The sequence below is a fragment of the Amycolatopsis sp. NPDC043885 genome, assembly GCF_056435685.1.
In genome coordinates, this window is sequence record NZ_JBWKEA010000007.1 from 1 (window position 1) to 56,096 (window position 56,096).

Genomic DNA, 56,096 nt, shown 5'->3' on the forward strand with positions numbered 1-56,096 from the left:
ACGGTCCTGGCCGCATCCTTCAACCTCGGACTGGACCTGACCGCGCTCGGCCGGACGGACGAGGCCGCGCCGTTCCACAACCCGATCCTGGCACGGTATCGCCGGATCCTGGGCGAGGCCCACCCCGGAACACAAGCAGCAGGCCGAGGCGCCCGCGCCAACTGCGACATCGACCCGATCCTGATGTGACTCAACCAGGAACAAGCTGCCCGATCCAGACGGCGATCCGCTCCGACTCGGGATTTTGCCGCGGTGATCGGGTATTGCCCTACACAGCCTGGAAACTGAACCACCACTTGGGTCAAGAACGGTTGTCCGGCGATCGTGCCACGATTCCCCTGGCGGCTCCACGTTCCCCCTCCCCCGACGTGGAGCCGCCCCGAGATACGCCCGCATCAGGGGACTATCGCGGCATGGGGGCCGGACACGTGCAGGCGGACCGTGGCACCGCAGTATCCGGAGCAGGTCTCGACATGCCGGCAGAGTTGGCGGGTGAGCCAGAGACCGTCGCCGGGTGCCTCGTCGAGCGTGGGTGGCAGGTAACCGAGGAAGGGGTCGGTGATGCGCCCGACAGGCTCGTGAACGTCGCACACGATACGCCCGGATTCGGCCCACAGCCGGATGGTCGCGCGACCGCTACCGTGCCGCGCGACGTGGTCGGCGACTTCGCCGACGGCCGCCGAGAGCATGGCGGCTTGCTGCCGGGCCAGCCCTTGGAGCGCGGCGTGCGCGGTGACGAACCGCCGCACGCTGGACAGGTCGCCTATGAAGGGAAGCACTGCGGCATCCGGTGGGGGAGCCGGCAGCGGGTGGGTGCCGCCGGCATCGACGAAGATCGCGGGGTCGAGATAGTCAGGACATGGCTTCGCCTCGCGCCCTGTCCACCGAGCGGGGTGAATGCGATGCGCGTCAGCGACGACGGGCGGAGCCAGCACACGGGTGTCGTACGGGCAAATGATCCATGCCGACGACTCCGCGAAGGCCACGTTCAGTATCGACTCGTATCGTCTCAACTCGGCGGTCTCTAGGTCTGATCGTCTTGTCCAGATCGGTTCACCGATGATGCGTACGTGTCCTGGGCGCTCGGCATGGCGGGCCGTGTAGTAGTCGCGGTACTTGAGCAGTGTCGCGGCGGGGTGACGGTACCAATCGTAGGCGTCGACGAATTCGACCCGGTCGGCGTTCGCCCCTAGCGTGTCGACGAGCAAGTCGATGTTGTCCGGTGTGGTCACGGCCAGTGTGGCTTCCCCGCGGGTCAGGCCGTCTTCGATGAAAGGCGTTGTCATGTCGAGGAATTCCGCGTCAGAGCCGTAAACACAGGCCTGATGCGAGAACGACACACCGCCGGTCTGGGCTTCCTGCTTGCTCATCTCACACCCCCTCCTCCGTGGTGACCAACGTCAGGGACGGCAACTGGTCCCAGCCGTAGTTCCGCAGGATCGTGCGGATCAGGGGAACTGGTGATCTCAGAACCAGCCGGTGCCCGTTGCGGAGGTTGGCCGCGGCATGGGCGAGAAGCCGGACGGTCGCTACATCGGCGTAACGTAGTTCTCTGACATCCAAGTGAAAATCGTCATCGTCGCGGTAGGCCGCTTCCAGTGTCGCGGCGAACTCGGCGAGGTTCGACCGATCGATCTCGCCGGACAGTCGCAGCCCGCGTCGCCCGTCCAGCGCCGCCATCCGCAACAGGGGTTCTTGTTGTTCGGCCTGTTGGGCGGTCAGCGCCGTCGAGTGGGCCTCGCGCACGACGTCCAGTTGCTCACTCGTGAACTGCCGCCGATCGTAGTGACAGAATCCCGTCAAGGTCGGCAGCGCGTCCGTGGCGACAAGTTCCGTGACCTGCCTCTCGTAGTCCCAAAACAACTCGCTGTCCGGTAGCACATGTGAGGACCAGGTCATGTCCGCGCAGATATGAAGACCCAAGTAACCAGCACGTGTCGCCGCGGTGGTCTCGGCCTGGAGCCGGCTGATCACACGATCCGCCTCAAACCCTGTTCTCGCTCGGTAGAACTCGTCGGTGGACGAGATGACGAGCTGTTCCCTCCTGGTCAATGCGTCCAGTTCCGGCCCGGTCAAGGACAGCCAGGTGAGCAGGGTTCCGGGAGGAACGCGGTTGGTGAGGTAGGTGATCTTATGGCCTTGTTCCACCGCCGCCCGGAAATGCAGTTGTGCGAGCCGCCGGTATTGGTGGTCGGTGTCGTACCAGATACACACGTGCTCTCCCGCCGCCCACGACCTGACCATGGTCCTCCTCCGCACGCGAGATAAGAGAAGGCCTCATTTTAGGCCGAGACCGACGGTTCGCGTTGTCCGTGCAGGAGTATTGGCGGATACGCGCCAATACTCCTCGGTGGTGGTCCGCTCGGTATGGCGAGCCCCGTGCGATTCTGACAATGGCGAATGTTCGCCACGGTGAATCACGGTCCACATCCGCCCGCGGCGGACTGTCCGGTGATGGGTGGGGTACCGGATGGCTGGGCGTAGCGGGCCAGACGTTCCGGCATATCGTCGATCGCGCCGGCTCTGCGGAAAGCGGGCGGGGTGAACTGGCCGGGGTACTGACCTCGGAACATGCAGGTGAGGAATCGCGCGACCGCGCGTGATGGAGGCAGAACGTCCTTGCCCGCGTAGGACAGAACAATCAGCTCTTCTCCGCACAGGGATTCGACGGCCACGGACCACCCGTGTTCCTCGTCCCAGAGCAATGCGACGTCACGGGTCGGGAACCTCGGTAGCCGGCTCTCGATGGCCACGTAGGCGTTCACCGGTGGGTCCAGCCGCACCCACCAGCCCGTCCAGTCCAGATCCAAAGCCTGGGCAACGGCGCCAACATAGCGGCGTAAGCCGCGCGCCGGTGCTCCATGGTCTTCCAAAATCATCCTTCGTCGCCGCCTTTGCCGCCTCCGTCGGAAAGATCAGCGCCGACTGCTTGACGCACGTTCGCATCTCACCCGTTCTGGAGTGTGATCGCAAGATGGTCGGTGCCCATGCGCGGCCAGCGAACCATTTCCGAGTACGAGCGAATGGCACCATCGGCGCCGGAAACCGGTCATCCCACCTCCTGAGCCACCACACCCCGGGCCACCCAGAGCGAATGCCGCCCGACCCGGAGCCGCACCCCCCTTCCACGCCATCCGCGCCAATGCGGCAGATCGCCCCGGCCGCAGAGTTTTCATGTCAGCAGCCAGGTTTCACCGGCCGACGTGAGAAAGAGGGAAAGTACGTGGCAGCCGATGTGCCATCTGGCGCACGGGTCTGTGGCCGGCCGGAGAGAAGCTCGACGAGCACGAGCGCCGCGCACTTCGGGAGATCGAGGGAACTGGCCGGAATGTCCGGCAGAACTTGCCAAGCGGCAACAGATCTCCGTCGTGAGTCACACGTCGTCGCTGGGCGCCCGACGGTTCACCGTGCACCGGCCGGGGCGTGGTCGGTTTCGGCCTGTTCCCACGTGAGCGAGATCGGACATATCCGTGCGCTGGTTGACCATGTGCGGTAAGCGCGCTCGGTCAAACCCGCTCGAGGCTTTCATCCTCTCACCGTCCTTTGCTCTGCCGGGGGTCTTCCATGGCGTAAGCGGCCAGAAATCTCGTCATCGCGGCGTCGATGATTGATGAGGACTGTCTGTCGACGCTGTCTTGCCGGTTCTGGGCGTGGGTCCCCGGCGGTCGTTGTGCGCGGGAGAGTTCGTGAACGGCGTTTGAGCGGGACGAGAAAATGGGGATGAAGGTATCCATGCCGACGATTCGCAGTGCTCTTGAGACGACGTGGCTTTTGACGACCAATCCGAGCCGTTTCCGTTCGCTCTTCGCCCGCTCGGCAGCACCGGCGATGGCGCCGAGCCCGGCGGCGCCGAGGAAGGTGACCTCTGATAGGTCGAGAACCGTCACCGACGGCATCTCCTGCCACAAAGCGCGGTGGAGCACCCCCACGGAGGATACGTCGACCTCGCCGGCGACGGCGATCACCAGCTGGTCGCCGTGCCGGAAGCGTCCGGCCTCCAGCAGCTTCCCACCCGCGGCCGGTATCGCGTGCCCAGCAGGCATTGGCGTTCCCAGTGAACGTATCCGAGCGAAATGGCGGCTATCAGGCAAACCAGTCATCGATGCGCTCCGAGTAGGTAACCGTGGGATCACCGTCAGCGGCTGCGTTGTTGAACCGGTGAGACGGTCTCTGAAAGTTGACGTACGTGCCTGGGCCTGAGCCCGGTCGTCGTTCAGGATACCCCTGGAGAGGTATCTATGGCATCAGGCAGGCATGGTGAACGGGAAAGGGGGAACGCGCGCAGGTGACTCGACAGCGCTTCGCCGATTTGGCCGAAATACGACATTGTCAGATCTTCGCCATTAAACTGATCGACCATGGCGGAACCGTCTCGGCACGGGGAATCAGATGACGGCGTGTGATCTGATCGCTGGATCCGGACCGCTGCCCTGGCGTTACCGCGGCCGGGTGAAAACTGCATAGTGGCGTAGTGTGACCACGGCGAACACGAGTTTCTTTCTGGAAGGCCTGTTCTCAATGTGATCGTGTCCGCAACTGGACAATGACGAAAAGTGGCCATGGAAAGGGCCATTGCGATCGCCGCAGGGTGGATCGGTCCCGTGGGCTCCTCTTCGTGGAGTTCTCAGCGTCTTGCGGGTCGGGCAGGTCTGAGCGTCAGGAATGGCCGGTTCGCGCCTGTAAGCGGACGGTCTCCAGGAAACGGTACGCGAGGTCGCGCAGCTTGACATTCTCTCGTTGTGACTGTTCGACCAGCAGGTCGAAGGCCTCCTTGTCGGTGAACCCGTGGACTGCGATGAGGACACCCTTGGCTTGGTCGATGACCGCCCGAGTGCTCAGCGCGATAGAAAGGTGCTCGGCCAGTTGGGCGGCCTTCTCGTAACGCCGGTAGGTGCGCAGAATCGCTTCGACAGCACTTGTGTAAACCTGGAGCAGGTGCACATCCAGTTCAGCGAAGCCCTGTGCCTGCCGGCTGTAACAGTTCACTGCACCGGAGTAGTCGCCGTTCACGATCAGGGGCACGGTCAGGAAACCACTGAGGTCCGCGGCGCGCGAAGCCGGAGCGAACTCCGGCCAGTGTTTCGACGCCTCGGAAATGTTCCCCCGCCTGGTCTGGGCGCCCTTCGCCGCCTCCAGGCACGGTCCCCGGCGCGTCGCATACTGAGTCGCGTCGAGCTCGATACCGTCCTCGCTCGTGAAGGCCACCGTTTCTGGCCGGTGCTCGCTGACCATGGTGATCGTCGCATGGTCCACGCCAGGTACCGCGCGGATGACCTGGTGGCATACATGGTTCAGCAGCGAGTTGATGTCGGTTTCATCGGCGAGCACCTCAGCCAACCCGTCGAGCGCGCCTTTGACGTCGTCGAGAATCATCGGCACGTGCGCGCACGGCGCTTCGTCGGATGACATAATTTCTTCTCCTCTGATCGTTGTTCGTCCGCTGGATGCTTCCGGATCTTGTCGGTGGCGTGCTGCAGCTGAATAATTCGGGTACCCACTCCGTGGCCTGGTCAAGCGATCATCAGCGGTGCTCGAATTGATGGAGGTGCGCCGTGTCGGAAGAATGTATTGATTCAAGCGCTTAGTCAAGATCATGGGAGCATGTACGCGGCACGATCATTTCGTCGCCATAAACGGCGACGGCCGGACCTCGGAACCGAGACCGGCATTGCTGATCATGGTTGTGCTGGCGATACATCACCCTTTGGAGGGTCGAACCGTAACTGCCGGTCAAGCACGAGCGCTGATGTCGAGCTGGGCGGCGATCATGCCGGTCGCCACATGCACGTCGCCGTAGTGTCCGGTGGTGTCCTCGCGTGCCCACGCTGCGACCTGGTCGCCCTCGCCGACGCAGTCGGCGAGCAGCGCGGCGACGGGGAGGTCGGTCAGGGCGAGCCGCGGCTCCGTCCGCGAACCCAGGCCGGCGCTGCTCGTCGAAGGTCAGGTCGCTCACCAGCACCGGGCTTCCGGTAGCGAAGGCCTCGACGCCTGGACCATCGTCTGCGGTGTATTGCGTTTCCTCGAGAGTCCCGGCCAGGCATTGCTCGAGGCGACCAGCTCGTGCGCCTGCTCGGCCGTCCGTAAGGAGATGGCGGCGATACAGACGACCGGGATCCAGCCCGAGCCCTGTCGCACATCTCGGGCTCGCTCAGCAATGAGCTGCGATAGCCGATCGCGGCGCCTAGCGCTCACGGTCATCTCCGCGTCCTCGAAAACATCAACGCCGTCCCTGCGTCACATCGTTCGTACCCTCGCTGTCGGTCGGCCTTTGACCGCCAGGCGGACAACGCTGTTGTGACGCTGCAAACCGGTGTCAGCTCAGCCGACACCGGCGACGAGGTGCACTTTCCCTGAGGCTGCTCAGCTTCAATTTCCGACCTGCCCATGACCTGAGCAGGGCCACACCGCGATTCTCGCGGTGCCGATCGTGTGACCGGGGTTGCTCTCACTGGACTACTGTCCTTAGGCTGATTGCGTTTGTGGTGGGGTTGAGCTGACGCGTTGCTGCAAGCGACTGAGGTCGGAGGTACTGCTGACCGTGGTCGTCGGGTGCCGTCCGGTCCGCGAGTGATCGTTGAACTGGAATCACGTGCCTGGGCTGGTGGGTGGCAACCGCGGGGTACCCGGATCGCACGGGATAGGGGGCGTATGGACTGGACGGCGCGATATCGGGATCGCCAACGATCTGAGAACTGGTGCGGTTCCGCGACGCGCGCCAAGCCTCCGTCGAGTGATCAAGGCTCTGACTCTTCGCTGGTGACCTCGTGGGCGTCTGAAGCTTGATCTTGGCGCGGAAGGATTCCATGAATCGAGAACAGCGCATGGTCGAGGCTCTGGTCGAGCTCTCAGACTCCCTGGTGAACGACTTCGACGTTCCTGGGCAGCTCGATCGCCTGGCTACGCGATGTACCGAGCTTCTCGACATCACCGCGGCGGCCGTGGTGCGGGTATCGGCGGATGCGGGCCGGTGGACCTCTGCCACGTCCGGTTCGGCCACCGACTTGTTCGAACTGCTCACGCGGGAGGGGCCGGTACTGGAGAGTTGCCGTACCGGCGCACCCGTCGGCCCGGTGGGCGTAGCCGCCGCGCGCCGCCGATGGCCAGGTTTCGCCGTCGCCGCCAGCAAGGCCGGCTACCGCCATGTGTCGTCCGTGCCGATGCGGCTGGGTGAGGAGGTTCTCGGGTCAGTGCTGCTGCTGCATGCGGAGGCTGAAGGGTTACAGGCATCCGACATCCGGCTGGCGCGAGCGCTCGCCGACGCGGCCACGATCGGGCTTGTGCACGAACGAGAGATCCGTCAGCGGACCGACATCGCGTCGCAGCTGCAGAGCGCGTTGGACAGCCGTGTCCTGATCGAACAGGCGAAGGGGTTCCTCGCCGCGCGACAGAGTATGAGTGTGATTGACGCGTTCGAACTGATCTCCGTCTACGCCCGCCAACATCGCTGCCCGATCAGCGACGTTGCCCGCCACATCATCGAGTTCGGGGTTTTTCCTGTCAGTCCGCCCAGGCCCAATGGGCCTTTCGACGCGCGCTGACCGGTCGTCGCGCGGACCCAACCGCCGGATTGCGGTCTGCTGCACGCTTCGAGAACCGCGTCAGAGTGAACGGGCAGTGTCTTCGACAATCGTCAACGCGAGTTCGACGGCGGCCCGGCGCGTAGGGTTTGCGGACGCGTATGCGTTGACGGCTGGCTGTCCACAGGCGTTGTGCCTGTCGAGCCCTCCCGGCGACCCTGATGTCGTGATCCAGCAGGTCAGCGTGTGGCGGTTCGCGAAGACATCGGTTCGGCACTGGCGTCGCCGGTTGGTCAGGCGCGAGCCAGAGGGCACACGGCATATTCGAGTCTTCTCGAACTGGGCCGGCAAGCCGGGCAGGTTCTGACGTGGTCCCTGGGCGGTGACGCGCTTGATTGCACTTGCCCTCCGCTGTGGCAATCCTTATGATTTTACGTTCTGTGGCCCGGTTGAGCAGAAGCCGCTGCCGCATTTATCTCAGACTCAGAGGCGGTGTGGTGCGCTTATTCGACAAATCTGGTCCGGTCGCCGAAATTGAATTGGAATCACGTCGCTTGGCGATTTCCCCGGTAACTGACAGGCAGACGCTCGGGTGTCGCCGAGAGTCTCTCAAGATGTTTCCCGCCGCTGATGAGTCTGTGCGGTCGCACGTTCCTTGATCTTAGTGGAGAGGAAGGCACACATGAGACGAGAACAGCGCTTGGCTGACGCCCTGGTCGAGCTCACCGACACCGTGGTAAAGGACTTCGGCCTCCCGGAGCGGCTCGCTCGGTTGGCCGCACGATGCATCGAGCTGTTCGATATTTCCGCTGCCGCCGTGATGCTGGCTTCACGGGATGACGGACGGTGGAGGTCGGCGACGGCCGGCGAGTCCGCCGACTTGCTCGATGTGCTCAACCTGGCGCGTCTGGATGGGCCGGTCCTGGGAAGTTCTCGTGCAGGGGAGTTGGTCGGTCCGATGGATCTGGCCGGTGTGGGCCGTCGGTGGCCCGACTTCGCCGCGGCCGTCGACAAGATCGGGTACCGGCAAGTGTGTTCGGTGCCGATACGGCTGCGCGAAGAGGAATTCGGATCGGTGCTGTTGCTGCACTCGGAAACCGATGGGTTGTCGATGGCCGAGGTCCGGTTGGTGCAGGCGCTGGCCGACGCGGCCGCCATCGGGCACGTGCACGAGCGGGAGATCCGCCGTCAGATCGCCGCCGCCTCGCAACTGCAGGCTGCGCCGCACAGCCGTGCCTTGATCGAACAGGCGAAGGGTTTTCTCGCCGCGCGCTGCGATACAAACGTGCATGACGCGTTCGAGCTCATTCGCGGGCATGCCCGTCGTCACCGGTCACAGATCCACGAGGTCGCCCGTCACGTCGTCAGCCATGGGACGCTGCCCACTCCTTCGTCGGAGAATTACGTACATGCCAAAGGTCGTTGACCGGTAGCTGCTCGGAACCGAGGATCGCGGGGCACTCTCGATCGAGCACCGCGGCGAAATGGTGCGTAATGCCAACTCGACTTGGCATTACGCGAAACCGAGTCGGCGATAGTGTGAAGGTGCGCATATCTTGTCGCTGCCTTCCCGAATTCGACGGCGGAAAGCCTTCGACGAACACCCCGATCCGGGTCATCGCGTCCTGCTCGGTCTCCGGCACGCCCAACGCGGCCAGATGCCACCTCAGGATCGTCTCCACCTGTGCGTGGAAGCCGTCGTGCCATACCCGCAGTGACTCCGATGCCGCGACCCTGGCGTGCACCGTCGTGATCAGCCGATCGACCCGCAGCAACTCGCTGACTGCCCACAACAACTGCTCGACCGGCGGTTCGGCCGAGCGTTCCGCCACGCCGGCCAGGAACTGCGCGAACAGCGCGTCCAGCACAGCGACCAGTACCTCGTCCTTGAAGTACCAGTAGACGGTGTTGGAGGTCACCCCCGCCTCACGCCCGATCCGCGCCACCGTCGTGGGGTCGTAGCCTTCTTCCACGAACAACCGCGTGGCCGCGGCGACGATTTCACCACGCTTCTCTTCCCGGTCCTGCGGGCGTCGGTTACGCGGCATCCCCCACCTGGCCAGATCGGTCACGCTGGAACCCCACTGTAAAGGGACACAGCGCCACAGGCGATCTCGACCCGGCACGGCCGCACCGGACACCCTGGCAAGGTCGCCCTTCGACGTGCGGCCGCTGCTCCTCATGATCGGTCGGCCCGCAAATCCGGACTGGATCTGCCAGCCGCCCCAGCCTTGCCGCATCCCGACCGCCGACCATGAACACTAGCTGCTTCGGCGGGAACCAGGATCGACCGAGACCGACTCGAAACGGCTCGAACCAATCACCGGAGGGTTCTCCGCCCCTGACGGTCAGTGAGCCGCTGACCTTCGTACCGGTCATCCGGAATCGGCACCACCCGACATCGTCGGCCGGTATGGTCACCCGCGCGAGGTTTGCCGGGTTCGACGGTTGGCGAGGGAACGGGTGGCGGGGGAGGCCGGGCGGCTGCTGACCAGTTTCGGTCACCGGTATGCCGTCGTCGTGCGGGTCGCGACCTTGCCGCCCATAGCGGCGATCGGCCTGCTCAGGAGCTCACCCGCCGCATTCGCGGCCACGGCCGTGGTGGTCGCCGTCGCCGTGGTCTGGACCTGCGCGCGGGGATGGTGGCTGCGGCGGGCCCCGATCGCCGTGGACGTGGCGGTGCTGCTGAGCTTGTGCCTCACCGTCTTCTGGACCGACGCCGAGGCGGACGGCAACACGGGCTGGCTCCGGCTCCTGGTCGTCTTCGCGTGCGTGACCTGGCAATGGCACACCCCGCTGCCGGCCGGTGCCCTCGCAGCGCTGATCGCCGGTGGCGGGATGCTCGTCGTCTTCGCCGCCGCGGGGCTCACCCTGAGCGCGTCGCAGGTGTGGGTGCCGGCGATGGCCGCGATGTCCAGGGTGGCCTGGGTGCTCGTCACCCGCGCGGCCGAACGCGCCGATCGGACGGCGGCCGAGGCCGAACAGGTGCGCCGAGAGGCCGCCGTGGCGGCAGCGGTCCGCGCCGAGGAACGTGAGCTGGCGAACTCGCTGCACGACACCGCGGCCACCACCCTGCTGATGGTCGGCCTCGGGCAGGTGCCCCCGGACGCGGATTGGCTGGCCCCGCAGGCACGCCGCGATCTGGCCCGGTTGCGTTTCCTCGACGACGGGCGGACATCGCCGGAGGCCGACCTCGTCGAGTTGCTCCGCGCGGACCTCGGCACCGGCCACCTGACCGTCGCGCTCGACGTACCGCCGCGGCTGTCGCTGCCGTCCGAGGTGGCGGGTGCGATCGCCGGAGCCGTCCGGGAGGCGCTCAACAACGTGCGCCGCCATGCCGGGACGGACCGGGGACGGGTCCGGCTGCGCGGCGACGCGCAGGCGCTCTCGGTCGAGATTTCCGACGAGGGAAAGGGGTTCGCCGGCGACCGGGTGACGGCGCGACGCGGGTTGCGGGAATCCGTGCACGGCAGGATGAACCGGGTCGGTGGCACGGCGACGATCACCTCCGCCGAAGGGGCCGGCACGGTGGTCCGGCTGAAGTGGTCGGCATGAGCGGCGGCGAAGCGACCCAGGACCAGCTGAGGCGCGGGCTGCGGATCGCCGTGCTGCTCGTCGCGATACTGACCGTTGACGTGCTCGGGTCGAGTAATCTCGTGCGGGGCCTGAAATCCCACGAACTGCCCGCCGTCCAGTTCGCCGCATTGGCCGCGCTGACCGCGGTACTGGCCGTCGAAGTGGTGCTGGTCGTACTGCGGCGGCCGTGGGGCGTGGCGCGGTGGCCCGCCGTCGCCCTCGTGCTGGCCGCGTCCGCGCTTGCGTACCTGACCTTGCCGGACGGCAAGACGGCGACCACGGTGGACTGGATGTTCGGCGCGGCCAACTGGGTCGGCATCGTCGTCCTGCTCGACCGTCCCTTGAGGACGATGCTGGCCTTCCTGGTGGCACACGAGTCGCTCGCCTTGGCGAACCTGCTGCTTTTCCAGGACGTGAGCCGGAGCGTGCTGGCCCGGTTCGTCACCGGTTCGGTGACGGTGATCGGCCTTCCGCTGTGCGTCGCCGTGGTCGCGGCCGTGCTGGGCCGGATCGGCGCGCGGGCGGCCGAGGCCACGCGGGAACTGGAACGGTTGCGCACCGCGGAGGCCGTAGCGGCGGGCGCGCACAGCCGTCGCGAGCAGCGGCTCGCCGAGCTGACCGACACGACCGTACCGTTGCTGACAGGTCTGGCGGACGGTTCGCTCGCGCCCTCGGATCCCCTGGTGCAGCGCGGATGCGCGATCGAAGCGGCCCGGATGCGCCGGCTGTTCGCCGAAACCGACGAGGTGGAGAACCCGCTGCTGCACGAGCTGAGACAGTGTGCGGACATCGCCGACCGCAAAGGCGTCGAGGTCGATCTGGACGTGCGTGGCCACTGGCCCGTGCCACCCGTGGCCGTTCGGCGGGACCTCACCGATGCCGCGCTCACCGCGCTGGCGACGGCCGGATCCTGGGCGCGGGTCACCGTGGTCGGAAGCCCCGGATCGGTGTCGGTCAACGTGGTCGCGGACTGCGCGGAGCCGATCGCGTCCACGCCGAGGACACCGGACGTGCGGATCGAGATCTTCGACGGTGACGGAACAGTCTGGATGGAGGCACAATGGCAGCCGGCGGAGAGCTGATCACCGCGGTGATCGTGGACGACCACGCGGCGATCGCGGCGGGTGTGCGGTACTGGTGTGAGCAGGCGGACCCGCCGATCGGTCTCGTCGACGCCGGAGCCCGCCTCTCCGACGTGTGGACCGGCCCCGGTGCCGCCGCCGACGTGGTGATCTTCGATCTCGAGCTGGTGCCCCGCAAACCGGATTTCGGCGAACTCCGCCGTCTGGTCGAGAGCGGCCGCCGCGTGGTCGTGTACTCCCAGCACGCGGACAACGCCACCGCGATCAAATGCATCGATCTCGGCGCGCTCGCGTATCTGACCAAACGGGAGGGGCCCGAGCACCTCGTGCCCGCGATCAGGGCCGTCGCAGGCGGGCAGACGTACACGGCGCCGTCGCTGTCCGGCGCGCTCGCCGCGGACGACTCCCCGGGCAGGCCACGCCTGTCCCCACGGGAAATCGAGGTACTGCGGGCATGGTTCGCCGCCTCCTCAAAGGAACTCGTCGCCGCGAAACTCCACATCACGGTCAAGACCGTCGACACGCATATCGCCCGGGTGCGCGTGAAGTACTCGAACGTCGGACGTGAGGCCCGTACCAAGAGCCAGCTCGTCACCAGGGCACTCGACGACGGTGTCATCACGCTAGCCGAGCTCAACGAGGCTTCGATGTAAGGCGTTCACCGGACATCCCGGGAGCCGCGATCGGTCTAGCGTCACCGGAGCAGGGGGCGCCGCGGGCATTCGGTGTCGAGGGGACCGGATGCCCGCGGCACCGCTTCGAGGAAGACGTCCGAGGGAGTTCGATGAGCCAGCCCGGTCCGCCAGGGTCGTATCCCGTGCCGCAACCGGGGTGGCAGTACCACCGGCAGCCACCTCGCAAGAAGAAGACCGGGCTGCTGATCGTGCTGCTGGCGCTGGGCACCGTCATGGTGCTCGGGCTGGCTTTCGGCGGGTACTGGATCTTCGTCAGGGAAGGCGGCTCCGACGCGCCACCGCCCGTGGACGCCTCGCAGGACGTGGCGAAGGCGCCGATCGGTTGTGCCGTCTTCGACAAGAGCGAGGTGGCCCGCTACATTCCCGGCCGGACGGATTTCGAGGCGGGATCGGCCAACTCGACCTCGGACTCCCTGGAACAGGGGCAGTGCGCCTGGAACAACACCGACACCTTCATCAAGGACAAGGTCCGGGCGGCGCACGTGATCGTCACCAGCTACGTCTACCACGCCACCCGCACGAAGTCCGGGGTGGACGCCGCGACGGAACACCTGAAACGCCGGGTCCGGAACGGGGTCGCGGTGAACGTGCAGGACGCTGACGAGGCTTTGCTCGTCGAGCAAGGGAAACGCGGCCACTCGGTGGCGGTCACCGCTCGGTATCGCAACATCGTGTACCACGTCGACTACACCAACCAGACCGACGGCGCGCCGGTCAAGGACGGGGTGACCGCACTGGCCACCGCCGCCATCGGCAAGGTGGCGCCGAAGCGCTGAGCGCGGTCACCTCCGGGGCTGTTTCACGGCTGGTGTGGTTCGTTCGACCGACAGTGCGCCGGCGCGTTTTCGCCGTTCTGGCCACCGCCGGCCTGGTCATTTCGGTCCTCGGCGCGGGCTCCGCCTCCGCCGCGACCAAGGGCAAGATCTACATTTCCAACATCTGCGGCAAAGTGGTCTCCACCACGATCCACCGCACCAACGGCTCGATGATCACGGACACCTCGTCAGCGCCCTCGGGCAGCTACTTCGGCTACCCGGTCGACACCGGCACCTACCAGGTCCGCGTGCCCGCCGGGAACCGGGACGTGACGATCCTCGACCTCGGCGGCAAGGCGCACTCGGTCATCGTCAGGGCCTGCTGACCTTCCAGCAGGTGTTCGCCCGGCGCAGACGTTCGGCCACCTGCGCGCGGACGACGTCATGCGAACCCGGGGGAGCGCCGTGCAGCACTTCCCAGCGGACGTCGTGGGCCGCCGGCCACAGGCTCGCCGCCCACGCGACCTCCTGCTCCTCGGTGGTGAACCGGCGGCCCCGGATGTCCTGATAGGCCGACAAGAACGCCTCGGAGCTTTCGATCGGCGGCAGTCAGGCGGGCCCGGTCTTGGGAAAGACCGCGCTCGCCGCTCCCGCCAGTGCGGCCTCCGGCTGCCACGCCAGGCTGTCCCAGTCGTGCACGGCCCAGATGCGGCCGTCGCGCCAGCGGAGGTTCTGCGCTTCGAAGTCGGCGTGGCCGAGTACGCGGGGCAGGTCGGCGGAGAGCAGCCGTTCGCGGATCCGTTCGGCCGCTTCGACGACGTACGCGGGCACGGCGTCCTGGTCCCGCCGATCGAGGTCCCCGATGGACGGCCACAACCCGGGATCCGTGTGGTCCCACCGTATCCAGCGGGGATTCGGCAGTGGCGGCGGGACGGTCACGTCGGCCAGTCCGGTCATCAGCCGGGCGAACACCGCCGCGCAGCAGTTCACCGCCGGGCCTGGATTCCTCGGCGTGCACGGCCAGCGTCCCGACGCCCGTCGCGGGCGTGATCGGCCGGGCGCACGGAAATCCCCGGTCGGCCAACCGCAGCCCGAACACCGCCGAGATCGACCGTGCCTCGAACAGCACGGCGACCGGCTTGTCGCCCAGGTGATCCACACACCACCCGGGCAGCCAGTCCGGCAGATCGCCCCCTGTCACGTATCCGTCACCTACCGGAGACGTTCATGGTCGTACTCGGCGAAGGCCTCCGCCGCGTCGCCGTCCAAGATCATCGACAGCGCGTAGGAGATGGTCCAGATCCACTCATCGAGGCGAGCCGCGTCCTCGTCGTCGATCAGGCCGTTCCCGCGGAGCATGCCGTCGGGCGCGACGCCCCAGGCCCGCGCGAAGTGGCAGATCCCGACCACGGCGGAAACGACTTCACGCGGCACCGAGTCGGCCTGCAGCTGTTCGGTGAGAGCGCGCAACGCGGCCATCACCTCATGATAATTCTCCTCGCGCAACCCACTGAAGGGTCGCAAAGACCCGAGAAACCCTGTCCGCCACCGCGGATCGTCCACATCCGGGTGCGCGCCGGAGTGGAACAGGAGGGCTTCGCGGGCATCGGCAGGGCTCACGAGGGGACCGTAGCGCGAGACCGCACACGTCGCTCAGTCCGCCAGCGCCGAGCCGAGGGTGCGGGCGGCGCGGGCGACGGTGTCGGACATCGTGACGGGTGACTGCGGCAGCGTGAGCACGGTCGCGATCGAGCCGACCGTCCGGCCGGTCGGCAGCCTGACGGACGCTTCGACGGCGACGAGTTCGTGTTCCGCTTGCCAGGTGGGGCAGAAGCGGCCGGTGCGCTGGGGCACGGTCGATCCGGGCCGGAGAAGGACGCCGTCCTCCGGCCGGGTGAGGCTGGCGGCGGCGATCAGGATGCGGCCGTCACAGGGTACGGCGAGTACCGAACTGGCTCGGGTGGCCGCGGCCAGGCGCCGGAGCTCGCCGCGCGCGAGTTCCAGCAGCCGCGGATAGGGCTGCCACGATTGGCCGAGCCGGAATGCCTGCGCGCCGACGCGATAGCGGTTTTCGTTGCGCTGGACAACCTCCAGTGCGGTCAATTGCTCGAGTAATCGGTAAGCCGTCGATTTCGGTATCGAACAGGAATTGGCCAGCTGGGTCAATCCTGCTTCACCTTGATGTCGTACCAAGGCATCCAATAGGGTGAAGGCGCCTTCGAGGACGCTTCTGGCTCTTCTCTTGGTCTCCACTGAAATCCCCTCGCGCGGTCCGCTGGACGGAATCCTTGCTGACAAGGCCATGCCGCCGGTGTCAGGCTGGAACTGCCCCGGTCCGTATCTTCGGTCAAAAAGCGCGGGCTGGGAAGAGCACGTCAACCGAACGGAAAGAGGTACCGGCAAAATGCGAAGATCCATTCGGATGGGTACGGCATTGGCGGGTCTGCTCGCGGGCCTGCTCGTAATGCCACCGGCCGCGGGCGCGGACGATATCGGTATCGCCGCCTCGCCGGCGTCTCAGAAGCCCGCCGCGGATTTCGATGGCGACGGGTTCGCCGACAAGGCGGTTTGGCGGCCGGGTAACGGTGTCTGGTACGTGATCCGCAGCAGCAACGGCAGTGTCGTGACCCAGCAGTGGGGTGTCTCGGGCGACGTGCCGGTGGCCGCGGACTACGACGGCGACCATCGGGCCGACTTCGCCGTGTGGCGGCCGAGCAACGGTATTTGGTACATCATCCAGAGCAGCACCGGCGCGGTGGTGACCCAGCAGTGGGGCGTGTCCGGCGACGTTCCGCTGACCGGCGACTTCAATGGTGACGGCCGCTCCGATTTCGCGGTGTGGCGGCCGAGTAATGGCACCTGGTACGTGCTCGGTATCGCCACGGTGCAATGGGGTGTCGCCGGTGATGTTCCGGTCGCCGGCGATTTCAACGCCGACGGGCGCGCGGACTTCACGGTTTGGCGCCCGAGCGACGGCGTCTGGTACGTGCGGGGAATCGCGACCCAGCAATGGGGTGTCGCGGGCGATATTCCGGTGGCCGGCGATTTCAATGCGGACGGGCGCGCCGATTTCGCCGTTTGGCGGCCGGGTAACGGCGTCTGGTACGTGCTCGGTATCGCGACCCAGCAATGGGGTGTGGCGGGCGACGTGCCCATGGCGGGCAATTTCGGCGGCGACCCGCGGGCGGACTTCGTGGTGTGGCGGCCGTCGAACGGGACCTGGTACGGCCATGGCCTGTTCACCACCCAGTGGGGGACATCGGGCGACACCCCGGTCTGAGCCGTGAACGGGAACCTCCGTCTTCCGTTCGCGGAAGGCGGAGGACCGGACGCGGGCGGCTACCCCCCTGACGAGCAGCCACTTTCCGTCGCGCAGCCTGCCCTCGTGAGCAAGTACGCCGGCATCGCCGCGGGCGGAAACGGAGAGCCGTTGGCGTATCCGGTCAAGAACTGAGTTCCGCGTCGCGGAGATCGGGCATGTCTCTCAGCTGCCTGCGCGACGTGATGCCGAGCTTGCGGAAGATGTTGCGGAGGTGGGCGTCCACCGTGCGGGGGCTGAGGAACAGGCGGGTGGCCACTTCCTTCGAGGTCGCGCCTGCCGCGACCTGGCGCGCGATATGCGTCTCCTGCATGGTCAGGTGGTCGTAGGAATGCCCGGAGCGGCTGCGGGCGACCTCCCCGGTCGCGCGCAGCTCGTCGGCCGCCCGCCGGGTGAACGCCTCCAGTCCGATCCGCGACAGCTGTTCGTGCGCGGCGCGAAGGTTTTCGCGCGCCTCGCGGCGGCGGCCCGCGCGGCGCAGCCACTCGCCGTACCGCAGCCGCGCCCGCGCGAGATGCACCGCGAGCGGGTCGTCCGCCAGGTACCGGAGTGCCTCCAGGTGGTCGGGTTCCTCGTCGCTGACCATGGCCCGCGCGCCCGCCGCGATTCCGAGGGCGAAGGCGGTTCCCGCGGGCTCGGTGCGGGCGGTCAAGGAGTCCAGCGCCGATCGGGCGACGGAGTCCTTCCCGCACCGCACCGCGGCTTCCACGAGTTCGGGCAGCGCGATGCCGGTGAGGAAAAGGTCGCCGCTCGCCACGGCCCGGGTCGCCGCGTCCAGCGCGGCCGGGTAGTCGGCGAGCCCGTTGTACAGCACGGCCGTCGCCCAGTGGGCGTTCGCGGTCAGCTGCCCGTTGCCGCGGGTCGTCGCTTCGGCGAACAGGTCGAGCACTTCCCGGCGGCGGCCGCGCATCGCCGCCAAGTGCACGCGTGGGTACAGCTGCGGCGGATCGCCGACGGCGTCCGCGATCGCCTCCTCTTCGGCGATCGCGGCCATCGCCCGCCCGAAGTTCCCGGTGAGCACCGCGTGCGACGCGACCTGGGACAGGCCGAGCCGGATGGTCATCGGCGATCCGGTGTCCCGGCCGGTGCGCACCAGCCAGCCGACGATCGTCGCGTGCAGGCCGATGTCCCACAGTTCGCCCGCGAGCACGGTGGCCAGGGCCGGTGTCCTGGTCCAGCCGGCATCGTCGCCGGTGAGAACCCGGCGAAGCGCCGGCACACCGGAATGGTGTCCTTCGGTGGTCAACCGCACCAGCGCGTCGAGGAGATCCGGCGGTCCTGAGGCGGGAGGCGCCGTGCGGGCCGCGTCGAGAACCCGGTCCAGGACTCCCGCGGCCCGTCCGACCACGAGCCCCATTTCCAGTGCCGCGACGAAGAACTCGCGTGACCGCTCCGGATCGACGGCGGCGAGGCGCTCCGCTGCCCGCAGGATGAGTTCCGGCCCCCGGACGGCCCCCTCCGCGCCTTGGACGAAAGCGATCTGCCCGCGAAGCAGGTCGACCGAGGCGTGCTGGGGAACATCCAAGGTCTCGGTGTCGACGCTGGCCAGCAGATCCGCCGCCGCGTCCGTCGCGCCCGCCTCCAGCGTGGTCCGCGCGGCCGCGAGTGTCCGCTCCGTCTTTTTGACGAGGTCGAGTGAAAGCGCCGCCGCACGTTCGAGGAACGCGGCCGCGGCCGCCACACCTCCGCGCGCCTGCGCACGCGACGCCGACAATTCCAGCTCCGCCGCGACCTGTTCGTCCGGCCCGGTGGTGGCCTGGGCCCGGTGCCAGGCCCGCCGGTCTCCGGCGGTTTCCGGGTCGGTGACTTCGGCCAGCGCCCGATGGGCCGTGTGGCGCTGCCCCGGTTCGGCCGCGCGGTACGCGGCGGAACGCGCCAGCGGATGGCAGAAGCGCGCCCGCGTGTCGAACCGGATCAGCCCGGACGCCTCGGCCTCGGCGCTCGCGGCGGGAACGTCGATGTCCAGCCGCCGCGCGGCCGCCCACAGCAGGCCGGGATCGCCGGTGGGATCGGCGCTCGCGAGGGTCAGCAGCCGCCGCGCGTCCGCGGGCAGTTCCGCCATTCTCGCCCGGAAACTCCGCTCGATCCGGCTCGCGATCGGCGACGGAGCCGGTGGCGCGAAACCACCCGCCTTCGGCAGCTCGATGAGCGCGAGCGGGTTGCCGCGTGCCTCGGCGAGCAGGCGATCGCGCACGCGTTCGTCCAGCGTCACGGTCTTTTCCCCGGCCAGCAAGGCACGCGCCTGCGTATCGCTCAAACCGCCGACCGTCAGCCCCGGCAATTCGTCCAGCCCGCGAACCGGATCCTGGTCACGGGCGGCGAACACCATCGCGATCGGTTCGGCCGCGATCCGCCTCGCCAGGAACGTCAACGCCCTCGCCGACGCCGTGTCGAGCCAGTGCGCGTCGTCGACCACGCACAGCATCGGACGCGTCCCCGCGGCGGTCGCCAGCAGTTCGAGCGCGGCGAGACCGACCCGGAACGGATCCGGCGCCCCGTCGGCAAGGCCGAAAGCGACGAGGAGGGATTCGCGGTAGGGAGCCGACAGCGTGTCGAGATGCGCCAGCACCGGAACACACAGCTGATGCAGTGCCGCGAACGGCAGTTCACCCTCGAATTCCGACCCGGACGCGCGGATGAGCCGGAACTCCTCCGCCGTCGCTCGTGCGACGTGGTCCAGCAGCGCGCTCTTGCCGATCCCCGGCTCACCACGGAGGACGAGCACCCCGCCCTCGCCCCGGCCCGCCGCGTGGAGGAGGGCGAGGAGGCGATCGATCTCGGCTCGTCTGCCGACGAGCGAACGGGGGGACGTCGTGGGCATGGTCTGAACCCTAGCGAGGCGAAGTAGGTGATTGTCGCCGACGCGAACGGACGGGTTCCCGCGCGATCGTGGCGGCATGACAGTACGAGCGACGAAACGGATCTCACGCGGGGTGGCGATGCTCGGCCTGGCGAGCGCCATGTTCCTGGTCATCCTCGACGCCGCCATGGTGAACCTCGCCGGGTCCACGATCCGGCAGGGCCTGGCGCTCAGCGCCGCCGAACTCACGGTGGTCGTGGACAGCTACCTGGTGACGTTCGCGGGCCTGCTGCTGCTCGGTGGCCGTCTCGCCGACGTGCTCGGGGCCAGGAGGGTGTTCCTGGCCGGAATGGCCGTCTATCTCGCGGCGTCGGCCTTCTGCGCGCTCGCCACCAGCGGCGGGCTGCTGATCGCCGGGCGGATCGGGCAGGGAATCGGGGCGGCGGTCCTGATGCCCGCCGCGCTCTCACTCGTCCTCGGCCTCTACTCGTCGCCCGCGGAACGCACGCGCGCGATGGGGATCTGGGGCGCGGTCGCGGGGGCGGGCAGTCTCGTCGGCGTCTTCCTCGGCGGAACGCTGACCGAACTGCTCGGCTGGCAGGCGGTGTTCGTGACCCCGGTGCCGTTCGGCGCCGTCGGGGCGATCGTCGTGTGGCGCGCCGTGCCGCCGGTGCCCGGCAGGCCGGGCCGGTTCGACGCCCTGGGCGCCGTCACGATCACCCTCGGGATCTCCGGGGTCGCGCTGGGCATGGTCTCGGCTTCCGACGCCGGCTGGACCGCGCCCGGCACGGTCGCCGGTCTCGTGGCGGGACTCGTTTCCCTGACGGCGTTCGTGTTCGTCGAGCGGCGTTCCTCGCGCCCACTGGTCCCGCTGGGCGTGTTCCGCCGGAAGCCGGTGGTCACCGCGAACCTGGTGATGGTGCTGATCGGCGGAACCCTGACCAGCCTGTTCTTCTTCCTGCCCCAGTACCAGCAGGACGTACTCGGGATGAGCCCGCTGGCGACCGGCATGGCCCAGCTCCCGCTCGCCGTCATGATCATCGTGGGCAGTGTGCTCGCGCCGATACTGGCGAAACGGATCGGGCTCGCCCGCGCGCTGCCGTCCGCCCTCGCCGTCCTGCTCGCGGGATTCCTTTGGCTGGCAGGGGATCCGACGACCAGCGGCTTCTCCGTCAGCCTGCTGGGCGCGTTCCTGCTGATCGGCACCGGGCTCGGCCTTGGTGCCGTCAACGCCACCGCGATGGCGGTCCGCGACAGCGCGGACGGCGAGTCGGGTCTGCTCAGCGGCCTGGTGAACGCCGCGCAGCAACTGGGCGGCGCGGTCGGGCTGGCCGCGCTCGCCGGAATCGCCATCGGCGCCGCGGGGACGCACGGGGAAATCTCGTTCACGACCGCGTTCCTCGGTGAAGCCGTGCTCGTCGTCATCGCCCTCGCGGTGTCACTCGTCTCCGCAACCAGAACCCGTAACTGAACTTTGTCGAGAAAGGATATTCCACAATGGACACTGTAGTGGTGACCGGCGCGACCGGAACCATCGGAACCGCCCTGATCCCCGCCCTGCGAGCCCGCGGCGTCGCCGTCCGCGCGATGACCCGGGACCCCGGTCGTTCCGTTCCCGGCGCCGAGACCGTCGTCGCCGACCTGCGTGACCCGGAAGCGGTCGCCGCGGCACTGAAAGGCGTCGACGCGGCGTTCCTCAACAGCCCTTCCGCTCCCGACGCCGCCTCGCTCCAGATCCGGTTCGCCGACCTCGCCCGGGAGGCGGGTGTGAACCGGCTCGTGCTGCTCTCGCAGTACGCGGCGCGCGCCGACTCACCGGTGCGGTTCCTGCGCTGGCACGCCGAAGTCGAGGCGCACGTCCGATCACTCGGGATCGAGCACACCGTGCTGCGTCCCAATCTCTATTTGCAGGCGTTGCTCGCCTTCGCCGGCACCATCGCGCAGGGATCCTTCGCCGCACCCATCGGCGACGCCGCCGTCAGCGCCGTGGACACCAGGGACATCGCGGACGCCGCCGCGGCCGTGCTGACCGGTACGGGGCACGCCGGCCGGACCTACACGCTGACCGGACCGCGTGCGGTGACCCACGGCGAGATCGCCCAGGCGCTCTCGGCCGCCATGGGGCGGAACGTCACCTTCCACGACACCTCCGCCGACCAGTTCGCCGCGGCGCTGACCGGGTTGCTCCCGCCGTGGCAGATCGACGGTCTCATCGAGGACTACGCGCACTACGCCAGGGGCGAAGCCGCCGAAGTGCACACGGCCGTCACCGACCTGACCGGAAAACGCGCGCGCGACGTCGCCGACTTCGCCCGCGACCACGCCGCCGATTTCCTGTCTGTGTGAAAGGGAACCCCGATGATCTACCACTGCGTCCGGTTCACGCTCAAGGCAGGCGTCTCCGAGGAGGAAAAGGCCGCGGGGCTCGCGCGGATGGGCGAGCACATCCACACCATTCCCGCTATCAAATCACGTGCCGTCAGCCCTGACTTCGGCGGTGAATTCGATTACGGCGCCGTCACGGTGCTCGAAGACATCGAGGCTTACGAGGAATACGTGAATCATCCGGCGCATCTCGAAATGGACCGGTCCGGACTTCCGCTGATCGACACGTTCGTGTCCCACGACATCACCGACGACCCGGATTCGGAGATCGGCGCGAAGATCGCCGACGTGCACCGGCGCCGGTTCGAGAACGTGCCCGATGTGGCGGGACTGGTCGCCGATCTCAAGGAGTACAGCGGCAGTGCCGCACCTGGCAGGCATGGGCCACCGACTACCCCTTCCGGTGGTTCTCTTCGTAATTAGTCGACTAAGTGCGAGGGTTTTCGGCCGCCTTGCTCTAGGTGATGCAGCTCGGTGGCCGGTTCACCCTTCAGTGTTGTTCGTGCGTTTCGCTTGTCGCTCAAAATTACGAACGCTTGTTCGATTGTTTCGCGGTATTGTTGAGGGGTTTCCGAGACTTTCCTTCCCGAGTTGCCGCAGTAACTGTGGAAGCCGAAGTACTGCCACGCTCATCACATTCACCATTGGGAAGATGGTGGCCCGACGGATCTTCGGAATCTGGTGCTGCTGTGCGGTTTCCATCACCGGCTGATCCACCACGGCGACTGGCAAGCCCGCATGACAGCCGACGGGCTACCGGAATTCATCCCACCCCAATACCGAGATCCGCTCCGACAACCCCGACACAACACCCTGCACCACCGCTGAACCCCGAAGAGCCCGCCAGCCACACCGGCGACGGGCCCCTCGGCATGTCCACGTCCCGACGCTCCGTGAAGGCCTCCTTGCCTACCCTCAGGGTAGTGAAGGAGGCCTTCACTACCTGCCACGCTCGATCCTGAAGTCCATAAAGGACTCCCGGCTCACCATCAGGTGCCCACAGGCCCAGGGCCGAGCGGCCGCGCCAACTCCGGAACCGGCGAGAGCAAGACGAGGCAACCAGCAGAAATCGACGCCCCGTTCTACCGGTAAGGCTGCATGGACCCGGATGTCCTACCGGCCTGGGTTTGTGCCAGTTGTTCAGCGGCGACACGAAGCCGATGGCCACCCGGACACAGCCACCGGGCTTCGAACCGGAACCCTCCGGCGAACCGGTCCTGGACAACGAAACCCAGGCTGGGGCTTCGGCCGCCGGACCCCGCGCCTGGACCGGGTCGTCCGCGACGTCCCCGCGCACGCCGAGGTCGACGGGATACCGGCGATCGGCCGGTGCGCCCCATCCCGAGCCGGCCTCGGCGTGCCGGCGGACCAACGTCAGCTAGGAACCGTAGTTCGGTTTGACCGCTTCGGAACGACCGAGCCGGTCACGGAGACCCCGCGCGCGCTCCCTGTCCGCGCGGGCCGATGCCGGGTCGTCCATCTCCTCGGACAACGCCGCCCTTTCGTTGAGCGTGTCGATCTGAGCCTGTGTCAGTCCGATGCGTTCGTAGAGTTCCTCGGCCTCGGACAACCGGCGGCGCGCGTTCGCGTGGTCGCCCTGGCGTCGCATGAAGCGTCCGGTCTCCTGCAGCGCGCGGGCCTGGCCCATGGCCGCGCCGTGACGACGGAACAGGCCGAGTGCCGTCTCGCACTGGGTGAGTGCCCGATCGGCAGCGTCGAGCGCGGCCAGGTTCTGGGCCGAACGCAACAGCACGTACGCGTAGTTGGTGTCGTCCACCGGAGTACGCGAGCCACCGTGTTCCGGCGCGAAGTAGCGGACGCAGGCGTCGAACTCTTCGGCGGCCTCGTCGAACCGGCCCTCCCGGTACCGGTACGAGGCCCGCATCGTCCGTGCCACATGGACCCCGAGCGGATAGCCCGCCTCCTCGAACAGTCGCACCGCCTCGTCGAAGAGTTCGGGCGACGTCTCGCGGGCATGCGCGCTCGTCAGGTACACCCGCGCCCAGCCCTGTTCGCGCCGGTCGCCCGCCTTGACCGCGGCGTCCCAGGCCAGCCGGGCCGTCCGGACGGCTTCTTCCGCCTGATCGCACAGCGAGGCCTGCACCCAGGACAGATAGTTCCGGTGGACCGCTTCCTCCCGGTCGCTGCCGAGCGCGATGGCCGCGTTCACGGCGAGTTCGAACACGTCGTACCAGGTACTCGCGGTCCCGCCGATCTCCGAGTACCAGTGCATGGACTCGGCCAGGTCGAGCACCGGCCGGTGGTCACCGCGTGAGGCGACGCTTTTGACCGCGGCGTGCCAGTTCTTCAGTTCGACCTCGAGCCACCTGCCCGCTCCGGAATGGTCGCCGAACGACGGCGTCGCGACCGGGAGGGGGCTGACTCCGTCGGTCGGGTGGAAGTAGCGGCCCGCCGCCGTCGCGGTGCGCACCAGCCAATCGGCCAGCCGGGTTTCCGCCGCTTCGACGACCTCGGGGGCCTCCTCGCGGGACAGCCGTTCGGTCGCGAAGACCCGCAGGAGGTCGTGGAACTGGTACCGGCCGTTCTCCTGCGACGTCTGCAGCAGGCTCGCGTCGGTCAGTTCCTCCAGGAACACGGCGGCGTCGTCCTCGTCGGCCGCTTCGATGAGCGTCATCGCGGCCCCCACCGAAAAGTCCGCGGCCGGGACGAGAGACAGCCGCCGGAACACCGCGGCGGCGTTCGGGCTGAGCTGGCGGTACGACAGTTCGAAGACGCTGCGGACGTCGAGATCGCCGGCGGTTAGCGTGGTCAGCCGTCTGCCGCGGTCCCGGAGCTGATCCACCAGACGCGACAGCGGCCAGGTCGGGCGGCTCGCCAGCCGGTTGCCCGCGATCCGCAGCGCCAGCGGCAGCCGCCCGCACAGATCGACCAGTTCGAGTGCCTCCCGTGGCTCCCTCGCGACCCTGTCCGCCCCGATGATGGTCGACAGCAGGGCGACCGCGTCGTCCTCGCCGAACACGTCGAGGGCGAGCCTGTTCGCGCCTTCCAGCCCCACCAGCATCTGACGGCTGGTGACCAGGGTGAGACACCGCGGCCCGCCGACCAGCAGCGGCCGGACCTGAGCCTCGTCGGCCGCGTCGTCGAGGACGATCAGGGTGGCCCGGTCGTGCAGGAGGGAGCGGCACAGGCTCATCCGGTCCTCCTGATCGGCCGGGATGCGGACGGCGTCGACGCCCAGCGAGCGCAGGATCAGATGCAGCACGTCCGCCGGGTTCGCCTGCTCGGCGGACATCCCGCGCAGCTTCAGGAAAAGCCTGCCGCCGGGGAACTCCGCGGCGAGGTTGTGCGCCACGCGGACCGCGAGGGTGGTCTTGCCGGTCCCGGGAGGTCCGCTCAGGATCGCGACCCGTCCGGACCTGCGGCGACCGCCGCCCAGATCCGCGGAAAGGGCGCACAACGCGTCGAGATCGCCTTCGCGGCCGGTGAGGTCGTCGACGTCCGCCGGCAGGATGCCGATCAGGTGCGCGCCGGTGATCCCGGCGGGTGCGGGCGCGGGGGCGCGGCCCTGCCGCGCGACCTTCTGCAGGCCCGTCAGCTCTTCGTCGGTCAAGGACAGTGGCGCGGCAAGCGCTTCGATCGTCCGGCGTTGCGGGCTTTTGGCGATCCCGCGCTCCATGTCGCTGATGGCGCGGACACTCACCCCGGACCCCTCGGCGAGTTCCTCCTGCGTGAGGCCGGCTCGGACGCGATAACCCTTCAGCAGCACCTTGAACGTCGTGGCTGCCTTTCCCAGGGCGGCGTTCGTCATGGCCGGATTATCCCGTCCCGGCCGGCGGGCTCAACTTGACGTTGGTCTCAAAAGCACGCGCGGATCCCGTCCTCGACTGTCCACTGTGGTCAGTCAGGCCGGCCTCGACCGCCGCCATAACGGCTGGTGATCGCCTCGGCCCGGTCCCGCAAGGAGGCGCGTAACCAAGGCGGCTCAAGGGCCTCCGCGTCCGTGGCGAGTTGCCACAACGCCCATTCGGCGTGACGCGCGTCCTGGAAGGTCACCTCCATGCGCAGACGGCCGTCCTCGGCGGCTTCTTCCGTGAGTACGGCCAGCGCGGTGCCCACCAGTTCGTCCCGCCGCACCGGATCCACCAGCACCGACACGGCGACCTGGTCCCCGCCGCTCCGGAACCGTGTGCCGCGTTCCTGCCAGGTCCGGTCCAGGTCCACCCGGTCCGGGCGTTGCGCGGGTTCGGGGAGCTCCTCGGCGGCCCGCACCCGGGACAGCCGGTAGGTGCGGTCCTCACCGGACCTCGTGGCCAGCAGATATCCCCGATCCCGGACGGTGACCAGACCGATCGGATCCACCGTGCGCCACCGCGGTGCCCGGCCCTCGGCCGCGTAGTGGATACGCAGTTTGTGTCCCGCGAACACCGCGCGCCGGACCTCGGAGACGACGGCGTCCGGCACCTCCTCGGCGGGCACCCGGCGCGAGAGCAGATCGGTCTCCGGGTCGATGAGCAGGCGCCGGGCCGCGCCCGCCGCGGTGTCCCGCTGGCCTTCCGGTAGCGCGTCGACCACCTTGAGCATGGCCGACGCGAGTGCCGAGCCGAGGCCGAACGCCTGAGCGCCGCGCCGTGATCCGGCGATCAGCAGCGCGAGCGCCTCGTCGTGGTTCAGCCCGGTGAGTTCGGTCCGGAAACCGGGCAGCAATCCGAAACCGCCGTGCCTGCCGCGTTCGGCGTACACCGGGACACCTGCCGCCGACAGCGCCTCGATGTCACGGAGCACGGTGCGGGTGGAGACCTCCAGTTCGCGCGCGAGCGTGGTCGCGGACAGGCGGCCGCGGTGTCGCAACAGCAACACCAGTGAGACCAGCCGGTCGGCGCGCATGGCCGGAACTCTAGCGGAATACACGACACAGGATGTCGTGATTGGCTGCGAGGCTCACCCTCATGACAAGCAGGACTGTGGCCACCGAGCCGAACGATCTGGGCAAGTTGTTCATCGAGCGAGGCAACGCGGGCGATGTCGACGGACTGGTGGCGTTGTACGAACCGGGCGCCGTACTGGCGTTCCCGCCGGGCAACATCGCGACGGGGCACGCGGAGATCCGCAAGGTGTACGAGGAGTTCGTCGCGGCCGCGCCGGAACTCCTGCCGGGCAGGCAGCATCCGGCGCTGGTGGGCGGCGACCTGGCGCTCACGGCGTCCACGCTGACCACCGGTGAGGCGACCATCGAGGTCGCCCGCCGTCAGCCGGACGGGTCCTGGCTCTGGGTGCTGGACCAGCCGGTGTTCGTGCCGTGACGGGACGGCTCGCCGGTGACGGACCCGGGTCCGTCACCGGCGAGCCGTGCGCGGCGTCAGAGTGTGCAGTTCCTGGCCGAACCCGTGTTCACCTTGGCTCCGGTGAACTCCTCGATGATCGCGATGTTCTCCGGGGCATAGTTCTTGGCGACGATCTTGGCCACGTCCGCGCTGCCGAGTTTGGCGGCGTGGGGCGCGGATTGATCCAGCCAGTAGGCGGTACGGAGGAATTCGATGAGTACCAATTCGCGCAATTCGGGCTGGGCCTTGATCTTGGCCCAGTAATCGGGATGTTCGGTCTTGGCGACGCGAAGGTAGAGCTGAAGGTAGCGCAGGTTCGTCGCCGCGATGTCCCGCGAATTGCTCGCGCCCACGCCCTGGATGTACTCCGCGACGACCGTCGCCGCGGGCAATCCCATGAGCCCGGCGTTGAGTTCCGCGATGACTCCTTGGATCCGATACGAGCCCTGCTGCTGATCCCGCAGGTAGATGTCGTCCATCGAACGCGTGAGATCATCCGTGATCAGCGGCAGGATTTCGCGACGGGGGAATCCGCCGTGGATCGGGACCTTCATCGCCTTGCGAGAAGCGTCGATCCACGCCGAGACGTACACGTCCCACGATGTTCTCGAAGGATCCAGGTCCCACATGTGGGTCTCTTCGTGGATCGCCACCATCAGGGACTCCGCGAGCGCGTTGAAGCTGGTCTTGTTGACGAACTGGCTGAAGTACTTGTCCTTGGCCTGGGCGATCGCGAGGCCTTCGCCGCTCGGCCAGCGCCGCTTGTACACGGCTTGGATCGTCTGCAGCCACTTCGTGGACTGGAAACCGGCCTTTATGTCACTTACATCGGCTTTCGGTTGTACGGGTTCTTCATAACAGAAGGAGGCTCGGGCGGTCGCCGTCTCTTGAGCGGAGACGGGGAATGGGGTGAGGGACAGGGCGAGGCACGCGGTCAGCACGGTAATGCCATATCGGCGCATAAGGACCTCGGTTCACGGTAGGGTTTTCCGTGGGTCGGACGGAAGTGTCCCCCACCGATCACCGTCATTCAATGATCAGGCCCGGACTGCGGCTGTACAGGCTAGGAATTATGGCGGCGAACGGGCGAATCCGCGGCCAGCCGGGATCGGCGCATGCTGTAACCGAAGTAGATGAGCAGGCCGAGCGCCATCCAGCCGGCGAAGACGATCCAGGTCTCGCCGTCGAGGCTGAGCATCATGTAGCCGCAGCACAGCACCCCGAGGACCGGCGTCACGGGGGAGAACGGCACGCGGAACGAACGCGGGGCCTCCGGTTGCCGCTTTCGCAGCAGCAGGACGGCGACGTTCACCAGCCCGAAGGCGAACAGCGTGCCGATACTGGTGGCGTCGGCCAGTTTCCCGAGTGGGATGAACGCGGCCAGCGCCGCGACGAAGCCGGAGACCACCAGGGTGTTGATCCGGGGCGTGCCGGTCTTGGGATCCACTTTGGACAGAGAGGCGGGCACCAGTCCGTCGCGGGACATCGAGAAGAGGATGCGCGTCTGTCCGTAGAGGACGGTCAGCACGACACTGGAGATCGCCACGATCGCGCCGACGGCGAGCAGCCCGGCCCACAGCGGATTGTCGGACACGGCGCCGAGCACGTGCGAGAGTGCGGCCTCCTGGCCGTCGAAGTCCTGCCACGGCAACGCGCCGACCGCGGCCACGGCGACAAGGCAGTACAGCACGGTGACGATGGCGAGCGAGAGCAGGATCGCCCTCGGCAGGTCCCGCTGCGGGTTCTTCGCCTCCTCGCCCGCGGTCGACGCCGCGTCGAAGCCGATGTAGGAGAAGAAGAGCTTCGCGGCACCGGCGCTCAGTCCGGCCAGGCCGAGCGGCAGGAACGGGGTGAAGTTCGCCGCCCGCACCGCCGAGAACGCGATCGCACAGAACAGCACCAGCGTGCCGACCTTGATCACGACCATGATCGCGTTGGCCCGCGCGCTCTCCTTCGCGCCGGACAGCAACAGGAACATGGCGAGCAGCACGACGAGGATGGCCGGGACGTTGACGATCCCGCCCGAGCCCGGCGGCTGGCTGAACGCGTCGGGGATGGCGAAACCGAACGTCAGCCGCAGCAGTTCGTTGAGGTACTGCCCCCAGCCGACGGCCACCGACGCCACCGAGACGCCGTACTCGAGCACCAGGCACCAGCCGCAGACCCAGGCGACCAGCTCGCCGAGCGTGGCGTACGCGTAGGAGTAGGACGAACCGGACACCGGGATCATTCCGGCGAGCTCGGCGTAGGAAAGCGCCGAGAACAGCGCGGTGATGCCGGCGAGCACGAACGACAGCACGACCGCGGGGCCCGCCACGGGGACCGCTTCGCCGAGCACGACGAAGATCCCGCTGCCCAGCGTCGCGCCGATGCTGAGCATGGTCAGCTGCCCAAGGCCGAGGGATCGCTTCAGCGTGCCGTGATCACTGTCGGCGATCAGATCGGCGACCGGTTTCCGCCGCACCGCCGCGGCTCGCAGAGTCATGCCGAGGACCGTATCTGCCGTGCCGGACACGCAGAACAGGAGATCGTTGCCGGGTTACCTGGATTACAGGCGATTCGTTGAATGGTACCGGCGACGCTCAAGCACCCGAAAGTTGCCGATCGTGCACCCTGCGCCAGATCAGCAGGGAGAGCACCGCGCCGCACAGGCAGAGGAACATGTCCCACTGCGTGTCCCAGACATCTCCCTGGGTGCCGAGGAAATCGTCCGCGCCCGCACCGGCGACCATCGCGCTGAACCATTCCACGAACTCGAAACCGGCGGCGATCGTCACGCAGACGCTGACGGTCAGGAACGCGACCCAGGCGCCGGGCCGCAGCGGGGTCCGGCGCAGCAGCACCTCGCGCACGGCGATCGCCGGGACGAAACCCTGGACGACGTGGGCGAACCGGTCGTAGTTGTTCCGCTGAGTGTCCATCAGCCCCTGCACCCATTCCCCGGCCGGGGTCTCCGCGTAGGTGTACTGCCCGCCGTAACACAGCACGATCGCGTGCAGCACCAGTAGCCAGCACAGCAAGCGGGTCAAGGGAAAGCGCTTGCGCAGGGCCACCACCAGCGGCAGCCCGATCAGCACCCAGACGACTTCCAGCAGCCAGGTGCCGGGGGACCTGGCCAGGACACCGGTCACCACGAGCACGACGACCACGGAGCCGGCCAGCAGGATGCCTTCCGTCCGGCCGACTCCACGCACCATGCGTGGGACCCTACTGTGACGGGCCCCGGCTCGCTCAGTTCAGCTTGCGCATGTCGGCGGGCAGGCCGCCGCCGGCATAGACGTCCTCGGCGAGCTTCGCCAGCGCGGTGAGCGCGACGTTCTGGCTGAACGGCCCGTAGGACACCCGGGAGACGCCGAGCTTCTGCGCGGTGGCCAGCGGGATCGAGCCCGGGACGCCGATCAGGTTCACCTTGCGCTCGCCCAGCGCCTCGACCAGCCTGCCGACCTGGGTCTCGTCGAGCTTGCCGGGCACGAAGACGTTCGACGCGCCGGCGTCCAGGTACGCGCGGCCCCGGGTGATCGCGTCGGCCAGCACCTCCTCGGGGTCACGGTCGCCCGCCCGGAGGAAGGCGTCGGTGCGGGCGTTGAGCACGAAGTCGATCCCGGCGGACTGGGCGGCGGCGACCGCGGCCTCGACGGCCTTGACCGACTCGTCCAGTGGTTTCATCTGGTCTTCGAGGTTGCAGCCGGCCGCGCCCGCCTCGATCGCGCGGGCGACCGTGCCGCCCGGGTCGCCGTAACCCGCTTCCAGGTCCGCTGTGACCGGCAGGTCGCCCGCCACCCGGACGATCAGGGCGACCTCGGCGATCATCTCGTCGCGGGGGATCACCTCGCCGTCGGGGTAGCCGCGGGCGGCGGCGATACCGTGGCTCGGGGTGGCGAGAGCTTGTGTACCAGGGGTTTCGGCGACGACCTTCGCGGTGATCGCGTCCCACACGTTGACGACGAGCAGCAGTTCGGGGGCGGCGTGCAATTCCTGCAGCCGGGTGGCCTTCTCGGCGATGGAAACCATGCCTTCAATGTAGAGGTTTCGCCCGGCGGCGCCGATTCCTGTTACACGCCGGGCCGGAGCGGCGACTGGTAGGGATAGCACTTCGAGGGAGGTCCCGTGGAGCTGACGATCAACGCCGCCGGCGACGAACAAGCGCTGACCGAGTTCTACAGCTGGCTCCGCGACGACGCCGGCGTGACGCGGTCCGCGACGATCAGCCTCGCGGGCTCGCGGAGCACAGGGGAGATGGGGGTCTTCGAGGTCATCTGCCTGTCCATCGGCTCGCTGACCGGGCTGGCGAATCTGGGCATCGCCTGGAGCGACTTCCTCCGCTCCCGCAAGGAAACGCCCCCGTTCACCATCACGGTCGAGAGGGAGCTGACCGCCGAACAGCGCGCCATGCTCCGGAACCTGGACCTGCCGCTTTCGTGGTGAGGGGAGTCGGACCGCGCGACACCAAGGGCTCCGGTGAGTGCGCCCGCAGGTGGTCGTGAGTGGCGTTTCGGGTTCTAACCCGAAACGCCACTCACGACCACCTGGACCGAACGGCCACCGACGGCCGCACCTTCGCCTTACGACCCCGCGCCGCTTCCCAGCCACCGCAACGTTTCCAGTGCGACGGCCACGTCAACCGCGTTCTCCGCCAGCGGCAGGGGGAGCAGTTCGTCGGCCCGTGCCAGCCGCCGGACGACGGTGTTCCGGTGGGTGTAGAGCCGTTCCGCGGTCCGTGTCGTGTTGCCCAGTTCGTGCACGTAGGCCCGCACCGTCTCCCGGGTCTCGGCGTCGGCGTGCCGGAGTTCGCCGAGGGTGTCGGCGATGAATTCGCCCGCCTGCGCCGGATCGCCGGTGAGCAGGGCGAGCAGCTGGATGTCCTGGTACCGCGCGATCTGCTGTGGCGAGGTGAGCCGGGCGAGCATCCGCTGGGTGGCGGCGGCGTCCAGATGGCTGCGGCGGAATCCGTCGATCCCGCTGCCGGGCCGTCCCAGCGCGACCCGGACGTCGGGGTGCGGCGCGAGGTCTTCGGCGAGCCGGTCCGCGCGCGGCGGGGTCCGGCCGGGCAGCCAGACCCACAGGGCGGCGGCGCTGGCGACGACGGTCAGCCGGTGTGAAGCGCCGCTCGCCCGCATGAGCGTTTCCGCGGCGGTTTCGAGCTGCTGGGACGACGGTGTCGCCGAGCCGCTCCAGACGATCGCGGCCGTATGCGGTCCGGCGAGCGGGTAGCCGAGCTGGGCCTCGGCCCGCGAGCGGCTGATGGGCGCGCCTTCCAGCAGCAGGGTGACCGTGGCCCGCCGCTCGGCGTGGGCGCCGCGGGTCAGTTCCGAGCGTTCGGCGGCCATCCGTTCGGACACGGCGGCGACGGTGTCCTCGATGAACGTGGTGATCGACAACGACGAGACGTCCAGCAGTTCGCGGAGCAGGACCGGGTCCGACGTGAGGTCGAAACAGATCTCGATCCACCGGCGCCAGGCCACCCCCTGCGCCCGCCGGTAGGCGTCGAGGCCGCCGGAGTCGAAGCCGCGCCGCACCATGTCGCGAGCGCCGTCGAGCACTTCCCGGTTCAGGTTGGCGGCGACGCGTTCACCGGGGCGCTGCACGTTGGCGGCCGCCCAGTGCAGCAGATTCGCCAGATTGGCGCGTTTGGTCCCCTCGGTGAGCACGGGGTCCTCGGCGACCGCGCGCATACTGCCCCCGCCGAGCGAGGCCTCGTGCAGCTCCTCGATCCATTCGGCACGCGGATGCAGCACGATCTCCGCGCCCCGCCGGAAGAGGTCACGCGCCTCGGGCGACAGGGTCGGCCACGGCGATGCGGCACTTTGCACCATAGGTCCATCATGATGGTGCAGATAGTGCTAGCGCAATTCCCCACCTGCCCCGCATCGTGGAGGCAACCGAGACGAGGCTGGAGTACCGCATGACGACGAGCACACCCGTCGAGCACCTCGACGTGGTCATCATCGGTGCCGGGATTTCCGGGATCGGGGCCGCGCGCTACCTGAAGACCGAGAACCCTGGCAAGACGTTCGCCATCCTGGAGGCGCGCGGCGCGTCCGGCGGTACCTGGGATCTGTTCCGCTACCCGGGCATCCGGTCGGACTCCGATCTCCACACCTTCGGCTACGAGTTCAAGCCGTGGCGGGACAAGCAGTCCATCGCCGACGCGCCCCGGATCCTGTCGTACCTGCGCGAGACGGTCGCCGAGAACGGCCTCGAACCCGCCATCCGCTACCACCACAAGCTGCTCTCGGCCGCCTGGTCGAGCGACGAGGCCCGCTGGCTGCTCGAGATCGAGCGGACCGACACCGGCGAGCGCACCAGCCTCAGCGCGGGCTGGCTGTTCAACGCGGGCGGTTACTACCGCTACGACGAGGGCTTCACCCCGCGTTTCGAGGGCCGGGACCGGTTCGCCGGCACGATCGTGCACCCGCAGCACTGGCCCGAGGATCTCGACTACGCGGGCAAGCGCGTCGTCGTGATCGGCAGCGGCGCCACCGCGGTCACCCTGATCCCGGCGATGGCGGGCACCGCGGCGCACGTGACGATGCTGCAGCGCACCCCGACCTACGTCATGCCGGTGCCGCGCGAGGACAAGATCGCCAACGGCCTGCGCAAGATCCTCGGCGAGGAGCGGGCCTACGCGCTCACTCGCCGCAAGAACATCCGCAAGGGACTGGCGGTCTGGCAGTTCTGCCAGAAGTTCCCGAAGACCGCCCGCGGGCTCATCCGTTACGTCAACAAGAAGCAGCTTCCCAAGGGCTATCCGGTCGATGAGCACTTCAACCCGCCGTACGACCCGTGGGACCAGCGGCTGTGCGCCGTGCCCGGCGGTGACCTGTTCGCCGCCATCCGCAAGGGGCAGGCCGACGTCGTCACCGACAAGATCGCGACCTTCACCGAAAAGGGGATTCTGCTCGAATCCGGGCGCGAGCTGGAGGCGGACATCATCGTCACCGCCACCGGCCTGAACCTCCAGGTGTTCGGCGGGGCCACGCTCAGCGTCGACGGCAAACCGGTGATCCTGCCGGAAACCGTCGCGTACAAGGGAATGATGCTTTCGGACGTGCCGAACGCCGCGTTCGCGATCGGCTACACGAACTCGTCGTGGACGCTCAAGATCGGCCTGCTGTGCGAGCATTTCTGCCGTCTGCTGGCGCATATGGACGCCCACGGCCATGACGTCTGCCGTCCCGTCGTCGCCGACCCGGACATGCCGACGAAGCCGTTCCTGGACTTCGCCGCCGGATACGTCCAGCGCGCTCTCGACCAGCTCCCGCGTCAGGGTGACCGCATGCCGTGGCTGACGTCGATGAGCTACCACTCCGACATCAAGCTGCTGCGCGCGGACGACATCACCGACCCGGAGCTGCACTTTTCGCACGCCGAGGTCCGGGAAGCGGTGAGTTCATGAGCGACAGCTTCGCCGAGCTGCCCGGCGGCCCGCGGATCTGCTACCGCGAGGACGGCCCGGCCGACGGTGTACCGCTGGTGCTGATCGCCGGTCTCGGTCTCGACCTCACGTCGTGGCCGCGGCCGCTGATCGAGGGGTTCATCGGTCGTGGTTGCCGCGTCATCCGGTTCGACAACCGCGACGCGGGCTGCTCGGATCGCATCAAGGCGCCGAATCCGGGCAAGCTCCGGCAACTGCTGGCTCGGCCGCTCCCTGACGCCTACGACCTGGGCTACATGGCGGCGGACACCGTCGGCCTGCTGGACCACCTGGACGTCGAGAAGGCGCATCTGGTCGGTATGTCGATGGGCGGCATGATCGCCCAGACGGTCGCTGCCCGGAACCCCGGCCGCGTCCTGTCGCTGACGTCGATCTTCTCCACCACTGGACATCGTCGCGTCGGGCAGCCTGCGAAGTCGACGTTGCTGCGCATGGCGAGGCGGCCCGCCCAGACGGTCGAGGAATCCGTGGTCGGGCACCTGTCGTTGATGGGTCACCTCGGCTCGGCCACGTTCCCGCTGGACAAGGACGTCGAAACGGCCTGGGCCGAGGGCCTGTGGGAACGGGCAGGGGGACGGCGCGCCCGCAGCGGTATCGCCCGGCAGATCGGCGCGATCCAGACCAGCGGCGACCGCACCGCCGAACTCGCCCGCATCACCTGTCCGACGGTCGTGGTCCACGGCGACACCGATCGCATGGTCCACCACAGCGGGGGGCGGGCGACGGCCAAGGCCATCAGGGGTGCCCGCTACGTCGAAATCCCCGGAATGGGGCACCACATCGCCCCGGACCTGATCGAGCGGCTCGTCGAGCTGACCGCCGAAGTGGCCCTCGACCCGGCGGGAGAAACCCGATGAGCAGTGTTCGCGGCAAGGTCGCCGTCGTCACCGGTGCCGGTTCCGGCATCGGCCGTCAGCTGGCCCTCGAACTCGCGCGGCGCGGTGCCCGGCTCGCGGTGTCCGATGTGGACGAAGGCGGGCTGGCCGACACCGTCGCCGAGGTCAAGGCCTTGGGCGCGGAAGTGCAGGGCGCCACGCTGGACGTCAGCGACCGGACGGCCGTGCTGGAGTACGCGACCGCCGTCGCTGGGCAGTTCGGTGTGGTGCATCAGATCTACAACAACGCGGGGATCGCCGGCGGCGGGCAGACCGTGCTCGACGCCGACTGGGAGCTGTACGACCGCACGCTCGCGGTCAACCTCTTCGGCGTCATCAACGGCACCAAGGCTTTCCTGCCGCATCTGATCGACTCCGGCGACGGCCAGGTCGTCAACGTCTCCAGTCTCAACGGGTTCATGGCCCAGCCGACGCTCAGTGCCTACTGCGCCAGCAAGTTCGGCGTTCGCGGCTTCACCGAAGCGCTGCGCACCGAGATGATCGCGGCCGGGCATCCGGTGCGGGTGACCGTCGTCCACCCGGGCGGGGTCAAGACCGGCATCGCCTCGGCGGCGTTGAAGGAAGCCGAGGCCCGCGGCATCGAGCCCACCGCCGAACAGCGGGAACGCGTCCGGGTGTACAACGAAAAGCTGCTGAAGATGCCGGCCGGCCAAGCCGCCCGCATCATCGTCGACGGGGTCGAGGCAGGAAAGCCTCGGGTGCTCGTCGGGAACGACGCGAAACTGGTCGACCGGCTCGTCCGGCTGCTCCCGCGCCGGTACCCGAAACTGATCGTCGACTTCGAGCGGCGGCGTCTCGCTCGCTAGGCGTCGACGCTCCGGTGCCCGAACAAGCCGAGCAGCCAGGTGTAGCGGACGGCTTCGCGCGCCTGGCCGTAGGCGTCTTCGGTGCCGATCCAGATGGCCTGCGTGATCAGTTCGATGGTGGCGGCGACGACCGTGCGCGCGGTGAACGGCGGCGGTGACGGCACCGCGGGATCGGTGGCGCGCAGCCATCTCGCCGTCCGGTCGAAGACGGCTTCCCCAGCGCGCAAGGTGTTCTCCCGTACTTCGAGCCCCGCGTCGCCGAGCGCGTAGATCTCCAGCAGGACGGCGCGGACGGCGATGGGACGCCGGTGCACGTAGTCGACGAGGAAGCCGCAGCAGGCGGAGACGGCGTCCAGCGGGGTCGCTGCTTCGGCGCCCGCGGCGACGCCCTGGGTGATGAACTCGGTGGTGATCTCGCGATAGGCGGCGAGGAACGCGTCCTGCTTGCCGGTGAACTGTTCGTAGAACGAGGTCCGGGACACGCCCGCCGTGGCGGTGATGTGGCCGACGGTGGTGGCGACGTAGCCGCGCTTGCCGGTGTTCTCCAGTACCGCGTCGATCAGTCGAGCGCGCTGGGTCTCGGCGACCTCGTCACGGCTGAGGTTGTGGGGCCCCTTCGGCAGCTTGCGGTGCTCGGTCACGTGCGGCACCGTACCGGCTCGGAAGTCCGTGAAGGCCTCCTTCCCTACTCTCAGGGTAGGGAAGGAGGCCTTCACGGACACGCGGGATCAGCTGACCGGCACCTCCGGGGCAAGGGAGTTGCCGGGCGCGATCTTCCCGCAGCTGGACGGCGCGGTCTTGCCCGCGAACCGGTCGTTGAGCCAGCCGATGGCCTGCGGCGCCCAGGCGACGGCCGCCCCGACGTGGCTCAGCGTGTTGTACTGGTCGTACTTGATCGACTTGTTGCCGGTGTCGCAGTACTGCCGCGCGAGCGAGCGCACGTCACCGGCGACCATCACCCCGTCGCCGGTCCCGATCCCCGGCGGGTTGCCGAAAGTGCCTTCCACGACACCGTTGTTGCCCTGCGCGATGTAGCCGGGCACGGTGGGCGTCGGCGCGGAACCGAGGTTGATCTTGTTCACGGCCTCGACGTACGGCAGCACCTTGTTCGGGTTGACGTACTCGGGCTTGACGAATTTCTCCCACGTCAGCCCTGGATACCGGCCGAGCGCGTCGACGATCGACGCCTTCTCCATGTCCTTGAGCACCTGAAGGCCGTAAGAATTCGCGTACGGTTTGAGATCGATGCCGAAGGAACGCGAGACGCCGATCAGCGCCATCGGAATGACCCCGGTCCACGCGACGCTGCCGTTGACGTACTTGAGATTGTGCGACGGTTTGACGAGCACTCCGCCTTCGGTGAAACCGACGAGGTTCTTGTTGACCTCGGGCGCGTAATCCGGCGCGAGCGCGGCGGCCCAGCCGGTCGCGATGGCGCCGCCCGAATACCCGATGAGACCGAACCGGGTCTTGTCGTTCATTCCCGTTTCCGGTGCCTTCGTCGCGGCACGGATGGAATCCAGGGTGTTCGTGCCGTATTCCGGCCCGGCCGCGAAGTTCGCCTTCTGGCCTTCGGTGTCGGGAATGACGACGTTGTAGCCCAGCAGCAACGCGGGCGCGATGAACAGTGCCTCCGCGTTGGCGATCAGGCCGCCGAGCGAGACGTCACCGGCGATCGCCCTCGACGGGCCGTGTTCGGGGTTGAGCGAGTCGTAGAACGATTGGTACGAAACGGCTTTGGTGGTGTCGCCGGTGAGGCTGCGCACCACCGAAGTGACGTTGGCGGACGGCTTCCCCTGCGCGTCGGTGCTCCGGTAGAGCAACTGGGTCACCTTGAGCGGCGTGGAAATACCGACGACGTGGTAATTCAGCGTCCGGGTCTTCAACACGGTCCCGGGGCTGTACGACGACAGCGGATCGCTGCCGTCGTAGCTGTAGAACGGATCGGTGGCGGGGACGGCGGAGGCGGCGGGCGCGGCGGCGAAACCGACGATGACGGCGATCGCGACGGCCAGCAGACGAGCGGGCTTTCGGGTCATGACTCCCCTTTGAATCATGAAGTGGATCACGTTCGGATGCCCGGAACCTACCAGTCGGTAACTGATGATGTACAGACTCGTACATGATTAATTGCGCGACGTTGACCTTTCTTCCGCTCCCGTTCGGACGGAGCACGGCTCGGGCAGGGTCCGGGTTGTGATCCAGCACAAAAGCGGCAGTGCGATCAACGGGACCAAGGCCGTTCGCAAGGAGGTGTGGTCGGCGACCGTCCCGATGACGGGGCTCGCCAGACCGCCGATGCTGACCGTCAGGCCGAGGGTGACGCCACTGGCGGTGCCGACGCGCGTGGGGAGGTAGTCCTGGGCGAGCGTGATCTGCAGGGAGAACGGGATGTACAGGCCTACCGCGGCCAGCAGGACGAAGGGGAAGAACGCCGGGCCCGGTACGAACACGACACCCGCGACCGCGCCGACGGTGGCCGGATACGACCGGCTCACCACGGTGACGCGGTCCCGGCGCCCGGCCAGCCTGCTGCCGAGCACCGTGCCCGCGGCGCCGCCGAGGTAGAGCAGGAACAGGGCGGCGCTGCCCGTCCCCGTGCCGCCTCCGGCTCGTTGCTGCGCGTAGAGCGAGACGAACGTGCTCAGTCCGACGAACACGATCGAGCGGAAGACGACGGCCACCGACAGCTTCGTGAACGACCTCCAGTCGTCGACCCCTGTCACCTCCGTCGACGAGCCGCCGGTGCGGGCAGTCCTGGCGAGGGCGAGCAGCACGGGCAGGCACAGCACGGAACCGGCCAGCGCCGGTACGACGAGCAGCGGTGACATCCGCAGGCCGCCGAGTGTCATGACCGCGGCGACGAGTACGGGGGCGGCGGCGAAGCCGATGTTCCCGCCGAGGGAGAACCAGCCCATGGCCGTATGCCCGCCACCGCCGGCGATCCTCGCGACCCGCGCGGCCTCGGGGTGATAGGCGGCCACCCCGATTCCCGATACGGCTACAAAAGTCAGCGTCAACGCGTAGGAGTCGACCAGCCCGCCGAGAGCGATGCCGAGCCCGCCGAGGAGCGTGGCGGCCGGCAGCAACCACGGCATCGCCCACCGATCGGTCAGCGCGCCGAACAACGGCTGCGCCACCGACGACAGCAACGAAGCGGCGAGCACGATGCCGGACACCGCCGCGTAGCCGTAGGCGCGCTCAGCGGCGAAGAACGGCACCAGTGCGGCGACCGAACCCTGGTACACGTCCACGCACGCGTGTCCGGCCGACAGCAGGACGATCGCTTTGTTCTTCGGCACGTCGCCATGCTCGTCGCGGGCGGCCTTGTCGCGCTTCCGATAAATTGACAATCGATGACGGAAATCCGCCACATGCCCGCGGCGCCGACCCAGGTCCGGTCCCTGGCCTCCGGCACGACGATCGACGCGCACCGCCACGACGATCACCAGGTCGCCTACGCCGCTCGCGGCGTACTGGCCATCACCACCGACAGGGGCTCCTGGGTCGCGCCCGCCACGAGGGCCATCTGGGTGCTCGCCGGGACCGTGCACGCCCATCAGGCGCACGGCGACCTCGAACTCCGCCTCGTCGGCCTGCCCGCCACCGTGAACCCGTTGCGGCTGACCGAACCGAGCGTGCTGGCCGTCGGACCGCTCCTGCGCGAACTCATCCGCGCCTACACCGATCCGCCGCACGACGAGACCCCGGAACGACGGCGGCTGCGCGCGGTACTGCTCGATCGGCTTCGCGTCTCGCCGCAGCAACCTCTGCACCTGCCGACGCCCGCCGACCCGCGGCTGCGCGCACTGTGCGAGATCCTCAGCGCCGATCCGGCCGACAACCGGACGCTGGCCGCTCTCGGCGCGCGGGTGGGGGCGAGTGATCGCACCCTGGCACGGCTCTTCAAAGCCGACCTCGGCATGACCTTTCCGCAATGGCGCACGCAGCTGCGGCTCTGCCGCGCTTTGGTCCTTCTGGCCGAGGACACCCCGGTGACCGCGGTGGCGCATGCTTGCGGCTGGTCGTCCACCAGCGCGTTCATCGACGTCTTCCGCCGCGCCTTCGGGCATACGCCGGGCACGCACTACGAGCGGTGAACGCGAAAGCGGGGCCGGTCCACAAAGGACCGGCCCCGCTCGTCGTTCGCTTCTTACGCCTCGCTACGGCGACGGCGCACCAGCAGCACCATCAGCACACCCGCGCCGAGGAGCGCGCCGCCGATGATCAGCGGCATGGTCGCGGAAGCACCGGTGTTGGCCAGCTCGTCGCCGCCACCCGATTCGGCGCCACCGGGGGTGGTGGGGGCCGGGGTTTCGGTGACGGGCGCGCCGCCCTGCTTCCAGCTCGCGGTCGCGTTCGCGACGACCGAGGTCTTCTCGGACTCCGCGACGATCAGGGACTGGGCGGGCACCTTGTCGTAGTTCTCGCCCACGAACAGGCGGCCGGTGTCGAGGTGGCCGCTGACCTTCAGCGAGAACGAGCCGGAGCCGTCCTTGGCGTCCTTGGGGACGTCGACGTAGACCTTGGTGCCGTCCTTGACGTCGGCGGCCTTGATCTCCTTGCCGTCGGCGTCGGTGACCTTGACACCCTCGGGCAGCTTGCTCGTCAGCTCGGTGATGTCACCGCTCGTGGCGATGCTGAACGGGCCGATCCGGGTACCGGTGGCGCCGTCGGCCTTGGCCGGGCCGATGTTCAGGGTCGGCTTCGGCTGCTGGCCGATGCCGGCGTTGTCCTTGCCGACGAGGTAGTCGTAGAGGGCCAGCACATCGGCGGAGTCTTCCGCGGCGCCGCCCGAAATCGGGTTGGCGCGCTTCAGGTCCTTGCCGTCACTGAAGTGCCAGACCGCGGCCTGCGTCGCGGTGATGGCCTCCTTGACGGAGAGGCCGCCGTTGAGCTTGACGTCGCTCTTGCCGAGCGTGCCCTCGAGCGCCTTGACCGACGCCGCCGGGTAGCCGTGGTGCAGCACCCAGTTGAGCTTCGCGCTGTTCTTGTTGAACGGCGAGTTGGTGTCCGGGTACTTGTTCCACGGACGTTCGATCATGTCCTGATCGGTGCGCATGCCGACCTCGACCTGCACGCAGTACATCTTGAGCTTGCTGCCGTCCGACAGCTTCAGCGTGAACAGCACCGTGTCGGCGGGCTTGCCGTTCTCGAAGTTGACGCCGAACCCGCCATTGCCCTCTTTTTGGACGACCCGGCCCCGCGCCGCGCCGTCATCGGCGAGGGCGGCCGGAGCGGCCATCGTCAACGCGACGGCCGCGGTGGCCACCGCGATCCCGCCGCGAACCAGAACTGACCTGCCGTGCATGTGTCTCCCATCCGGATACGGACCACGAATGCCAGCGCCGCATGCGACCACAGGCCCCGACCGCAACGGCTCGCCCGATCGGGGGATAACTAATCCCATCGAGCGAGAGCGGAGCATACAGAGGTCTCACAAGTCGCTACTCAGGGGTATGGCTGATGTCCGAATTGCCCCGAACGAAGGGTGAACGTCAGGAAAACGATCTTGGGCGGGTAGAGAACGATTCTCCGGGGGAAAGAAACCGACGGAAAGCTCGCGAATGGAGGTACCGGCGCTCCTCCGGTCGCTGTTGAATTGGACCAGACCATTCACTGGCGATTGGAGTCCCTCATGACGCGACGGCACCTCCGCCGGGGGTTGTCCCTGGTGGCCGGACTCGCCTTGGCGGGCGCGCTGCTCCCGACCGCGAGTAGTGCGGAACCCCGGGAAACGCGGGGTGTTCCGCTCGGCGAGCTGACCGCCACGGCGACCAAGGTCGCGTCCGGGCTGGTCAATCCGACCGCGATCACGGCACTGAACGACGGGAGCGGCCGGATCCTCATCGTGGAGAAGAGGGGCGTCGTCCGGGCCTACCATCCCCGGACCGGGCTCGCCGCCAAGCCGGTTCTGGACATCAGCGACAAGGTGAACGGCGCGGACGTCGAGCGCGGGCTGCTCGGCCTGGCGATCGCCAAGGACAGGCGGGCTTACGTCGCGTACACCCGCAAGTCCGACAGCGCGGTGACGCTGTCCCGCGTCCGGCTGGACACCGGCGAGCTCACCGAGCTGATCACCCAGCCGCATTCCGAGTTCCCCAACCACAACGGCGGCCAGCTGGCGTTCGGTCCGGACGGGTATCTGTACTGGGGGATCGGTGACGGCGGCGGAGGCGGCGATCCGCTGGCCAGTGGGCAGCGCCTGGACACGTTGCTGGGCAAGATCCTGCGTATCGACGTGAACCGCGCGTGCCGTCCGCTGAAGTACTGCGTCCCGGCAGGTAATCCGTTCGTCGGCGTCGCGGGCGCGCGTCCGGAGATCTGGTCGTACGGGCTCCGCAATCCGTGGCGGTTCTCCTTCGACCCCGCCGACGGTTCGCTGTGGATCGGCGACGTCGGCCAGGGCCGGTTCGAGGAGGTCGACCACCTCGCCAAGGGCAAGGGCGGCGCGAACTTCGGCTGGTCCTGCAAAGAGGGGCCGGTCGTGTTCGACGAGACGCGCTGCGAGGACGGCGTGACCTACACCGAGCCGGTCTTCCACTACATCTCCGGCGCGGAAGGCTGCGCGGTGATCGGCGGGCACGTCTACCGCGGCAAGAAGTACGCGGCACTGGCGGGCGGGACCTATCTCGCCACCGACTTCTGCCAGGGGACGGCCTGGGCCGTCCGCAAGAAGACCGACGGCACCTACGAAAGCGCCCGGATCGGCGAATTCCCGCTCGACGCCACGACGTTCGGCACCGACCAGAACGGCGAGCTGTACCTGGCCGACGAACAGCCCGGCGGACTGCACCGGATCTCGTTCGCGCGCAAGGGCTGACGAGACTCCCCGGCCGCGTCCGCCCGGCGCGGCCGGGGCACCCGGTCGCGTTTCATCAAGTTTTCATCATCCCTCCATAGCGTGAGGTCGTCCGGTGAAAACAGTGATGGAGGGCGACGTGGAGCAATCATTCCCACCCGGAGGCGCGCAGTGGCCGCCGCCGCAGGGCTGGGTCCCGCAACCGGTACCGGCGCCGCCCGCCCGGAAACCCCGGTGGCTGCTGTTCGGCGGGATCGCCGGACTGGTGCTGGTGCTCCTCGCGGGTCTGACGACCTGGCTGCTGTGGCCGTCGAAGGCGGGCCGTGAACCCTTCGAGCAGGCACTCGCCGGCCTTTCCGCGGCGCCCGCCGTCCGGAACAGCACGTCCACCGTCGGTGGGATGATCAAGACGGACGTCAAGACCACCGCGTACGGCGAGACGTCCGGCACGTTGTCCTTCCAGGGCAAGAAGATCGACATCCTGGTCGTCGGCGGCAAGGTCTACTTCAAGGCGCCGGACGGCATGCTGCCCGGGGCGATGGCGGACGCCGGCGGGACCGACGAGCTCAAGGACCGGTGGATGACCGGCGAGGACGCGCTGTTCGGCCCGGCTCTGCAGCAGTTCGAATCCCCGGAGAAGCTCGCCGCCCGGTTGCGCGCGGCGCTGGACCAGGCGGACGAGATCCCCGGGGACCAGAACGAGACCGTCCGGGACGTTCCGGCGCTCAAGGCGAGCACGCCCGCGGGTGACCTGTACGTCTCGAAGGAGGCACCGCACCGTCTTCTCCGCTACTCCGTGAAGATGCCCGGCGGGATACCGTCCATGCCCGGCGCGGAGTCACGGCCGTCGATGCCGTCCGGCGCCGGCCTCGGCGAGTCCGATGTGGACGCTCTGTCGCCTCAAGAGACCAGCGCCGTTTACGAGACCCTGATGGTGAACGCCCAGAAGCTGTCCGGCGCCGTCGACACCAGCGTGCGGTTCGACATGGACGGCGCGGCCACCGTCGCGTGCAGTTCGGCGGGCTGCACGGTGACGGCGAACGTGTCCAACTCCGCCTCGGCGAACAACGGTGGGAAGGTCAGCGGCCAGGTCAACGCCACGATGACCGCGAACGTGACCATCGGTGGCCGCTCGGCGGGCAGTTGCCGGGAAACCGCCAGCCTGCCGTTGAACGGCTCGGCCTCGATCAGCTGTGTCAATGGCGGGGCCGGGAGCGTCTTCTCGTCCGTCGAAGCGGAGAAGAAGGCGGATGCCGAGGCGCGGTCACGTGCCTCCGGCGGGGTGCCGGTCCAGTACCGGATCGAGAGCATCGCGTCGGTCGCCGTGCTGGCCCAGGCGGTCGGGGAGGTCGAGGTCAGCCGTCTGGTCGGCGAGCTGGCCGAACGGCGGTCGAAGTTCGGCGGCTGACCGGATAAAGAACAGCGCCGGGCGAACGGCTTCGATGCCGCGCGCCCGGCGCTTTCGCGTCCCGTTCGTCCGGGTCAGTCCGTACCGGATTCGATCGCGGCGTGGTCCAGCAGTTCGTCCTCGGCCGAAGCCTTGCCGCGCGAGGCGATCGCCTGCGCGCCGCCCGCGTCCATGGCCCCGATCAGGCCGGTCGACGCGGCCTGCGCGGCGCCGATCAGCGTCGGGTGCCCGCCGCCGACCATGCCGAGCCCGGCGTACTGCTCGAGCTTGGCGCGCGAGTCCGCGATGTCGAGGTTCCGCATGGTGAGCTGGCCGATCCGGTCCACCGGGCCGAACGCCGAGTCCTCGGTGCGCTCCATGGACAGCTTGTCCGGGTGGTAGCTGAAGAACGGGCCGGTGGTGTCGAGGATCGAGTAGTCCTCACCGCGCCGCAGCCGGAGGGTGACCTCGCCGGTGACGGCCGCGCCGACCCACCGCTGCAGCGATTCGCGCAGCATCATCGCCTGCGGGTCCAGCCAGCGGCCTTCGTACATGAGCCTGCCGAGACGACGGCCTTCGTTGTGGTAGCTGGCGAGGGTGTCCTCGTTGTGGATCGCGTTGACGAGCCGCTCGTACGCCGCGTGCAGTAGCGCCATGCCCGGCGCCTCGTAGATACCGCGGCTCTTGGCCTCGATGATCCGGTTCTCGATCTGGTCGGACATGCCGAGCCCGTGCCGCCCGCCGATGGCGTTGGCCTCCAGGACCAGGTCGACCGCGGTGGCGAACTCCTTGCCGTTGATCGTCACCGGGCGGCCCTGTTCGAAGCCGATCGTGACGTCCTCCGGCGCGATCTCGACCTCGGGGTCCCAGAACCGGACGCCCATGATCGGGTTCACGATCTCGATGCCGGTGTCGAGGTGTTCCAGCGACTTGGCCTCGTGCGTCGCGCCCCAGATGTTCGCGTCGGTGGAGTAGGCCTTCTCGGTGCTGTCCCGGTACGGCAGGCCGTGGGCCTGCAGCCACTCGGACATCTCCTTGCGGCCGCCGAGCTCGCTGACGAACGCGGCGTCCAGCCACGGCTTGTAGATCCGCAGGGACGGGTTCGCGAGCAGCCCGTAGCGGTAGAACCGCTCGATGTCGTTGCCCTTGAAGGTGGACCCGTCGCCCCAGATCTGGACGTCGTCCTCGAGCATCGCGCGCACCAGCAGCGTGCCGGTGACCGCGCGGCCGAGCGGTGTCGTGTTGAAGTAGGTGCGGCCGCCGTTGCGGATGTGGAAGGCGCCGCAGGCCAGCGCCGCGAGCCCTTCCTCGACCAGCGCGGCCTTGCAGTCGACGGCGCGCGCGATCTCGGCGCCGTAGGCCTTCGCCCGGCCCGGGACCGACGCGATGTCGGGTTCGTCGTACTGGCCGATGTCAGCGGTGTAGGTGCACGGCACTGCACCCTTCTCGCGCATCCACGCGACCGCTACCGAGGTGTCGAGGCCGCCGGAGAAGGCGATCCCGACGCGTTCGCCGACAGGCAGAGAGGTGAGTACCTTGGACATGATGGAAGTATATGCATAGGAGTGTATGACCATGCAAGCCGGGGTGAGCAGGGCAACTCGGGTGGGTGGCCGCGTGGGTCGTGAGTGGCGATTCGGGTTCTAACCGTCGTTACCACTCACGAGGGGACCTGGACCAGCCTTAACGTGCCGTTGCCGGCGTTCTGGTGTCCGTGAAGGCCTCCTTCCCTACCTTGAGCGTAGGGAAGGAGGCCTTCACGGACCCGCGATCGACCGGCAGTCACCTCCGGTAGGTACGCAAGACACCGTTGGCTCTAACCCGAATCGCCACTCACGACCTGTCCGCGGACCCGTCCGTGCCGAATACCTGGCATGAAGACTTCGCGGGCCGACCGGGAACCACGCCTCCCTCTTCTCGGGGCTGCGCTGATCGGTGTCGTGGCCCTCGCCGCGGCACTGGCGGCCGGTCACCTGGTGGCCGGGTTCATCAGCGCCAACGCCTCGCCGTACCTCGCGGTCGGCAACGGGGCGATCGATCTGACGCCGGTGGAGCTGAAGGACTTCGCGGTCCGGACGTTCGGCGTCTACGACAAGCTCGTCCTGCTCGGCGGGATGGCCGTCGTGATGGTGCTCGCCGCCGCCGTGGCGGGAATCGTCTCGCGCCGGTCACCTGTTCCGGGGGTCGTGCTGATCGCCGCCTTCGGTCTGCTGGGCGGACTCGCCGTGTCGCAGCGTCCCGACCTCTCCCTGGTCGCTCTGCTCGCGCCGCTGGCCAGCCTGATCGCAGGGGTCGGCGTCTTCCTCTGGTTGCATCGCCTGGCCTCGGCCAGGTCGCGGGCCGAGGAGGAGCCTTCCGGCGCCGCCCCGTCCCGCAGGTCGGTGCTGCTGGCCGGAGCCGGTGCCGTCGTCGCCGCGGGTGCGGCGGGCGCCGGAGGGCAGCTCCTCGCCGGTACTCGAGACGCGGAGTCTTCGCGGACGGCTATCGGACGGCTCGTTCCCGTCAAGCCGGCACCGCCGATCCCGGCCGATGCGGATTTCGCCAAACTGGGCACGCCGACGTTCCTCACCTCGAACCGTGACTTCTACCGCGTCGACACCGCGCTGTCGGTGCCGCAGGTCCGCGCCGAGGACTGGAGCCTCCGGCTGCACGGCATGGTGCGCAACGAAAAACGGTTCGGCTACGACGACATCCGCAACCGGCCGCTGATCGAGCGCACCATCACCATGACCTGCGTGTCCAACGAGGTCGGCGGGACCTACGTGTCCACGGCGAACTTCATCGGCGTCGACCTCGGGGATCTGCTGCGGGAGGCCGAAGTCCTGCCCGGTGCCGAGCAGATCTTCTCCACCAGTGTCGACGGCTGGACGGCGGGCAGCCCGGTCGTGGCCGCGCTCGACCCGGAGCGGGGCGCGATGCTGGCGATCGGGATGAACGGCGAACCGCTCCCGGTCGAACATGGTTTTCCCGCGCGAATGGTGATCCCCGGTCTCTACGGCTATGTTTCGGCGACGAAATGGGTCCAAGACCTGGAGATCACCACCTGGAAAGCGCGCCGCGCGTACTGGCTCGACCGTGGCTGGGGTGAACAGGCCCCGATCAAAACGCAGTCCAGGATCGACAGCCCGAAAGGATTCGAAACGGTACCCGCGGGCAAGGTCCGGATCTCGGGCGTGGCGTGGGCGCAGCACACCGGTGTCGAGCGGGTCGAAGTCCGGCTCGGCGCGAGCGGAAACTGGCAGCCCGCAACGCTTTCCCGCGAGGTGAACATCGACACCTGGCGGATGTGGTGGAGTGAATTCGAGGTCCCGGCGGGGAGTCATCAGGTCACCGTCCGGGCCGTCGACAAATCCGGCTACACCCAGACCGACGCCCGTGCGGGAACCGTTCCGGACGGCGCGACGGGCTGGCATGTCATCAGTTTCACCGCACGGTGATCGGCGTCACTCGAAAGAGTGGCAATCCGATTTCGCGGTAGGTCCGAATACCCGGCAAGAGTCCGAAAAACAAATGGAGTGATTTTCCGTGAGCAAGCTTCGCGTCGCAGGAATCGGTTTCACCGCGGTCGCCGCGCTGGCACTGTCCGCCTGCAGCAGCAACGACAGCGCTTCGTCCGGCAGCTCCAGCAGCGCCCCCGCGCCCGCCCCGTCCTCGTCGATGTCGGCCCCGATGTCCAGCGCCGCTTCCGGTGACGGCGTCACCACCAACGCCGACGTGTTCGGCCCGGCCTGTTCGCAGCTGCCGCAGGGCAGTGCGCCCGGTTCGCTGGACTCGATGGGCCCGCAGCCGGTCGCCAGCGCCGCCTCGACCAACCCGCTGCTGACCAAGCTGGTCGCCGCGGTGAAGGCCACCAACCTGGTCGACACGCTCAACAGCCAGCAGGCCATCACCGTGTTCGCCCCGGCGGACCCCGCCTTCCAGGCCCTGGGTGACGCCAAGTTCAACGAGCTGGCCGGCAAGCCGGACGAACTGGCCCCGATCCTGCAGTACCACGTCGTCGGCAAGCGTTACGACGCCAAGGGCCTGGAGTCCGCCAAGTCCGTGGAGAGCCTGAACACCGCGGGCGGCCCGGTCAAGATCGAGGGCTCCGGCGAGAACATGACCGTCAACGGCGCGAAGGTGCTGTGCGGCAACATCCCCACCAAGAACGCCACCGTCTTCGTCATCGACAAGGTGCTGACCCCTGGCACCAACAAGAACTAGGTCCCCACACCCTGATCGCGGTGGCCACGCTCTCGGGCGTGGCCACCGCGATCTGCGTGTCAGGGAACGAGTGCGGCGGCGTCCACGTCGGTCACGACGATCCGCAGGCTCGCGTTCTCCCACGGGGTTCCGGTGAGCACCGTGCGCAGGGCGGCCCCGGCGACCTCCGTGAGCGGCGGGATCGGCACCTCCAGCGCGACCACGCGGATCTCGACGACGTTCTCGGAGATGTCGACGGCCATCACGTCGAGGTCCCACGGCACCGCCGAGGCGGCGGCCGTGGTGGACGGTGTCGCCGCGCGGAGCCCCGGCACCTCGCGGAGCGTGCTCAGCAGCGACGCGGTCAATTCGGAACGTGCGGTCACAACAGTCCTCCACGGATTTCGATGTCCAAAATGGACACCGAGACGGCCGACGGGGTGAGCCCGGTCGCCTCGGTGACCGCCTTGCCGACGGCACGCTGTACCGCCTGCGCTGTCGCCGCGGCCTGGTCCAGCCCGGAGAGGGAGAGGTCGATCTCCACCCGGACGTCCGGCGGATCGTGCTCGACGAACGCGCGGACGCCTTCCGTCGGCGCCGGTTCGAGGCCTTTGATCCGCTGCCGCGCGATCCGGGTCAGCGAGCCGGCCAGCCCGCGCAATCCGGGTTCCAGGCGGACCACGCCGGGGACCCGGGCCGCGGCGTGCGCGGCGACGGCCGCGATCACCGGAGGGGAGATCACCGTCTCGACCGATGGTCTGGCCGGGGCCTGCTCACGCGTCATAGATGTCCTCCACCACCAGATCGAGCCGGGCCAGCCGGAGACCCACCCTGGCGCCGGCCGCCGCCGTGACCCGCTCGCGGACGAGGTCCAGCGAGTCACCGTCGAAATCATGCGCGATCGCCAGGCTCAGCTCCACGTCCACGGCCAGCGCGTCGGTGTCTTCGCCCGACCGGTGGACCCGGCAACGCCGCGCGCGGACACCGTCCACGGAGTCCGCGGCGAACCGCAGCACCGCCGCGACCGCCTGATCGCTCACCTGCACGTCGCCCGGTTCCGGGCTGGCCAGCGGCACCAGGTCCCGGCGCCGCACCTCGGTGCGGATCGCGGACATGATCCGGCTGGTGAGATCCGGCGAGGGCTCGGCGTCGTCTTCGGCCAGTTCCCTGGTCAGCCCGCGCAGCACCCGGAGGCTCTCGCGGGTCGCCCGGCAGTGCGGGCAGTCGAGTTCGTGCGTGTCCGCCCGGCCGGCGTCGACCTCGTCGAGCCGGTCCCAGATCTGTTCCACATCACGGCCGCACGGCAGCAGGTAGTCCCGGGTCGCGTGGTTCATCGCCATGGCGCCATCACCTCCGCCAACTGTGCTCGTGCTCGCGCGATGCGTCCGCGCACCGCGGTGGTGGTCGCCCCGATCGCCTTCGCGATCTCCTCGTAGGAGCGCCCGTGGACCTCGCGCAACAGCCAGCAGGCCCGTTGCTCGGCGGTCAGCTGGTCCAACGCCCCGGTCAGCGCCGTCATCTGCGCGCTCGTCTCGGCCGCGCGATCCGGCCGCCCCGCCGAACCGGCGGACTCCTGCTGGTCCAGTTCGACGTCGGCCACCGGCTTCCTGGCGCGGATCACGTTCAGGCACCGGTTGGTCGTCATCCGGTAGAGCCAGCCGACGAACGCCGCGTCCTCCTGCAGCTGATCGAGCCGCCGCCAGGCGACGAGGAACACCTCCTGGACGACGTCCTCGGCGTCGCCTTTGTTCCCCAGCATCCGCAGCGCCAGCCGGTACATCGGCCCCTGGAACCGCAGGACGAGCTGCTCGTACGCGCGGATCTCGCCGTCGCGGGCGCGCGCCACCAGCGTCGCGTCGTCCAGCACGGTTTCGCCGGCCGCGAGCGGTTCGGTTCTCTCCGAAGTCGTCATCGAGCGCACCTGTGCAGCGCCGTCATGCCGAAGCTCCCTTCACATCACCATGTAAGACACTGCTTTCCCGGAAACGTCACGCGGGAAACCCAGCCGACCACGGCGCCGCGGATGGCGCACGCCGAAGTCAGGTGATCGCCCGGCGGCGGAACGCCCAGAGACCCGCGGGGGTGAGCACGATCAGCGCCAAGGCCAGCGCGAGCGCGCACGGCCACGCGGGCAGGTGAGCGATCTGCGGCGTCAGCGCGCCACGCAGGCCTTCGCTGACGTAGGTCATCGGGTTCAGCGCGCACAACGCCCGGAACCAGGGGACCGCGGCGAGTTCGGGGAAGGGGAACTGGGCGGAACCGGTGAACAGCAGCGGCGGCATCACGAGCGAGAAGGTGATCCCGATCCGGGCGGGGGAGACGAGTGAGCCGATCGTCACCCCGGCCGCGCCGCCCGCCAGCGCGCCGAGCACGGTGTACCCCAGCGCAGCCGGGAGCCCGGCCGCCCGCCAGGACAGCTCACCGAGCACAAGCGCGCCGACCGGGACCATGAGAACGGCCGTGACCAGTCCTCGCGACGCCGCCGCGAAGATCCGCTCGACGACGATCCAGGCGAGCGACACGGGCGCCCGCAGCCTGTTCTCGATGGTGCGGGTGGCGAATTCCATGGCGAGCGGGAAGGACGCGTTCTGGGCGGCGGCGAAGAAGGCGTTCAGCGCGACGAGGCCGGGCAGGAGCAACCGCGCGTAGCCGGGCGGGGTGTAGCCGAGCGCGCCGAGGACCTTCCCGAACACCAGCAGCATCAGCAGGGGTTGCATGAGCACCTGCGCCAGCACCCCGCCGAGCTGCTTCCGGGTGATGAGCAGATCGTGTTCCAGTAGTCCCCAGAACACTCGCCACGGACTCGGAGGCATATAGAAAGCGTACGCTTGCTTATCCCCGTATCGGACCTGGGTTTCCTGCAAAAAAGGCAAGTGCTAGCGTTGTATCGTGAGTGCAGCCACGCAGACCGCCGAATCGGTGCGCTGGGCCGTTTCGCGGTTGTCGTCCCGTCTCCGGGCCGAGCAACCCGGCGAAGACCGGAGCCTGAGCAGGCTGGCCGCGTCGGTGCTGGCGAACCTGCGGCACAGCGGGCCGCTGACCGTCAGCGCGCTCGCCGCGATCGAGGGATTGCAGCCGCAGTCGCTGACCAGGGTGCTGAACGCGCTCGAGGCTGAAGGCCGCGTGGCCCGGCGCCCCGACGAGCGCGACCGGCGGGCTCAGCGGATCGTGATCACCGAGGCCGGCCGAGAGGCCCTGCGAGAGCATGTGCGGGACGGCAACCGCTGGCTGGCCCAGGCGCTCGGCGAAGCGCTGACCCCAGCCGAACGGGAGATCGTGCGGGTGGCGGCGGGACTGCTGCTCCAGGTCGCCGAGCACGGAGCCGGGGACGAGCGCGGCCATGGTGCCGCGCCGCCGCTCTGAATCAGCTCTGACGGGCGAGCGCGGGGTACTCGTCGAGGGTGATGTCGGTGGCCAGCTTGTCGGTCACCCACAGCATCGAGCGCAGCAGAAGCCGCCGCCGGAACATCTGGTTGCGCAGCTTGATCCGCAGGTTCGTCGGCGGCGCGAGGAACGGGCTGGCGTTCGCGGTGCGGGCCACCTTGGCGTAGCCGCGGAACTTCTCGTCGTAGCGGCGGAAGGCGAGCTCGTGGTCGCCGTCCGCCGCGGCGAGCTCGCCGGCGATGACGTACGCGGCCACGATCGCGAGCCCGTTGCCGAAGCCACCCAGTGTGTTGCCGTAGGCCGCGTCACCGAGGAGTGCGACGCGTCCGGTGGAGTAGCCGTCCATCGCGACCCGGGCGATCGAGTCCAGGTAGACGTCGTCCGAGCGCTTCACCATCTCCAGCAGTTCGGGCAGCCGCCAGCCGCCGCCTGCGAACGCGGTGGCCAGGATCTCCTTCTGCTGTCCGATGTCGTACCGGTCGTAGCGGAGCTCGGGGGAGGCGAACACGAAGAACGCGCTGGCCTTGGGCCCGCCGGTGGCCGCCATGCGGCCGGGCTCGTTGTACATCACCGCCGGGCCGCCGTCGGTCTCGCCGGTCTCGACCAGGGCGTAGTAGTGGCCGAGGTGTTCCACGTAGTCGGCTTCCGGGCCGAACGCCAGCCGCCGCACGGTGGAGTGGATGCCGTCGGCGCCGAAGCGATCGAATCGCCGAAGACGTACTCGCAGTCCCGCTCGGACCGTGCGTGGAGGATCCGGGCCAGGTCGCCGCGGCCGATCTCGACGTCGCCGCCGGTGAACTCGCCGGGCAGGACGGCGAGCGGCCGTCCCTCGGCGTCGACGATGGTCTGGTCGAGCCCACCGGTCTGATGCTCGCGAATCTCGTCGAGGATGCCCATCCGCTCCAGCACGAAGCGGTGGGTGGCGCCCTTGAAGTCGACCGCCTGGCCGCCGCCGCGGAGTTCCGGCGACCGCTCGACGGCGGTGACCGCGTAACCCTGGCGGGAGAGCCAGAAGGCGAGGGCTGGACCGGCGATGCTGGCGCCGGAGATGAGAACTGTCCTGTTCGTCATGGCCGGAGCTTCGCGGGCGGTGTTGACGAAGTTCTGACAGTCCGCTGACGGCTCGCCGTCAGATCCAGCCGGGCAACGGAAGGGTGAGTTGCCCGGGGTCGTCCGGCGGTGCGGTCTCGTAGCGCGGCGGCGTCGCCGACAACCCGATCGGGTTGCGGGTCAGCCGCACCGACGTGCCGTCGGGCCGGGGGAGATCGACCGTCGGGCTCAGGCCGAGCCGTTCGGCCAGCGCGAACGCGCCCGCGATGTCGTTGACCTCCCCGGCGGGCACCCCGGCCGCGCTCAACTCCGCCGCCCACTCGGCCGCCGGACGCTTGCCGAGATGCGTTTCGAGCAGCGCGCGGAGTTCGGCCCGGTGCTCGACCCGCGCCGGATTGGTCGCGAACCGGGTGTCGCCCGCGAGCTCCGGCAGGCCGATGACCTCGCACAACGCCGCGAACTGCCGGTCGTTGCCGACGGCGAGCGCGAGTTCGTGATCGGCGCAGGGGACGAGTTCGTAGGGCGCGATGCTGGGATGCCGGTTGCCCATCCGCGCCGGGACCGTCCCGCCGGAGGTGTAGGCGCTGCCCTGGTTGACCAGCGCCGCGAGCAGGCTGGACAGCAGGTTGATCTCGACCCGCTGCCCCTGCCCGGTCCGGTCGCGATGGCGCAGGGCGGCGAGGATGCCGACACTCGCGAACAGCCCGGCCAGGACGTCGACGAGTGCGACGCCGACCTTCTGCGGCTCGCCCGCCGGGTCGCCGGTGATGCTCATCAGCCCGCCGACGGCCTGGATGAGCAGATCGTAACCGGGCAGCGCGGCGCCGCCGCCGGAGCCGAAACCCGTGATGGAGCAAAGGACGAGGCCGGGATTCGCCGCCAGCAGGACCTCCGGGCCGAGCCCGAGCCGATCCATCACGCCGGGCCGGAAGTTCTCGACCACGACGTCGGCATCCAGCGCGAGCGCGCGGGCCTGGGCGAGATCGTCGGGGTCGCCGAGGTCCAGCGCCACGCTCGTCTTGTTCCGGTTCACCGACTGGAAGTACGTCGCCTGACCGGCGGCGTCGTAGGGCGGTCCCCAGCTGCGGGTGTCGTCGCCGGTGCCCGGCCGCTCGACCTTGATCACCGTCGCGCCGAGGTCGGCCAGCAGCATGGTGGCGAACGGGCCGGCGAGCACCCGCGAGAAGTCGAGGACGCGCAGCGGGCCGAGAGCAGTTTCGGGCATGTGCCCGACCCTAAGCGGCCGTTCGCGTCTTCGAAGTTGTGATCGCGCTCACGAAAGGGCGGTTCTCCCATTACTTTCCTCTAGGTACCTACTATCACCGGGAAGGTAGCTTCGGTCGCGTCAACGAAACGCGAACCGAGGAGTGACCATGATCGTGGTGACCGGAGCGACCGGGAACGTAGGACGGCTGCTGGTGGAAAACCTTGTCGCCGCAGGAGAAGAAGTGACGGCGGTGTCGCGCCGGATCTCGCCGTCGGACGTGCCGGAGGGTGTGCGGACCGTGCGGGCCGATCTCGCCCGTACCGAAGGACTGAAGGAGATCTTCGCCGGAGCGGACCGGGTTTTCCTTCTGACGTCGGGAGAATTCCTGGCGGCGGGCGGTGACGTCGCCGAGGTCGTCGCTGCCGCCGGTGAAGCCGAGATCGTGCTCCTGTCCTCCCAAGGGGTCGCGACCGGGCGGCACGCGCCCGCGTTCGAGGAGGCGGTCAAGACGGCGAGTCCGAAGTGGACGGTGCTGCAGCCGGGAGGCTTCGCGTCGAACGCCTTCCAGTGGGCACCGGCGATCCGGGCCGATCGCGTCGTCGCCGCGCCGTTCGGCGACGTCGCGCTGCCCGTCATCGACCCGGCGGACATCGCCGACGTCGCGGCGGCCGTGCTGCGGGAACCCGGACACCACAGCCGGACCTACGTGCTCACCGGACCCGAACCGATCTCGCCCCGGCGGCAGGCGGCGGATCTCGGCGACGCGCTCGGCGAACCGCTGCGATTCGCCGAACTGGGCGAAGACGAGGCCCGCGCCGCGATGTCGGAGTTCATGCCGCCGGTGGTCGTGGAGGCCACGCTTTCGATCCTCGGCAGGCCGACGGAGGAGGAGCGGCGGGTCAGCCCCGACGTCGAGAAGGTGCTCGGACGACCGGGGCGTACCTTCGCCGACTGGGCGGCGCGGAACGCGGCGGCGTTCAAGTGACTACTGAGGGGTAAGGCAAAAGCGACATGATCTAGTCAGCGGCGAGAGTAGGCTCGCCAAGAGGCCCGGGGCGCTCCTGACCGTCCATAAGGTACACCAAACCAGGCGCCGGTATCCATTTTGGATACTTTGAGTGACTTTGCGCGGGGTCGTGAGTGGCAATGAGCGTTCTATTGAGGGGTAAGTCAAATGTGGCGTGATCGGGCCTCTGCGGTGGAGCACCCCTTCGCTGGGGCAACAGCAGAGAGGCGGCCTTCGCGGCATGGTTCCGGACTGGCCGGCAGGAGTCAGCTGCGCTCTGAGTGTCCACAAGGGATGCTTTCCGGCGACGAAATGTCTACTTTGAGGCCATATGACCCGTTTGGTGGTCGTGAGTGGCGTTTCGGGTTAGAACCCGAAACGCCACTCACGACCCCCTGTCCGACCGGAACTGAAGGCTCCTTTCATCGCATCAGACAAGGCGAAGGGAGCCTTCAGCCCACCACCAGTCCTTCTTGCGAACACGACGCGTTTGACTTTCTCCTTGATAACCCTCATTGCCACTCACGACG

54 protein-coding genes and 2 pseudogenes are annotated in these 56,096 nt (G+C 68.4%); 26 read left to right on the forward strand and 30 right to left on the reverse strand.

The features are described 5' to 3' along the window. Nucleotides 1-189, forward strand: a 189-nt coding sequence (locus tag AC069I_RS21275; protein ID WP_478266244.1) for a tetratricopeptide repeat protein, incomplete at its 5' end; no start/stop codon positions are given. A 206-nt stretch (nt 190-395) separates the two neighbouring features. On the opposite strand, the gene AC069I_RS21280 is transcribed toward AC069I_RS21275, so the two are convergent. From AC069I_RS21280 to AC069I_RS21300, 5 genes are all read right to left on the reverse strand, one after another. Then, a complete protein-coding gene (locus tag AC069I_RS21280; protein WP_478266245.1) occupies nt 396-1,370 on the reverse strand; it encodes an anti-sigma factor RsbA family regulatory protein in 975 nt (324 codons plus the stop codon). Between the two features lies 1 nt (nt 1,371). Continuing rightward, the gene (locus tag AC069I_RS21285; protein WP_478266246.1) at nt 1,372-2,244 is read right to left on the reverse strand and encodes an MEDS domain-containing protein; all 873 of its coding nucleotides are present in this window, start codon (nt 2,242-2,244) and stop codon (nt 1,372-1,374) included. 173 nt (nt 2,245-2,417) lie between these two features. Continuing rightward, the gene (locus AC069I_RS21290) at nt 2,418-2,879 is read right to left on the reverse strand and encodes a DUF6292 family protein (RefSeq protein WP_478227472.1); all 462 of its coding nucleotides are present in this window, start codon (nt 2,877-2,879) and stop codon (nt 2,418-2,420) included. A 654-nt stretch (nt 2,880-3,533) separates the two neighbouring features. After that, entirely contained in the window at nt 3,534-4,100 is a 567-nt protein-coding gene (locus AC069I_RS21295; RefSeq protein WP_478227471.1) for an STAS domain-containing protein, read from the reverse strand. 556 nt (nt 4,101-4,656) lie between these two features. After that, entirely contained in the window at nt 4,657-5,409 is a 753-nt protein-coding gene (locus AC069I_RS21300; RefSeq protein WP_478266247.1) for an ANTAR domain-containing response regulator, read from the reverse strand. A 1,394-nt stretch (nt 5,410-6,803) separates the two neighbouring features. Between AC069I_RS21300 and AC069I_RS21305 the strand changes: the two genes are divergently transcribed. Both AC069I_RS21305 and AC069I_RS21310 read left to right on the forward strand, forming a co-directional pair. After that, on the forward strand, nt 6,804-7,538 hold the full coding sequence (locus AC069I_RS21305) for an ANTAR domain-containing protein (protein WP_478227469.1): 735 nt from the start codon (nt 6,804-6,806) through the stop codon (nt 7,536-7,538). A 661-nt stretch (nt 7,539-8,199) separates the two neighbouring features. Continuing rightward, entirely contained in the window at nt 8,200-8,943 is a 744-nt protein-coding gene (locus AC069I_RS21310; RefSeq protein WP_478227468.1) for an ANTAR domain-containing protein, read from the forward strand. On the opposite strand, the gene AC069I_RS21315 is transcribed toward AC069I_RS21310, so the two are convergent. Beyond that, nucleotides 8,882-9,589, reverse strand: coding sequence for a TetR/AcrR family transcriptional regulator (locus tag AC069I_RS21315; protein WP_478266248.1), 708 nt, complete (start codon nt 9,587-9,589; stop codon nt 8,882-8,884). The genes AC069I_RS21310 and AC069I_RS21315 overlap by 62 nt on opposite strands. Before the next feature lie 376 nt (nt 9,590-9,965). On the opposite strand from AC069I_RS21315, the gene AC069I_RS21320 reads away from it, so the two are divergent. From AC069I_RS21320 to AC069I_RS21340, 5 genes are all read left to right on the forward strand, one after another. Beyond that, a complete protein-coding gene (locus AC069I_RS21320; protein WP_478227465.1) occupies nt 9,966-11,072 on the forward strand; it encodes a sensor histidine kinase in 1,107 nt (368 codons plus the stop codon). Next, complete coding sequence (locus tag AC069I_RS21325; protein WP_478235315.1) at nt 11,069-12,175, forward strand: hypothetical protein; 1,107 nt, start codon at nt 11,069-11,071, stop codon at nt 12,173-12,175. Before AC069I_RS21320 ends, AC069I_RS21325 begins: the two co-directional genes overlap by 4 nt. After that, the gene (locus tag AC069I_RS21330; protein ID WP_340684095.1) at nt 12,154-12,828 is read left to right on the forward strand and encodes a response regulator transcription factor; all 675 of its coding nucleotides are present in this window, start codon (nt 12,154-12,156) and stop codon (nt 12,826-12,828) included. Before AC069I_RS21325 ends, AC069I_RS21330 begins: the two co-directional genes overlap by 22 nt. A 131-nt stretch (nt 12,829-12,959) precedes the next feature. Further along, nucleotides 12,960-13,646 carry a hypothetical protein gene (locus AC069I_RS21335; RefSeq protein WP_478227463.1) on the forward strand — a complete coding sequence of 229 codons (687 nt, stop codon included), beginning with the start codon at nt 12,960-12,962 and terminating at the stop codon, nt 13,644-13,646. Nucleotides 13,647-13,699: 53 nt separating this feature from the next. Further along, nucleotides 13,700-14,011: a hypothetical protein gene (locus AC069I_RS21340; RefSeq protein ID WP_478266249.1), complete on the forward strand. Its 312-nt coding sequence runs from the start codon at nt 13,700-13,702 to the stop codon at nt 14,009-14,011. Here the strand turns inward: AC069I_RS21340 and AC069I_RS21345 are convergent. The 4 genes from AC069I_RS21345 to AC069I_RS21360 form a co-directional block, all read right to left on the reverse strand. Beyond that, nucleotides 13,998-14,204, reverse strand: a complete 207-nt coding sequence (locus tag AC069I_RS21345) for a hypothetical protein (RefSeq protein ID WP_478227461.1) — start codon at nt 14,202-14,204, stop codon at nt 13,998-14,000. The genes AC069I_RS21340 and AC069I_RS21345 overlap by 14 nt on opposite strands. Before the next feature lie 30 nt (nt 14,205-14,234). After that, nucleotides 14,235-14,615: a phosphotransferase gene (locus tag AC069I_RS21350; RefSeq protein ID WP_478266250.1), complete on the reverse strand. Its 381-nt coding sequence runs from the start codon at nt 14,613-14,615 to the stop codon at nt 14,235-14,237. A gap of 222 nt (nt 14,616-14,837) precedes the next feature. Then, nucleotides 14,838-15,104: a hypothetical protein gene (locus AC069I_RS21355; RefSeq protein ID WP_478227459.1), complete on the reverse strand. Its 267-nt coding sequence runs from the start codon at nt 15,102-15,104 to the stop codon at nt 14,838-14,840. Nucleotides 15,105-15,278: 174 nt separating this feature from the next. Next, on the reverse strand, nt 15,279-16,043 hold the full coding sequence (locus AC069I_RS21360; RefSeq protein ID WP_478266251.1) for a helix-turn-helix domain-containing protein: 765 nt from the start codon (nt 16,041-16,043) through the stop codon (nt 15,279-15,281). Nucleotides 16,044-16,047: 4 nt separating this feature from the next. Here AC069I_RS21360 and AC069I_RS21365 point away from each other — a divergent pair, with 4 nt between their 5' ends. Further along, nucleotides 16,048-16,905: an FG-GAP repeat domain-containing protein gene (locus AC069I_RS21365; protein ID WP_478227458.1), complete on the forward strand. Its 858-nt coding sequence runs from the start codon at nt 16,048-16,050 to the stop codon at nt 16,903-16,905. A gap of 3 nt (nt 16,906-16,908) precedes the next feature. After that, on the forward strand, nt 16,909-17,079 hold the full coding sequence (locus AC069I_RS21370) for a hypothetical protein (RefSeq protein ID WP_478227457.1): 171 nt from the start codon (nt 16,909-16,911) through the stop codon (nt 17,077-17,079). Here the strand turns inward: AC069I_RS21370 and AC069I_RS21375 are convergent. Then, nucleotides 17,069-19,765, reverse strand: a complete 2,697-nt coding sequence (locus AC069I_RS21375) for an AAA family ATPase (RefSeq protein ID WP_478266252.1) — start codon at nt 19,763-19,765, stop codon at nt 17,069-17,071. The two genes, AC069I_RS21370 and AC069I_RS21375, sit on opposite strands and share 11 nt — an antisense overlap. Before the next feature lie 76 nt (nt 19,766-19,841). Here AC069I_RS21375 and AC069I_RS21380 point away from each other — a divergent pair, with 76 nt between their 5' ends. From AC069I_RS21380 to AC069I_RS21395, 4 genes and pseudogenes are all read left to right on the forward strand, one after another. Further along, on the forward strand, nt 19,842-21,215 hold the full coding sequence (locus AC069I_RS21380) for an MFS transporter (RefSeq protein WP_478227455.1): 1,374 nt from the start codon (nt 19,842-19,844) through the stop codon (nt 21,213-21,215). A 26-nt stretch (nt 21,216-21,241) separates the two neighbouring features. Continuing rightward, complete coding sequence (locus AC069I_RS21385) at nt 21,242-22,090, forward strand: SDR family oxidoreductase (protein WP_478227454.1); 849 nt, start codon at nt 21,242-21,244, stop codon at nt 22,088-22,090. A 12-nt stretch (nt 22,091-22,102) separates the two neighbouring features. After that, complete coding sequence (locus tag AC069I_RS21390) at nt 22,103-22,552, forward strand: Dabb family protein (protein WP_478227453.1); 450 nt, start codon at nt 22,103-22,105, stop codon at nt 22,550-22,552. Between the two features lie 186 nt (nt 22,553-22,738). Beyond that, nucleotides 22,739-22,957, forward strand: a pseudogene (locus tag AC069I_RS21395) (HNH endonuclease signature motif containing protein); the annotation flags it as partial. Nucleotides 22,958-23,507: 550 nt separating this feature from the next. Here the strand turns inward: AC069I_RS21395 and AC069I_RS21400 are convergent. Beyond that, nucleotides 23,508-25,898, reverse strand: a complete 2,391-nt coding sequence (locus AC069I_RS21400) for a helix-turn-helix domain-containing protein (RefSeq protein ID WP_478266253.1) — start codon at nt 25,896-25,898, stop codon at nt 23,508-23,510. Between the two features lie 89 nt (nt 25,899-25,987). Further along, nucleotides 25,988-26,974 (reverse strand): helix-turn-helix transcriptional regulator, encoded by a 987-nt coding sequence (locus AC069I_RS21405; protein ID WP_478227451.1) that lies wholly within the window; start codon nt 26,972-26,974, stop codon nt 25,988-25,990. 77 nt (nt 26,975-27,051) lie between these two features. Between AC069I_RS21405 and AC069I_RS21410 the strand changes: the two genes are divergently transcribed. After that, a complete protein-coding gene (locus tag AC069I_RS21410; RefSeq protein WP_340688774.1) occupies nt 27,052-27,390 on the forward strand; it encodes a YybH family protein in 339 nt (112 codons plus the stop codon). A 56-nt stretch (nt 27,391-27,446) separates the two neighbouring features. Here the strand turns inward: AC069I_RS21410 and AC069I_RS21415 are convergent, their stop codons facing one another. The 4 genes from AC069I_RS21415 to AC069I_RS21430 form a co-directional block, all read right to left on the reverse strand. Next, on the reverse strand, nt 27,447-28,181 hold the full coding sequence (locus AC069I_RS21415; RefSeq protein ID WP_478227450.1) for a hypothetical protein: 735 nt from the start codon (nt 28,179-28,181) through the stop codon (nt 27,447-27,449). A gap of 293 nt (nt 28,182-28,474) precedes the next feature. Further along, complete coding sequence (locus AC069I_RS21420) at nt 28,475-29,896, reverse strand: amino acid permease (RefSeq protein ID WP_478227449.1); 1,422 nt, start codon at nt 29,894-29,896, stop codon at nt 28,475-28,477. Between the two features lie 97 nt (nt 29,897-29,993). Then, nucleotides 29,994-30,608, reverse strand: a complete 615-nt coding sequence (locus tag AC069I_RS21425) for a DUF2238 domain-containing protein (RefSeq protein WP_478227448.1) — start codon at nt 30,606-30,608, stop codon at nt 29,994-29,996. A 34-nt stretch (nt 30,609-30,642) separates the two neighbouring features. Next, on the reverse strand, nt 30,643-31,422 hold the full coding sequence (locus AC069I_RS21430; RefSeq protein WP_478227447.1) for an isocitrate lyase/PEP mutase family protein: 780 nt from the start codon (nt 31,420-31,422) through the stop codon (nt 30,643-30,645). Between the two features lie 96 nt (nt 31,423-31,518). Between AC069I_RS21430 and AC069I_RS21435 the strand changes: the two genes are divergently transcribed. Next, nucleotides 31,519-31,836, forward strand: a complete 318-nt coding sequence (locus tag AC069I_RS21435; RefSeq protein WP_478266254.1) for an effector-associated constant component EACC1 — start codon at nt 31,519-31,521, stop codon at nt 31,834-31,836. Nucleotides 31,837-31,973: 137 nt separating this feature from the next. On the opposite strand, the gene AC069I_RS21440 is transcribed toward AC069I_RS21435, so the two are convergent. Further along, nucleotides 31,974-33,224 carry a PucR family transcriptional regulator gene (locus AC069I_RS21440; protein WP_478266255.1) on the reverse strand — a complete coding sequence of 417 codons (1,251 nt, stop codon included), beginning with the start codon at nt 33,222-33,224 and terminating at the stop codon, nt 31,974-31,976. 89 nt (nt 33,225-33,313) lie between these two features. On the opposite strand from AC069I_RS21440, the gene AC069I_RS21445 reads away from it, so the two are divergent. From AC069I_RS21445 to AC069I_RS21455, 3 genes are read left to right on the forward strand one after another with little or no spacing between them, the layout of a single operon-like run. Next, entirely contained in the window at nt 33,314-34,807 is a 1,494-nt protein-coding gene (locus AC069I_RS21445; RefSeq protein WP_478266256.1) for a flavin-containing monooxygenase, read from the forward strand. Next, on the forward strand, nt 34,804-35,703 hold the full coding sequence (locus AC069I_RS21450) for an alpha/beta fold hydrolase (RefSeq protein WP_478266257.1): 900 nt from the start codon (nt 34,804-34,806) through the stop codon (nt 35,701-35,703). The genes AC069I_RS21445 and AC069I_RS21450 overlap by 4 nt, the downstream gene beginning before the upstream one ends. Beyond that, complete coding sequence (locus AC069I_RS21455; RefSeq protein ID WP_478227442.1) at nt 35,700-36,548, forward strand: SDR family NAD(P)-dependent oxidoreductase; 849 nt, start codon at nt 35,700-35,702, stop codon at nt 36,546-36,548. Before AC069I_RS21450 ends, AC069I_RS21455 begins: the two co-directional genes overlap by 4 nt. Here AC069I_RS21455 and AC069I_RS21460 read toward each other — a convergent pair. The 3 genes from AC069I_RS21460 to AC069I_RS21470 form a co-directional block, all read right to left on the reverse strand. Further along, nucleotides 36,545-37,189, reverse strand: a complete 645-nt coding sequence (locus AC069I_RS21460; protein ID WP_478227441.1) for a TetR/AcrR family transcriptional regulator — start codon at nt 37,187-37,189, stop codon at nt 36,545-36,547. The genes AC069I_RS21455 and AC069I_RS21460 overlap by 4 nt on opposite strands. Nucleotides 37,190-37,276: 87 nt before the next feature. Next, complete coding sequence (locus AC069I_RS21465; protein WP_478227440.1) at nt 37,277-38,587, reverse strand: lipase family protein; 1,311 nt, start codon at nt 38,585-38,587, stop codon at nt 37,277-37,279. Between the two features lie 87 nt (nt 38,588-38,674). Beyond that, entirely contained in the window at nt 38,675-39,850 is a 1,176-nt protein-coding gene (locus AC069I_RS21470; protein WP_478227439.1) for an MFS transporter, read from the reverse strand. Between the two features lie 54 nt (nt 39,851-39,904). On the opposite strand from AC069I_RS21470, the gene AC069I_RS21475 reads away from it, so the two are divergent. Next, on the forward strand, nt 39,905-40,648 hold the full coding sequence (locus AC069I_RS21475; protein ID WP_478266258.1) for an AraC family transcriptional regulator: 744 nt from the start codon (nt 39,905-39,907) through the stop codon (nt 40,646-40,648). 53 nt (nt 40,649-40,701) lie between these two features. Here AC069I_RS21475 and AC069I_RS21480 read toward each other — a convergent pair whose 3' ends face one another. Then, nucleotides 40,702-41,859, reverse strand: coding sequence for a thioester domain-containing protein (locus AC069I_RS21480; protein ID WP_478227437.1), 1,158 nt, complete (start codon nt 41,857-41,859; stop codon nt 40,702-40,704). A gap of 327 nt (nt 41,860-42,186) precedes the next feature. Between AC069I_RS21480 and AC069I_RS21485 the strand changes: the two genes are divergently transcribed. Next, the gene (locus AC069I_RS21485) at nt 42,187-43,371 is read left to right on the forward strand and encodes a PQQ-dependent sugar dehydrogenase (protein WP_478227436.1); all 1,185 of its coding nucleotides are present in this window, start codon (nt 42,187-42,189) and stop codon (nt 43,369-43,371) included. 118 nt (nt 43,372-43,489) lie between these two features. Then, a complete protein-coding gene (locus tag AC069I_RS21490) occupies nt 43,490-44,758 on the forward strand; it encodes an SON protein (protein WP_478266259.1) in 1,269 nt (422 codons plus the stop codon). A 74-nt stretch (nt 44,759-44,832) separates the two neighbouring features. Here AC069I_RS21490 and argG read toward each other — a convergent pair whose 3' ends face one another. Further along, the gene (argG, locus tag AC069I_RS21495; RefSeq protein ID WP_378436634.1) at nt 44,833-46,281 is read right to left on the reverse strand and encodes an argininosuccinate synthase; all 1,449 of its coding nucleotides are present in this window, start codon (nt 46,279-46,281) and stop codon (nt 44,833-44,835) included. A gap of 330 nt (nt 46,282-46,611) precedes the next feature. Between argG and AC069I_RS21500 the strand changes: the two genes are divergently transcribed. Beyond that, a complete protein-coding gene (locus tag AC069I_RS21500) occupies nt 46,612-48,174 on the forward strand; it encodes a molybdopterin-dependent oxidoreductase (protein WP_478266260.1) in 1,563 nt (520 codons plus the stop codon). Nucleotides 48,175-48,262: 88 nt separating this feature from the next. Beyond that, entirely contained in the window at nt 48,263-48,940 is a 678-nt protein-coding gene (locus AC069I_RS21505) for a fasciclin domain-containing protein (RefSeq protein ID WP_478227433.1), read from the forward strand. A 59-nt stretch (nt 48,941-48,999) separates the two neighbouring features. Here the strand turns inward: AC069I_RS21505 and AC069I_RS21510 are convergent, their stop codons facing one another. The 5 genes from AC069I_RS21510 to AC069I_RS21530 all read right to left on the reverse strand — a co-directional run bounded on the left by AC069I_RS21510 (nt 49,000) and on the right by AC069I_RS21530 (nt 51,732). Beyond that, the gene (locus AC069I_RS21510) at nt 49,000-49,305 is read right to left on the reverse strand and encodes a hypothetical protein (protein ID WP_340684071.1); all 306 of its coding nucleotides are present in this window, start codon (nt 49,303-49,305) and stop codon (nt 49,000-49,002) included. Then, the gene (locus AC069I_RS21515; protein WP_478227432.1) at nt 49,302-49,703 is read right to left on the reverse strand and encodes an Asp23/Gls24 family envelope stress response protein; all 402 of its coding nucleotides are present in this window, start codon (nt 49,701-49,703) and stop codon (nt 49,302-49,304) included. Before AC069I_RS21515 ends, AC069I_RS21510 begins: the two co-directional genes overlap by 4 nt. Continuing rightward, nucleotides 49,693-50,259, reverse strand: coding sequence for an Asp23/Gls24 family envelope stress response protein (locus AC069I_RS21520; protein ID WP_478227431.1), 567 nt, complete (start codon nt 50,257-50,259; stop codon nt 49,693-49,695). Before AC069I_RS21520 ends, AC069I_RS21515 begins: the two co-directional genes overlap by 11 nt. After that, nucleotides 50,250-50,831 (reverse strand): RNA polymerase sigma factor, encoded by a 582-nt coding sequence (locus AC069I_RS21525; RefSeq protein WP_340684068.1) that lies wholly within the window; start codon nt 50,829-50,831, stop codon nt 50,250-50,252. Before AC069I_RS21525 ends, AC069I_RS21520 begins: the two co-directional genes overlap by 10 nt. 127 nt (nt 50,832-50,958) lie before the next feature. Next, entirely contained in the window at nt 50,959-51,732 is a 774-nt protein-coding gene (locus AC069I_RS21530) for an ABC transporter permease (protein ID WP_478227430.1), read from the reverse strand. 76 nt (nt 51,733-51,808) lie between these two features. Here AC069I_RS21530 and AC069I_RS21535 point away from each other — a divergent pair, with 76 nt between their 5' ends. Then, a complete protein-coding gene (locus AC069I_RS21535) occupies nt 51,809-52,282 on the forward strand; it encodes a MarR family winged helix-turn-helix transcriptional regulator (RefSeq protein ID WP_478227429.1) in 474 nt (157 codons plus the stop codon). 1 nt (nt 52,283) lies between these two features. Here AC069I_RS21535 and AC069I_RS21540 read toward each other — a convergent pair. Both AC069I_RS21540 and AC069I_RS21545 read right to left on the reverse strand, forming a co-directional pair. Further along, nucleotides 52,284-53,374: pseudogene (locus AC069I_RS21540) on the reverse strand (Rossmann-fold NAD(P)-binding domain-containing protein). Between the two features lie 58 nt (nt 53,375-53,432). Beyond that, nucleotides 53,433-54,578 (reverse strand): CaiB/BaiF CoA transferase family protein, encoded by a 1,146-nt coding sequence (locus tag AC069I_RS21545; RefSeq protein WP_478266261.1) that lies wholly within the window; start codon nt 54,576-54,578, stop codon nt 53,433-53,435. 148 nt (nt 54,579-54,726) lie between these two features. Here AC069I_RS21545 and AC069I_RS21550 point away from each other — a divergent pair, with 148 nt between their 5' ends. Then, on the forward strand, nt 54,727-55,545 hold the full coding sequence (locus tag AC069I_RS21550) for an NAD(P)H-binding protein (RefSeq protein ID WP_478266262.1): 819 nt from the start codon (nt 54,727-54,729) through the stop codon (nt 55,543-55,545). The last annotated feature ends 551 nt before the right edge of the window (nt 55,546-56,096 follow it).

Bases quoted from the DNA above. Each gene is read 5' to 3' on its own strand.
- AC069I_RS21515 (WP_478227432.1), bottom strand. From the start codon at position 49,703: ATGACGCGTGAGCAGGCCCCGGCCAGACCATCGGTCGAGACGGTGATC.
- AC069I_RS21525 (WP_340684068.1), bottom strand. From the start codon at position 50,831: ATGACGACTTCGGAGAGAACCGAACCGCTCGCGGCCGGCGAAACCGTG.
- argG (WP_378436634.1), bottom strand. From the start codon at position 46,281: ATGTCCAAGGTACTCACCTCTCTGCCTGTCGGCGAACGCGTCGGGATC.
- AC069I_RS21425 (WP_478227448.1), bottom strand. From the start codon at position 30,608: ATGGTGCGTGGAGTCGGCCGGACGGAAGGCATCCTGCTGGCCGGCTCC.
- AC069I_RS21405 (WP_478227451.1), bottom strand. From the start codon at position 26,974: ATGCGCGCCGACCGGCTGGTCTCACTGGTGTTGCTGTTGCGACACCGC.
- AC069I_RS21305 (WP_478227469.1), top strand. From the start codon at position 6,804: ATGAATCGAGAACAGCGCATGGTCGAGGCTCTGGTCGAGCTCTCAGAC.
- AC069I_RS21445 (WP_478266256.1), top strand. From the start codon at position 33,314: ATGACGACGAGCACACCCGTCGAGCACCTCGACGTGGTCATCATCGGT.
- AC069I_RS21390 (WP_478227453.1), top strand. From the start codon at position 22,103: ATGATCTACCACTGCGTCCGGTTCACGCTCAAGGCAGGCGTCTCCGAG.
- AC069I_RS21400 (WP_478266253.1), bottom strand. From the start codon at position 25,898: ATGACGAACGCCGCCCTGGGAAAGGCAGCCACGACGTTCAAGGTGCTG.
- AC069I_RS21330 (WP_340684095.1), top strand. From the start codon at position 12,154: ATGGCAGCCGGCGGAGAGCTGATCACCGCGGTGATCGTGGACGACCAC.
- AC069I_RS21375 (WP_478266252.1), bottom strand. From the start codon at position 19,765: ATGCCCACGACGTCCCCCCGTTCGCTCGTCGGCAGACGAGCCGAGATC.
- AC069I_RS21360 (WP_478266251.1), bottom strand. From the start codon at position 16,043: ATGGATCTTCGCATTTTGCCGGTACCTCTTTCCGTTCGGTTGACGTGC.
- AC069I_RS21300 (WP_478266247.1), bottom strand. From the start codon at position 5,409: ATGTCATCCGACGAAGCGCCGTGCGCGCACGTGCCGATGATTCTCGAC.
- AC069I_RS21430 (WP_478227447.1), bottom strand. From the start codon at position 31,422: ATGGTTTCCATCGCCGAGAAGGCCACCCGGCTGCAGGAATTGCACGCC.
- AC069I_RS21500 (WP_478266260.1), top strand. From the start codon at position 46,612: ATGAAGACTTCGCGGGCCGACCGGGAACCACGCCTCCCTCTTCTCGGG.
- AC069I_RS21285 (WP_478266246.1), bottom strand. From the start codon at position 2,244: ATGGTCAGGTCGTGGGCGGCGGGAGAGCACGTGTGTATCTGGTACGAC.
- AC069I_RS21365 (WP_478227458.1), top strand. From the start codon at position 16,048: ATGGGTACGGCATTGGCGGGTCTGCTCGCGGGCCTGCTCGTAATGCCA.
- AC069I_RS21295 (WP_478227471.1), bottom strand. From the start codon at position 4,100: ATGACTGGTTTGCCTGATAGCCGCCATTTCGCTCGGATACGTTCACTG.
- AC069I_RS21520 (WP_478227431.1), bottom strand. From the start codon at position 50,259: ATGGCGATGAACCACGCGACCCGGGACTACCTGCTGCCGTGCGGCCGT.
- AC069I_RS21450 (WP_478266257.1), top strand. From the start codon at position 34,804: ATGAGCGACAGCTTCGCCGAGCTGCCCGGCGGCCCGCGGATCTGCTAC.
- AC069I_RS21335 (WP_478227463.1), top strand. From the start codon at position 12,960: ATGAGCCAGCCCGGTCCGCCAGGGTCGTATCCCGTGCCGCAACCGGGG.
- AC069I_RS21530 (WP_478227430.1), bottom strand. From the start codon at position 51,732: ATGCCTCCGAGTCCGTGGCGAGTGTTCTGGGGACTACTGGAACACGAT.
- AC069I_RS21465 (WP_478227440.1), bottom strand. From the start codon at position 38,587: ATGACCCGAAAGCCCGCTCGTCTGCTGGCCGTCGCGATCGCCGTCATC.
- AC069I_RS21325 (WP_478235315.1), top strand. From the start codon at position 11,069: ATGAGCGGCGGCGAAGCGACCCAGGACCAGCTGAGGCGCGGGCTGCGG.
- AC069I_RS21475 (WP_478266258.1), top strand. From the start codon at position 39,905: ATGACGGAAATCCGCCACATGCCCGCGGCGCCGACCCAGGTCCGGTCC.
- AC069I_RS21455 (WP_478227442.1), top strand. From the start codon at position 35,700: ATGAGCAGTGTTCGCGGCAAGGTCGCCGTCGTCACCGGTGCCGGTTCC.
- AC069I_RS21550 (WP_478266262.1), top strand. From the start codon at position 54,727: ATGATCGTGGTGACCGGAGCGACCGGGAACGTAGGACGGCTGCTGGTG.
- AC069I_RS21440 (WP_478266255.1), bottom strand. From the start codon at position 33,224: ATGGTGCAAAGTGCCGCATCGCCGTGGCCGACCCTGTCGCCCGAGGCG.
- AC069I_RS21385 (WP_478227454.1), top strand. From the start codon at position 21,242: ATGGACACTGTAGTGGTGACCGGCGCGACCGGAACCATCGGAACCGCC.
- AC069I_RS21380 (WP_478227455.1), top strand. From the start codon at position 19,842: ATGACAGTACGAGCGACGAAACGGATCTCACGCGGGGTGGCGATGCTC.
- AC069I_RS21480 (WP_478227437.1), bottom strand. From the start codon at position 41,859: ATGCACGGCAGGTCAGTTCTGGTTCGCGGCGGGATCGCGGTGGCCACC.
- AC069I_RS21545 (WP_478266261.1), bottom strand. From the start codon at position 54,578: ATGCCCGAAACTGCTCTCGGCCCGCTGCGCGTCCTCGACTTCTCGCGG.
- AC069I_RS21485 (WP_478227436.1), top strand. From the start codon at position 42,187: ATGACGCGACGGCACCTCCGCCGGGGGTTGTCCCTGGTGGCCGGACTC.
- AC069I_RS21420 (WP_478227449.1), bottom strand. From the start codon at position 29,896: ATGACTCTGCGAGCCGCGGCGGTGCGGCGGAAACCGGTCGCCGATCTG.
- AC069I_RS21280 (WP_478266245.1), bottom strand. From the start codon at position 1,370: ATGAGCAAGCAGGAAGCCCAGACCGGCGGTGTGTCGTTCTCGCATCAG.
- AC069I_RS21310 (WP_478227468.1), top strand. From the start codon at position 8,200: ATGAGACGAGAACAGCGCTTGGCTGACGCCCTGGTCGAGCTCACCGAC.
- AC069I_RS21355 (WP_478227459.1), bottom strand. From the start codon at position 15,104: ATGGCCGCGTTGCGCGCTCTCACCGAACAGCTGCAGGCCGACTCGGTG.
- AC069I_RS21290 (WP_478227472.1), bottom strand. From the start codon at position 2,879: ATGATTTTGGAAGACCATGGAGCACCGGCGCGCGGCTTACGCCGCTAT.